At 73.9% G+C, this 54,919-nt stretch carries 57 protein-coding genes and 3 pseudogenes (2 of these 60 cut by a window edge); 27 read left to right on the forward strand and 33 right to left on the reverse strand.

Annotated elements, in window-relative coordinates:
• A protein-coding gene (locus tag BS73_RS27850) for a beta-N-acetylhexosaminidase (RefSeq protein ID WP_051940920.1) crosses the window boundary here: on the forward strand, positions 1–1,573 show its 3' portion. 248 nt of this gene lie to the left of the window's left edge; only the last 1,573 of its 1,821 coding nucleotides appear in the window; its start codon lies beyond the left edge, outside the window; the stop codon is at positions 1,571–1,573.
• Positions 1,574–1,693: 120 nt separating this feature from the next.
• Positions 1,694–2,992, forward strand: a complete 1,299-nt coding sequence (locus tag BS73_RS27855; RefSeq protein WP_051940923.1) for a S53 family peptidase — start codon at positions 1,694–1,696, stop codon at positions 2,990–2,992.
• A 111-nt stretch (positions 2,993–3,103) separates the two neighbouring features.
• Here BS73_RS27855 and BS73_RS27860 read toward each other — a convergent pair whose 3' ends face one another.
• Entirely contained in the window at positions 3,104–5,077 is a 1,974-nt protein-coding gene (locus tag BS73_RS27860) for a beta-galactosidase (RefSeq protein WP_037577082.1), read from the reverse strand.
• A gap of 144 nt (positions 5,078–5,221) precedes the next feature.
• The gene (locus BS73_RS27865; protein WP_037577084.1) at positions 5,222–6,178 is read right to left on the reverse strand and encodes an alpha/beta fold hydrolase; all 957 of its coding nucleotides are present in this window, start codon (positions 6,176–6,178) and stop codon (positions 5,222–5,224) included.
• A 103-nt stretch (positions 6,179–6,281) separates the two neighbouring features.
• On the opposite strand from BS73_RS27865, the gene BS73_RS27870 reads away from it, so the two are divergent.
• Entirely contained in the window at positions 6,282–6,980 is a 699-nt protein-coding gene (locus tag BS73_RS27870; RefSeq protein ID WP_051940926.1) for a TetR/AcrR family transcriptional regulator, read from the forward strand.
• A 607-nt stretch (positions 6,981–7,587) separates the two neighbouring features.
• On the opposite strand, the gene BS73_RS27875 is transcribed toward BS73_RS27870, so the two are convergent.
• On the reverse strand, positions 7,588–8,802 hold the full coding sequence (locus tag BS73_RS27875; protein WP_200886737.1) for a lipase family protein: 1,215 nt from the start codon (positions 8,800–8,802) through the stop codon (positions 7,588–7,590).
• Positions 8,803–9,104: 302 nt separating this feature from the next.
• On the opposite strand from BS73_RS27875, the gene BS73_RS27880 reads away from it, so the two are divergent.
• The 4 genes and pseudogenes from BS73_RS27880 to BS73_RS27895 all read left to right on the forward strand — a co-directional run bounded on the left by BS73_RS27880 (position 9,105) and on the right by BS73_RS27895 (position 11,059).
• Complete coding sequence (locus BS73_RS27880) at positions 9,105–9,524, forward strand: CBS domain-containing protein (RefSeq protein ID WP_037577091.1); 420 nt, start codon at positions 9,105–9,107, stop codon at positions 9,522–9,524.
• A 250-nt stretch (positions 9,525–9,774) separates the two neighbouring features.
• On the forward strand, positions 9,775–10,182 hold the full coding sequence (locus tag BS73_RS27885) for a hypothetical protein (RefSeq protein WP_037577094.1): 408 nt from the start codon (positions 9,775–9,777) through the stop codon (positions 10,180–10,182).
• A 145-nt stretch (positions 10,183–10,327) separates the two neighbouring features.
• A pseudogene (locus tag BS73_RS27890) lies at positions 10,328–10,582 on the forward strand (WhiB family transcriptional regulator); the annotation flags it as partial.
• A gap of 75 nt (positions 10,583–10,657) precedes the next feature.
• Positions 10,658–11,059, forward strand: a complete 402-nt coding sequence (locus tag BS73_RS27895; protein ID WP_037581423.1) for a ChaB family protein — start codon at positions 10,658–10,660, stop codon at positions 11,057–11,059.
• Positions 11,060–11,298: 239 nt separating this feature from the next.
• Here BS73_RS27895 and BS73_RS27900 read toward each other — a convergent pair whose 3' ends face one another.
• Both BS73_RS27900 and BS73_RS27905 read right to left on the reverse strand, forming a co-directional pair.
• Positions 11,299–13,101 carry a thiamine pyrophosphate-requiring protein gene (locus BS73_RS27900; RefSeq protein ID WP_037577100.1) on the reverse strand — a complete coding sequence of 601 codons (1,803 nt, stop codon included), beginning with the start codon at positions 13,099–13,101 and terminating at the stop codon, positions 11,299–11,301.
• Between the two features lie 28 nt (positions 13,102–13,129).
• Positions 13,130–14,098, reverse strand: a complete 969-nt coding sequence (locus BS73_RS27905; protein ID WP_037577103.1) for an LLM class F420-dependent oxidoreductase — start codon at positions 14,096–14,098, stop codon at positions 13,130–13,132.
• 155 nt (positions 14,099–14,253) lie between these two features.
• Here BS73_RS27905 and BS73_RS27910 point away from each other — a divergent pair.
• The 11 genes and pseudogenes from BS73_RS27910 (at position 14,254) to BS73_RS27960 (ending at position 22,875) form a co-directional block, all read left to right on the forward strand.
• A pseudogene (locus BS73_RS27910) lies at positions 14,254–17,471 on the forward strand (FAD-binding and (Fe-S)-binding domain-containing protein).
• Positions 17,472–17,529: 58 nt separating this feature from the next.
• Complete coding sequence (locus tag BS73_RS27915) at positions 17,530–17,835, forward strand: gas vesicle protein GvpO (RefSeq protein WP_037577106.1); 306 nt, start codon at positions 17,530–17,532, stop codon at positions 17,833–17,835.
• Between the two features lie 58 nt (positions 17,836–17,893).
• Positions 17,894–18,379: a gas vesicle protein GvpJ gene (gene gvpJ, locus BS73_RS27920; RefSeq protein ID WP_084704407.1), complete on the forward strand. Its 486-nt coding sequence runs from the start codon at positions 17,894–17,896 to the stop codon at positions 18,377–18,379.
• A 2-nt stretch (positions 18,380–18,381) separates the two neighbouring features.
• Positions 18,382–19,137, forward strand: a complete 756-nt coding sequence (locus BS73_RS27925) for a GvpL/GvpF family gas vesicle protein (RefSeq protein WP_037577109.1) — start codon at positions 18,382–18,384, stop codon at positions 19,135–19,137.
• A 3-nt stretch (positions 19,138–19,140) separates the two neighbouring features.
• Positions 19,141–19,389 (forward strand): gas vesicle protein GvpG, encoded by a 249-nt coding sequence (locus BS73_RS27930; RefSeq protein WP_037577112.1) that lies wholly within the window; start codon positions 19,141–19,143, stop codon positions 19,387–19,389.
• Positions 19,386–19,802 (forward strand): gas vesicle protein, encoded by a 417-nt coding sequence (locus BS73_RS27935; RefSeq protein ID WP_084704408.1) that lies wholly within the window; start codon positions 19,386–19,388, stop codon positions 19,800–19,802. The genes BS73_RS27930 and BS73_RS27935 overlap by 4 nt, the downstream gene beginning before the upstream one ends.
• Positions 19,780–20,676, forward strand: a complete 897-nt coding sequence (locus tag BS73_RS27940) for a GvpL/GvpF family gas vesicle protein (protein WP_051940932.1) — start codon at positions 19,780–19,782, stop codon at positions 20,674–20,676. The genes BS73_RS27935 and BS73_RS27940 overlap by 23 nt, the downstream gene beginning before the upstream one ends.
• Positions 20,673–20,936 (forward strand): gas vesicle protein, encoded by a 264-nt coding sequence (locus BS73_RS27945; protein ID WP_407675068.1) that lies wholly within the window; start codon positions 20,673–20,675, stop codon positions 20,934–20,936. Before BS73_RS27940 ends, BS73_RS27945 begins: the two co-directional genes overlap by 4 nt.
• Before the next feature lies 1 nt (position 20,937).
• Entirely contained in the window at positions 20,938–21,258 is a 321-nt protein-coding gene (locus tag BS73_RS27950; RefSeq protein ID WP_051940934.1) for a gas vesicle protein K, read from the forward strand.
• Positions 21,259–21,360: 102 nt separating this feature from the next.
• Positions 21,361–21,750 (forward strand): phage holin family protein, encoded by a 390-nt coding sequence (locus BS73_RS35175; RefSeq protein ID WP_051940938.1) that lies wholly within the window; start codon positions 21,361–21,363, stop codon positions 21,748–21,750.
• A gap of 69 nt (positions 21,751–21,819) precedes the next feature.
• The gene (locus BS73_RS27960) at positions 21,820–22,875 is read left to right on the forward strand and encodes a glucose 1-dehydrogenase (RefSeq protein ID WP_037577115.1); all 1,056 of its coding nucleotides are present in this window, start codon (positions 21,820–21,822) and stop codon (positions 22,873–22,875) included.
• A gap of 107 nt (positions 22,876–22,982) precedes the next feature.
• Here the strand turns inward: BS73_RS27960 and BS73_RS27965 are convergent, their stop codons facing one another.
• Together BS73_RS27965 and BS73_RS38420 are read right to left on the reverse strand one after the other, a co-directional pair.
• Positions 22,983–23,813, reverse strand: coding sequence for a glycosyltransferase family 4 protein (locus BS73_RS27965; RefSeq protein WP_037577118.1), 831 nt, complete (start codon positions 23,811–23,813; stop codon positions 22,983–22,985).
• The gene (locus BS73_RS38420) at positions 23,810–24,301 is read right to left on the reverse strand and encodes a glycosyltransferase (protein ID WP_037577121.1); all 492 of its coding nucleotides are present in this window, start codon (positions 24,299–24,301) and stop codon (positions 23,810–23,812) included. The genes BS73_RS27965 and BS73_RS38420 overlap by 4 nt, the downstream gene beginning before the upstream one ends.
• Positions 24,302–24,539: 238 nt before the next feature.
• Between BS73_RS38420 and BS73_RS27975 the strand changes: the two genes are divergently transcribed.
• The gene (locus BS73_RS27975; RefSeq protein WP_084704409.1) at positions 24,540–24,860 is read left to right on the forward strand and encodes a WhiB family transcriptional regulator; all 321 of its coding nucleotides are present in this window, start codon (positions 24,540–24,542) and stop codon (positions 24,858–24,860) included.
• Positions 24,861–25,055: 195 nt separating this feature from the next.
• On the opposite strand, the gene BS73_RS27980 is transcribed toward BS73_RS27975, so the two are convergent.
• The 11 genes and pseudogenes from BS73_RS27980 to BS73_RS28030 form a co-directional block, all read right to left on the reverse strand.
• Positions 25,056–25,946 carry a SigB/SigF/SigG family RNA polymerase sigma factor gene (locus BS73_RS27980; RefSeq protein WP_037577124.1) on the reverse strand — a complete coding sequence of 297 codons (891 nt, stop codon included), beginning with the start codon at positions 25,944–25,946 and terminating at the stop codon, positions 25,056–25,058.
• A 105-nt stretch (positions 25,947–26,051) separates the two neighbouring features.
• Entirely contained in the window at positions 26,052–27,176 is a 1,125-nt protein-coding gene (locus tag BS73_RS27985; protein ID WP_407675069.1) for an enolase C-terminal domain-like protein, read from the reverse strand.
• Between the two features lie 155 nt (positions 27,177–27,331).
• On the reverse strand, positions 27,332–29,224 hold the full coding sequence (locus BS73_RS27990) for a complex I subunit 5 family protein (protein WP_037577128.1): 1,893 nt from the start codon (positions 29,222–29,224) through the stop codon (positions 27,332–27,334).
• Between the two features lie 6 nt (positions 29,225–29,230).
• On the reverse strand, positions 29,231–29,590 hold the full coding sequence (locus tag BS73_RS27995; RefSeq protein ID WP_051940941.1) for a sodium:proton antiporter: 360 nt from the start codon (positions 29,588–29,590) through the stop codon (positions 29,231–29,233).
• Positions 29,587–30,342 (reverse strand): MnhB domain-containing protein, encoded by a 756-nt coding sequence (locus tag BS73_RS28000; RefSeq protein WP_084704410.1) that lies wholly within the window; start codon positions 30,340–30,342, stop codon positions 29,587–29,589. Before BS73_RS28000 ends, BS73_RS27995 begins: the two co-directional genes overlap by 4 nt.
• A complete protein-coding gene (locus tag BS73_RS28005) occupies positions 30,339–30,659 on the reverse strand; it encodes a DUF4040 domain-containing protein (RefSeq protein WP_037577131.1) in 321 nt (106 codons plus the stop codon). Before BS73_RS28005 ends, BS73_RS28000 begins: the two co-directional genes overlap by 4 nt.
• A gap of 16 nt (positions 30,660–30,675) precedes the next feature.
• Complete coding sequence (locus BS73_RS28010; protein WP_037577134.1) at positions 30,676–30,984, reverse strand: cation:proton antiporter; 309 nt, start codon at positions 30,982–30,984, stop codon at positions 30,676–30,678.
• The gene (locus tag BS73_RS28015; RefSeq protein WP_051940950.1) at positions 30,981–31,286 is read right to left on the reverse strand and encodes a monovalent cation/H+ antiporter complex subunit F; all 306 of its coding nucleotides are present in this window, start codon (positions 31,284–31,286) and stop codon (positions 30,981–30,983) included. The genes BS73_RS28010 and BS73_RS28015 overlap by 4 nt, the downstream gene beginning before the upstream one ends.
• The gene (locus BS73_RS28020; protein WP_037577137.1) at positions 31,283–31,777 is read right to left on the reverse strand and encodes a Na+/H+ antiporter subunit E; all 495 of its coding nucleotides are present in this window, start codon (positions 31,775–31,777) and stop codon (positions 31,283–31,285) included. The genes BS73_RS28015 and BS73_RS28020 overlap by 4 nt, the downstream gene beginning before the upstream one ends.
• Positions 31,778–32,187: 410 nt before the next feature.
• Positions 32,188–32,844: pseudogene (locus BS73_RS35600) on the reverse strand (D-sedoheptulose-7-phosphate isomerase); the annotation flags it as partial.
• Between the two features lie 120 nt (positions 32,845–32,964).
• Positions 32,965–33,273, reverse strand: coding sequence for a hypothetical protein (locus BS73_RS28030; RefSeq protein WP_037577140.1), 309 nt, complete (start codon positions 33,271–33,273; stop codon positions 32,965–32,967).
• A 181-nt stretch (positions 33,274–33,454) separates the two neighbouring features.
• Here BS73_RS28030 and BS73_RS28035 point away from each other — a divergent pair, with 181 nt between their 5' ends.
• On the forward strand, positions 33,455–34,036 hold the full coding sequence (locus BS73_RS28035) for a hemerythrin domain-containing protein (protein ID WP_051940955.1): 582 nt from the start codon (positions 33,455–33,457) through the stop codon (positions 34,034–34,036).
• 142 nt (positions 34,037–34,178) lie between these two features.
• Here BS73_RS28035 and BS73_RS38930 read toward each other — a convergent pair whose 3' ends face one another.
• Positions 34,179–34,403 carry a hypothetical protein gene (locus BS73_RS38930; protein ID WP_051940959.1) on the reverse strand — a complete coding sequence of 75 codons (225 nt, stop codon included), beginning with the start codon at positions 34,401–34,403 and terminating at the stop codon, positions 34,179–34,181.
• 68 nt (positions 34,404–34,471) lie between these two features.
• Positions 34,472–35,668: a baeRF2 domain-containing protein gene (locus BS73_RS28045; RefSeq protein WP_037577142.1), complete on the reverse strand. Its 1,197-nt coding sequence runs from the start codon at positions 35,666–35,668 to the stop codon at positions 34,472–34,474.
• 186 nt (positions 35,669–35,854) lie between these two features.
• On the opposite strand from BS73_RS28045, the gene BS73_RS28050 reads away from it, so the two are divergent.
• On the forward strand, positions 35,855–37,699 hold the full coding sequence (locus BS73_RS28050) for a glycoside hydrolase family 15 protein (protein WP_235215567.1): 1,845 nt from the start codon (positions 35,855–35,857) through the stop codon (positions 37,697–37,699).
• Between the two features lie 138 nt (positions 37,700–37,837).
• On the opposite strand, the gene BS73_RS28055 is transcribed toward BS73_RS28050, so the two are convergent.
• Both BS73_RS28055 and BS73_RS28060 read right to left on the reverse strand, forming a co-directional pair.
• The gene (locus BS73_RS28055) at positions 37,838–38,164 is read right to left on the reverse strand and encodes a 4a-hydroxytetrahydrobiopterin dehydratase (protein WP_037577149.1); all 327 of its coding nucleotides are present in this window, start codon (positions 38,162–38,164) and stop codon (positions 37,838–37,840) included.
• Positions 38,161–38,706: a DUF5709 domain-containing protein gene (locus tag BS73_RS28060; protein ID WP_037581455.1), complete on the reverse strand. Its 546-nt coding sequence runs from the start codon at positions 38,704–38,706 to the stop codon at positions 38,161–38,163. The genes BS73_RS28055 and BS73_RS28060 overlap by 4 nt, the downstream gene beginning before the upstream one ends.
• 113 nt (positions 38,707–38,819) lie before the next feature.
• Here BS73_RS28060 and BS73_RS28065 point away from each other — a divergent pair, with 113 nt between their 5' ends.
• Positions 38,820–39,449, forward strand: a complete 630-nt coding sequence (locus BS73_RS28065) for a DUF1360 domain-containing protein (protein ID WP_084704411.1) — start codon at positions 38,820–38,822, stop codon at positions 39,447–39,449.
• Positions 39,449–41,113, forward strand: coding sequence for a cytochrome bc1 complex cytochrome b subunit (gene qcrB, locus BS73_RS28070; protein WP_051940961.1), 1,665 nt, complete (start codon positions 39,449–39,451; stop codon positions 41,111–41,113). Before BS73_RS28065 ends, qcrB begins: the two co-directional genes overlap by 1 nt.
• Positions 41,114–41,170: 57 nt before the next feature.
• On the opposite strand, the gene ctaF is transcribed toward qcrB, so the two are convergent.
• From ctaF to BS73_RS28085, 3 genes are all read right to left on the reverse strand, one after another.
• Positions 41,171–41,554, reverse strand: a complete 384-nt coding sequence (gene ctaF, locus BS73_RS28075; protein WP_037577150.1) for an aa3-type cytochrome oxidase subunit IV — start codon at positions 41,552–41,554, stop codon at positions 41,171–41,173.
• Positions 41,551–43,278 carry an aa3-type cytochrome oxidase subunit I gene (gene ctaD / locus BS73_RS28080; RefSeq protein WP_037577152.1) on the reverse strand — a complete coding sequence of 576 codons (1,728 nt, stop codon included), beginning with the start codon at positions 43,276–43,278 and terminating at the stop codon, positions 41,551–41,553. Before ctaD ends, ctaF begins: the two co-directional genes overlap by 4 nt.
• 188 nt (positions 43,279–43,466) lie before the next feature.
• Entirely contained in the window at positions 43,467–44,411 is a 945-nt protein-coding gene (locus BS73_RS28085; protein ID WP_265736878.1) for an SDR family oxidoreductase, read from the reverse strand.
• Between the two features lie 285 nt (positions 44,412–44,696).
• Here BS73_RS28085 and BS73_RS28090 point away from each other — a divergent pair, with 285 nt between their 5' ends.
• The gene (locus BS73_RS28090) at positions 44,697–45,410 is read left to right on the forward strand and encodes a GPR1/FUN34/YaaH family transporter (protein WP_084704413.1); all 714 of its coding nucleotides are present in this window, start codon (positions 44,697–44,699) and stop codon (positions 45,408–45,410) included.
• A 170-nt stretch (positions 45,411–45,580) separates the two neighbouring features.
• A complete protein-coding gene (locus BS73_RS28095) occupies positions 45,581–46,984 on the forward strand; it encodes an APC family permease (protein ID WP_037577154.1) in 1,404 nt (467 codons plus the stop codon).
• Between the two features lie 111 nt (positions 46,985–47,095).
• On the opposite strand, the gene BS73_RS28100 is transcribed toward BS73_RS28095, so the two are convergent.
• Together BS73_RS28100 and BS73_RS28105 are read right to left on the reverse strand one after the other, a co-directional pair.
• Positions 47,096–47,791 (reverse strand): DUF4328 domain-containing protein, encoded by a 696-nt coding sequence (locus BS73_RS28100; protein ID WP_037577156.1) that lies wholly within the window; start codon positions 47,789–47,791, stop codon positions 47,096–47,098.
• A gap of 126 nt (positions 47,792–47,917) precedes the next feature.
• Positions 47,918–48,499 (reverse strand): TetR/AcrR family transcriptional regulator, encoded by a 582-nt coding sequence (locus BS73_RS28105; RefSeq protein ID WP_037577158.1) that lies wholly within the window; start codon positions 48,497–48,499, stop codon positions 47,918–47,920.
• Positions 48,500–48,643: 144 nt separating this feature from the next.
• On the opposite strand from BS73_RS28105, the gene BS73_RS28110 reads away from it, so the two are divergent.
• Positions 48,644–48,994, forward strand: a complete 351-nt coding sequence (locus BS73_RS28110) for an antibiotic biosynthesis monooxygenase family protein (RefSeq protein WP_037577159.1) — start codon at positions 48,644–48,646, stop codon at positions 48,992–48,994.
• Between the two features lie 108 nt (positions 48,995–49,102).
• On the opposite strand, the gene glnA is transcribed toward BS73_RS28110, so the two are convergent.
• Positions 49,103–50,512: a type I glutamate--ammonia ligase gene (gene glnA, locus BS73_RS28115; RefSeq protein WP_037577160.1), complete on the reverse strand. Its 1,410-nt coding sequence runs from the start codon at positions 50,510–50,512 to the stop codon at positions 49,103–49,105.
• Between the two features lie 314 nt (positions 50,513–50,826).
• Between glnA and BS73_RS28120 the strand changes: the two genes are divergently transcribed.
• Positions 50,827–51,300, forward strand: a complete 474-nt coding sequence (locus tag BS73_RS28120) for an RDD family protein (protein WP_037577161.1) — start codon at positions 50,827–50,829, stop codon at positions 51,298–51,300.
• Between the two features lie 263 nt (positions 51,301–51,563).
• On the opposite strand, the gene BS73_RS28125 is transcribed toward BS73_RS28120, so the two are convergent.
• The 5 genes from BS73_RS28125 to BS73_RS28145 form a co-directional block, all read right to left on the reverse strand.
• Positions 51,564–52,259, reverse strand: a complete 696-nt coding sequence (locus BS73_RS28125; RefSeq protein WP_037577162.1) for a DUF4191 domain-containing protein — start codon at positions 52,257–52,259, stop codon at positions 51,564–51,566.
• 48 nt (positions 52,260–52,307) lie between these two features.
• A complete protein-coding gene (locus BS73_RS38935) occupies positions 52,308–52,583 on the reverse strand; it encodes a hypothetical protein (RefSeq protein ID WP_037577164.1) in 276 nt (91 codons plus the stop codon).
• A gap of 174 nt (positions 52,584–52,757) precedes the next feature.
• Positions 52,758–53,711, reverse strand: coding sequence for a lipoyl synthase (lipA, locus tag BS73_RS28135; RefSeq protein ID WP_037577166.1), 954 nt, complete (start codon positions 53,709–53,711; stop codon positions 52,758–52,760).
• Between the two features lie 107 nt (positions 53,712–53,818).
• Positions 53,819–54,649, reverse strand: a complete 831-nt coding sequence (lipB, locus tag BS73_RS28140) for a lipoyl(octanoyl) transferase LipB (RefSeq protein ID WP_037577168.1) — start codon at positions 54,647–54,649, stop codon at positions 53,819–53,821.
• Positions 54,650–54,856: 207 nt separating this feature from the next.
• Positions 54,857–54,919, reverse strand: the end of a protein-coding gene (locus BS73_RS28145; protein ID WP_051941575.1) for a helix-turn-helix domain-containing protein. Its footprint extends 1,872 nt past the window's final position; 63 of the gene's 1,935 nt are visible here — the last part of the coding sequence; the start codon falls outside the window, past its right edge; its stop codon occupies positions 54,857–54,859.

Genomic DNA, 54,919 nt, shown 5'->3' on the forward strand with positions numbered 1-54,919 from the left:
CGGGCCGGCCTTCCGGCTGACCGCCCGCACCGAACTGGTGACCGTCGCCGGCGATCCGCGCACCCGGCAGGTGGCGGACTACCTCGCCGGGCTCCTCGCCCCCGCCACCGGCTTCCACCTGCGCACCGCCGACCGGCCGTCCGCCGCCGCGGCCCCGGCGGACGCCCTGGTCCTGGACCCGCACGGCCCGGCCGCCCTCGGCGCCGAGGGCTACACCCTGAACGCCTCGGCCGGCGCCGTACGGCTCACCGCCCACGGCGCCGAGGGGCTCTTCCGCGGTGTTCAGACCCTGCGCCAACTGCTGCCCGCCGCAGTGGAGTCGGCCACCGTCCAGCCCGGGCCGTGGACCGTACCGGCGGTGCGCATCGCCGACCGGCCCCGGTACGGCTACCGGGGCGCGATGCTGGACGTCGGCCGCCGCTTCTTCCCGGTCAAGGACGTCGAGCGGTACATCGACCAGGCCGCCGCGTACAAGATGAACACCCTCCACCTGCATCTGACCGAGGACCAGGGCTGGCGGATCGCCATCGGCGCCATCCCGAGCCTGACCGCGATCGGCGCCTCCACCCAGTCCGGCTGGACCGGCGGCACCGACTGGTACTACACCGCCGCGCAGTACCGGCAGATCGTGAACTACGCCAGGTCCCGCTTCATGACGGTGATCCCGGAGATCGACGGGCCCGGCCACACCAGCGCCGCCCTCGCCTCCGTGCCGAACCTGAACTGCGACGACCACACGATCGCGCCGTACTCCGGCTTCGGCGGCGCCAACCTGCGCACCTACTGCCTGAGCGACCCGCAGCACATCGCCAACGTCACCGCCTTCCTCACCACGGTGATGAACACGGTGGCCGGAATGACCCCCGGGCCGGTCATCGACGCCGGCGGCGACGAGGCCGCGGAGGCCACCCAGGCCGAGTACTCGGCGTACGTCGGCGCGGTGGCCAAGGCCGTCGGCGACACCGGGAAGCGGCTGATGGGCTGGCACAACCTGGCCGAGGGCCCGATCCCGGCCGGCACCCTGCTGCAGTACTGGGGCGACGACAACGACCGCAAGACGGTCGGCACCGCCAGCCCCTCCCGGGACATCCAGGACGTCCAGCAGGGCGTGGCCAAGGGCGCCGACTACATCGTCTCCCCAGCCGACCGCTCCTACCTGGACATGCAGTACGACACCTCGACCCCCTACGGCCTCCACTGGGAGGGCTACGTCCCGGTGGAGCGCGCCTACGACTGGGACCCGACGACGGCCACCGCCAAGCCGGACGGCACCGGCTCGGTGATCCCCGCCGACCGGATCGAGGGGGTGGAGGCCGCGCTCTGGTCCGACCGCGCGTACTACGGCAGCAACCAACTGCCCACCTCCACCTCGCAGTTCCCGGAGCAGTCGGTGTACGCGGACTTCATGGTCTACCCGCGGCTTCCGGCCGTCGCCGAGATCGGCTGGTCGCCGCTCTCCACCCACGACTGGGACACCTTCAAGCTGCGGCTGGCCGCCCAGGGCCCGCGCTGGAACGCGGCCGGCATCGGCTACTACCGGGCGCCGGGGGTGCCGTGGCCCAGCGGGAGCTGACGGCCCCGCCGAGTGGGCGACCGATGGCCACAGGCCATTGACGTGGTGTTAAGGCGGTCTTAAGCGTCCTCCGGGCAGGCTGGGGCCGCCTTTCCGTGCGACTTCCAGACAGGAGAGCCCATGCCGTCGAGCAAGCCGGAGAGTACGCCGCCGACCTCTTCCGGGGCCCGGCACCGGAACCGTGCCAGGCGGCGGACGGCGCTCGCCGTGGCCACGGCCGGCGCGCTCGCCGTCACCGGCTACGGGGTGCTCGCCCAGGCCGACGCGGCGACCACCACGGCGGCCACCGCCTCCGGCACCGCGGCCACCGCCTCCGGCACCGCGGTCGCCCGGGCCTGCGCGGCCTCCGGCACGCCCGGGGTGATGTCCTGCAACGCCGAGCGGGTCACCAGCGTCCGGGGCCGGAGCACCGCGCTGCGCGGGGTGCAGCGGAGCGCGGCCCCGTCCGGGCTCGCCCCCGCCGACCTGCGCGGCGCCTACAAGCTCCCGGCCGGCGGCGGTGCCGGACAGACCGTCGCCATCGTGGACGCCTACAACGACCCCAAGGCCGAGTCCGACATGGCCACCTACCGCTCCCAGTACGGCCTCGCCGCCTGCAGCAAGGCGAGCGGCTGCTTCAAGCAGGTGAGCCAGACCGGCTCCACCACCGCGCTGCCGAAGAACGACACCGGCTGGGCCGGCGAGATATCCCTCGACCTGGACATGGTCTCGGCGATAGCCCCGAAGGCGCACGTCGTCCTGGTCGAGGCGAAGAGCGCGAACATGTCCGACCTGGGCGCGGCGGTCGACCAGGCGGTCAAGATGGGCGCGAAGTACGTCTCCAACAGCTACGGCGGCGGCGAGTCCTCCTCCGACGCCTCCTACGACAGCGCCTACTTCGACCACCCGGGCGTGGCGATCACCGCCTCGGCCGGCGACTCCGGCTACGGGGCCCAGTACCCGGCCGGCTCGAAGTACGTCACCGCGGTCGGCGGCACCAGCCTCAAGAAGGCCTCCAACGCCCGGGGCTGGACCGAGAGCGCCTGGTCCGGCACGGGCTCCGGCTGCTCGGCCGACGACGCCAAGCCGAGCTGGCAGAAGGACACCGGCTGCGCCAAGCGGAGCATCGCCGACGTCTCGGCGGTCGCCGACCCGGCCACCGGCGTGGCGGTGTACCAGACCTACGGCGCCTCCGGCTGGTCGGTCTACGGCGGGACCTCGGCCTCCTCGCCGATCATCGCCGGCGTCTACGCCCTGGCCGGCTCGCCGGGCAGCGCCGTACCGGCCGCCGACCCGTACGCCCACCCCTCGGCGCTGTTCGACGTGGCCTCGGGTTCCAACGGCTCCTGCTCGACCGCGTACCTCTGCTCGGCGGGTGCCGGGTACGACGGCCCGACGGGGCTGGGGACGCCCGACGGCACGGCGGCGTTCGCGGGCTGAGGCGGGGGCGGTCCGCCGGGCCGCCGGGCCGCCGTTCTGCTCGTCCGCGGCTCTGCCGGCCGGAGGCGCGGCCCCGCCCCGGTGGTTCGGGGCGGGGCCGCGCCCGGCCGGTCAGCCCAGGGTGTCCGCCAGGGTCACCGGCGCGGAGGCGGTGCGGTGGAGGTCCAGCACGAGGATCTCGTTCGCGCCCGGGCGCAGCCACTCCGCCGGGCAGTAGAGGCGGTGCTGCGGCCCGGTCTCCCAGTAGCGGCCCAGGTTGTGGCCGTTCACCCAGACCGCCCCCTTGGCCCAGGCGCTCATGTCCAGGTAGGTGTCCGCGACCTGGCGGGGGCTCAGGGACAGCAGGCCGCGGAAGAACAGTCCGGGCCGGGAGGGGTCGCCGATCACCGGCCTGAGGCCGGCCACCCACTCCTCGTCCATCGGCAGCTGGTACATGGTCCAGCCGCTCAGCGCCGCACCGTCCAGGGCGACCTGCCCGGTGATCCCCTTCCGGTCCACCAGGCCGTGGCCGTAGTTGATGTGGCCCATCCCCTCGACCAGCAGGTCCAGCACCGATCCGGCGCCGACCTGGCCCACCGCCAGCGGTGCGCCGCCGGCCACCAGCCCGCGGGCGGCGGCCACCGCCGCCGGGACCGCCGGGCGGGCCACCCCGCCGGCGTACCGGCCGTCGACGAAGACCGTCGCGTAGTCGTGGACGCCCTGGGCGACCAGGCTGCCGGCGCCGGCGCCGGCGCTCGCGCCTGCCTCCGCCTCCGCCTCCGCGTCCGTGGTGCGGTGCCGGTAGACCGCGAAGCCCTGCACCTGGCCGTGGTACTCGTACGGTTCCGGCCCGCCGGAGAGCCGGGTCACGGCGCTCGCCCGCTCCAGGTTGTCCCAGAGCGAGGCGTACGGCCGCGGTGTGCAGCTCAGCCCGGAGACGGTGGGCACCGGGGCCGGGACCGGCGGCAGCGGCCCCACCCCGGCGTAGCCGCCGATCAGCGCGCGATAGGCGTCGTACCGCGGGCCCTTCCGGCCCTGTTCGGTGATCGGCGCGCAGTAGTCGTAACTGGTGATGTCCGGCTGGTAGTCGGACCCGTCGTTGCTCGCGTTGGCGCCGGCCCACCAGCCGAAGCTGGTGCCGCCGTGCGCCATGTAGAGGTTGAACGAGAGGCCGCCGTCCATCAGCGCCCGCAGGTCCCCGGTGACGTCCGAGTCGGCGCCCTGGAAGCCGTCGTCCCCCCAGTGGGTGAGCCAGCCCGGGTAGAGCTCGCCGGCCATCGCCGGAACGGTCGGGAACGCCTTCCTGGCCTGGGCGATGGAGGCGGCGTCGCCGCCGCTCAGGCCGATGGCGCCGCCCGGGGTCTCGGTGTGGTTGGCCTCCAGCTGGCCGAGGCCGTCCTCGGTGTAGAACGGGCCGGTGATCCCGTTGTCCTCCCAGGCCTGGCGGACCTCGGCGACATAGGCCGCGTCGTTCCCGTAGGAGCCGTACTCGTTCTCGACCTGGAGCATCAGCACCGGGCCGCCGTTCGCCGCGAACAGCGGCCGCACCTCCGCCGCCAGTGCGGCGATGTACCGCCGGGCCGCGGCCATGTAGTGCGGGTCCTGGCCGGAGTCGGTGCGCAGCCGGATGTCCGGGTACCGCAGCAGCCAGGCGGGGATCCCGCCGAGGTCCCACTCGCCGCAGACGTAGGGGCCGGGGCGCAGCAGCACCCACATCCCCTCGGCCTGGCAGAGCCGGATGAACCCGGCGATGTCGCGGTTGCCGGTCCGGAAGTCGAAGTGGCCCTCGCGGTACTCGTGGTAGTTCCACATCACGTACAGCGAGACGGTGTTGAGGCCCATCGCCTTCGCCATCCGGATCCGCTGCCGCCAGTAGGGCACCGGGATGCGGGAGGGGTGGATCTCCCCGCTGCGGATCTGGAAGGGCTTGCCGTCCAGCAGGAAGGCGCTGCCGTCGGGGGCGAAGCCGAAGCTGTGGCCGGAGGCGGACGGGGTCTGGGCGGCGGCCCCCGCGTTCCGGGCCTCCGCGTTCTGCGAGAGCGCCATCGCGGTGAGCGGGGCGATCACGCCGAGCGCACCGATCTGCACGAACCGACGCCGTTCCATCTGAACTCCCTAGGGCCGCAAGGATGGGGCAGCTGTTGCAGGGGGACTCCCCTGCGAAGCTAGCGGGAGCCGGACTGCCTGTCCATGAGCGAAACGGGGTCAGTTCGCGCAACTTCGCGCATCAGTGGGGCGGCTGACCGTCTGTCAGCCGGGGCTGCCCGGGTCCGCCCGGCGCCGCCCGGCCGCCTCCGCGACCTCCGCCACCTCGCGGGCGTACTCCCGGCAGAGCGCGGGCGGGATCGCATGGCCGGCGCCGGGGAACACCCGCAGCCGGGCGTCCGGCGCCGCGGCGGCCGTCGCGCGGGCCGCCGAGACCCGGAGCACCGGGTCCGCCTCCCCGTGGAGCACCAGTGCCGGCATCGCCAGCTCCGCGAGGCGCGGACCCGACCAGGGCGCGCCGATCTGCGGGCCCTGGGCCTCGGACTCGCGGAAGGTCCGGATGCCGTGGGCACGGTCGGCGGCCACGGCGGCCCGCGCCCCCTCCTCGTCGACCGGGTACCCGGGGGTGGCGAGCAGTCGGCTCACCGCCAGGCCGAGGGCCAGGTCGCCGTCCGGCCCCTCGGGGGCGCGCAGCCGCGCCGAGCGCAGGACGAAACCCGGCCGCACATGGCGGAGCTGGGCCAGACCGCGGACGTCGCTCGGCAGGGCGCCGGAGCTGGTGACCGAGATGACCCGCTGCGGGTGGCGGAGGGCGATCCGCTGCGCCAGCAGTCCGCCCATCGAATGGCCGAAGACGTGCGTCCGGCGCCGGCCGAGGGCGTCCAGGACGGCGACGGCGTCGTCCGCCATGTCCTCGGCGGTGTAGGCGGGCCGGCGCTTGCTGAGCAGCCGGCCGATCGGGCCGCGGCCGTCTGTGCCGCGGCCGTCTCTGCCGCGGCCGTCCGGGGCGGCCGGCACCCGGTCGGACTCGCCGGCGTCCCGCTGGTCGTAGGCCACCACGTGGAAGCCGAGGTCGAGCAGTCCCGACACCAGCTCCCGCGGCCACCAGAACCGGGACGCGCCGAGGCCCATCACCAGCAGCAGTGGCTCCCCGCCGGCACCGCCGAGGTCCTGGTAGGCGATCCGGACGCCGCCGTTCTCGGTGAAGCGTGTCTCGGACATGGTCGTCTCCCGTCGGCCCTCAAGCGTTTGCGAACGCTGTACGCGAACCCTATGCGGACGAGTACGCTGTTCGCAAACAACGCGAGAGGAAGCGCCGCGCGCCATGCCCCCTGAGTCCCCCGACTCCTCCCCCTCCTCCCTTTCGGCCGCGCCGCTCCCGATCTGGCTCCGCCCCGAGCGGGCCGCCACCGGCCGCCCGGCGGAGCGCAGCCGCGCCGAGATCACCGCCGCGGCGATCGCCCTCGCCGACGAGGAGGGGCTGGAGGCGGTGACCATGCGCCGGGTCGCCGCCCGGCTGGGCACGGGCGCGGCCTCGCTCTACCGCTACGTCGCCAACCGCGACGATCTCCTCGACCTGATGACGGACGAGGTGGCCGCCGAGTACGACCTGCCGGCCGAGCCGAGCGGGGACCCGGTCGCCGATCTGGTCGGAATCGCGCTCCAGGCAAGGGAACTGATGCTCCGTCACCGCTGGCTGGGACCGCTGGTGGTGGCCCGGCCGGTGCTCGGGCCGAACGCGGCGGCGCTGATGGAACGGGCGCTGGGCTACCTCAGCGGACGGGCGGGCCCGGACGGGGCGAAGCTGGAGGCGTTCGCGCTGGTGCAGGCGAACACCGCGCTGCTGGTCCAGACCGAGCTGGGACTGGCCGGCCGGCTCGACCCCCGCTACCTCGCCACGCTGGCCGCCTCACCGGACCACCCCCACCTGGCCGCGGCGCTGGCGGCCGCCGCCCCACGCCCACCCGCCGACCTCCACTTCCAAACGGTGATGACCCGCCTGATCCGAGGCCTCCTCTCATAGCCGAGCGGCTGCGGCGCCGCAGTCGGCTGCGGAGCTCGGGTTGCAGCGCAGGGTCCGTTGCGGCCTGCGGCGCCGTTCGCGGCGGTGGCTTCTCGCGCCCCTTGAGTCGCTGCGTGTCTCGGCGCCCGGCGGGGTGGTTTCAGGGGCGCGGGGAACTGCGCGGCCGAGCGGCTGCGGCGCCGCGGTCGGCTTCGGAGGCCGGGTTGCAGCCCAGGCGCCGTTGCCGCGTGCGGCGCTGTTGGTGGCGGGCCGCGCAGTTCCTCGCGCCCCTTGGGTCGCTGCGCGTCTTGGCGCCCGGCGGGGTTGTTTTAGGGGCGCGGGGAACTGCGCGGCCGAGCGGCTGCGGCGCCGCGGTCGGCTTCGGGGCTTGGGTTGCAGCTCAGGGGCCGTTGCCGTCTGCGGCGCTGTTGGTGGCGGGCCGCGCAGTTCCCCGCGCCCCTTGAGTCGCTGCGCGCCTCGGCGCCCGCAGGGAGTTGCGCGGCCGAGCGGCTGCGGAGCCGCAGACGGCAGCGGCCCCTGGGTTGCAGCCCGGCTGCCGTTGCCCTCTGTGGCGCCGTTCGCGGCGGGGTTCCTCGCGCCCCTTGAATCGCTGCGCGACTCGGCGCGCTCAGAAGTGGTTGGACAGGAACTGCAGGGCGTCGTTCATGCGGAGGACGGCTTCCTCGGCGTGCTCGCCGACCGGGTCGCGGACCTCGGTCACCTGCGCGCCCTCCGCGCGCCACGCCGCGACCGTCGCGTCGTCCTGGGCGACCGGCACGATCTCGTCGGTGACCGCGTGGTAGTCGTAGACGGGGGTCGCGGGGGCCGCCCCGCCCATCGCATTCTCCTGGAGCACCCGCGCGGTGTTCGGCTGCGAGAGCGGGTCCGCGACGGTGGTGTAGCCGGAGAGCTTCTTGAAGGCGAACTCCGCCAGCAGCGTGCTGGTGCACTGGTTGTCCGCGGCCGCCATCGCCGCCCGCCCGGATGAGTTGAGCATCCGGGCGATCCCGGACTCCGGGTACTCCTTCTGGTAGCTCAGGGCGGCGGCCATCTCGAACCCGGCGAACGGGCCGCCGTCCAGGTAGCGGGCCACGGCGGCCGGCACCGCCGGCATCCCGCCCACGGCGGCCGCCGCCAGCTTCACGTCCGGCGCGTACCGCGGCTGGAGCTGCGCGGCCCAGCCGGTGGCCTCCGCCCCGCCCGAGTAGCCGTTGAGTCCGACCGGGTTGGCCCTGCCGATGCCGTCCCGGTCGAAGTTCCGCACCGCGCGGAGCCCGTCCAGCACCGCGTGCGCGGCCTGGATCCCGGCCATGAAGACGGACTTCGGTCCCTCGAAGTCCGGCATGGCCACCGCCCATCCGCGGGCCAGCGCCGGCGCGACGAAGGCCTCGTACTCCACGGCGCTGGAGCCGCCGGAGGCGACCTGGTACGAGGGCGCGCACTGGGTGCCGGTGGAGTCCTCCGGCTGCTGGACCGAGAGCACCGGACGCGCGCCCGCCCCGCCCCACGCCGCCGCGGGCACGATCAGGGTGGTGACGGCCAGCTCGGGCCGGTTGTGGGAGTCGTTCGTCCGGTACGAGATCTGCCAGGCCTGGATCTGGTCGGCGGCGAGTCCCAGCCCGGCGGGCGCCACCGGCCGGGTAGCGACGATCGCCCCGGAGCGGTAGGAGCCGATGTTCGCCGGGGCCTGGTAGAAGGGGTCCTGGTCCGGCGGGACCGACCCCGCGGCGAGCGTCGAGGTCGAGGAGGCCCCGGCCGCCCCCGCCGCTCCCGCCGGCGCGGCCACCGCCCCCGGCGCCGCCGCCAGCACCATCGCGACGGCGGCCGCGACGGCAGCGGCCACTCCGGCCCCGCCCCGCACCGACGCCAACACCGTCGCCGTCGCCGACGCCCTTCGGCTCCCCGCCGTCCCGCCCCGCAACACGCTGCGCCCCATCGCGCCCTCCCGTTTGTTACTTACCGGAAAGTAGTTGACCGTCCCTCAGAACTCTGCCCCGACCAGGGGCCCCAGGCATACCCCCGTGCAGCACCTTGGTCAGGGAGGCCGGAGATCGGCCGGTAGCGGGGACGGTCGCGTTTTGTCCGGCAGGCGGGTGGAAGGCGCCCGGTACGAACGCATCCGATTCGCCGGAAGAGGTACGGACGATGGCACAGACCGTAGCGGAGGTCATGACGAGGCAGCCGGCCACGGTCGGCAGGGACGACACCGTCGCCAAGGCCGCGCAGCTGATGCGCGAGTACGGGACCGGCGATGTCCTGGTCGTCGATGGCGGGTCGCTGGTCGGCATCGTGACCGACAGGGACATCGTCACCCGGGTGGTGGCGGAGAACGGCGGCTCCAGCGAGCCGGTCAGCAAGGCCTGCAGCAGTGCGGGGATCGCCTCCATCGGCTCCACGGCCGATGTCGAGCAGGCCGTCGCGCTGATGCGGGACAAGGCCGTGCGGCGGCTGCCCGTGGTCGACAACGGCAAGCCGGTCGGCGTGGTGAGCCTCGGCGACCTGGCGATCGAGCGCGATCCGAGGTCCGGCCTGGCCGACATCTCCTCCGCGCCGCCGAACAGCTGAGCCGGCCGAACAGCTGAGCCGGCGGACGGCGGACCGACCGCCGACGCCGCCGTGAGAACCGCGGGCCCGTCCCGGAAGCCGTCGCAGGCCGCCGGGGCGGGCCCGTCCGCAGGTCCGGCCGCCGGGCCGGGCCGGACCGGGCCCGGCGAACGGTACGTGTCGCCGGGCGGACCGCGGGTAACCGCGAGCGTTGACTGCTAGGTAGGGAGACACTGTGGGCACCCCAGGCGAACGACAGAGCAGGGTCGGTGTGCAGCTGAGCGACTGCGCGCCGGACGACGCGGACGTGGTCTTCCGCGTCCTGGAACGGGCCTTCCCGGAGCCGGAGCACGGTCCCGGCGCGGCCGCAGCGGGCGAGGAGGGAGCGAGGAAGCCCTGCGCGGCGGCGAACAACGCGAACGGCGGGGACGCGGGGGAGCGGACCGTGTGGTCCGGCTCCTTCGACGCCTCCCGGCCCCATCCGCCGCTGGAGCGGTCGGGCGACCTGAGCGGCCGGGTGACCGCGGACCTGGTCGGCCCGCCGAACGGGGTCGACGAGCTGCTGTCGGCGCTCAGCAGCGCTTTCCGGATCAACGACATCGGCCGGGCGTCCGGGGACCAGGAGGCCGAGCTCACTCTCGTCCTCTCCGCCTTCCCCCCTGGCGAAAGGGCCGCCTGACGCCACATCAGTTCCACCTTTCGGCGGTGTGCGCGGCGGGGCGAGGGGCAGACGCCGGGATGGAGGCCCTTCGCGCGGCCGCGCGGGGGTCTCCGAGCTCGACACAGCGAGAGCGCAGACGAGTCCCCTGGGAAGGAGAGCCCTGATGACCAGCCACCTGCTGCGGCCGCCCGGCCCGCAGGCCGCCTCCTGGAACTGGCAGCTGCACGCGGCCTGCCGGGGCATGGACGTGAACCTGTTCTTCTCCCCCCTCGGAGAGCGCGGCCATGCGAGAGAACGCCGGGAGCGCGAGGCGCGCCGGATCTGCTCCCGCTGCCCCGTCCGCCGCACCTGCGCGGAGTTCGCGGAGGAGGCGGGCGAGCCCTACGGCGTCTGGGGCGGGCTCTCCGAGACCGAGCGCCGGGCGGCGGCCTGAGCGCGGACGCACGACTGACGGGGACACGGACGCGGCACGGATACACCGGAGGTGAGGATGATGCCGGGACGACAGGAGCTTCCCTCGACGCTGGAACGGTCCTCCAAGGAGGCCCAGCGGACCTGGATCAAGGCCCATGACTCGGCGGTCGAGGAGTACGGCGAGGGCGAGCGGTCGCACCGGGTGGCCTATGGCGCGCTCAAGCACAAGTTCGAGAAGGTCGGCGACCACTGGGAGCGCAAGGAGGGCGGCCGGAAGGCGCCGTCGGACTCGCAGTCGGCGCGCCCGCGAGGCCGTGGCGGCCGCTCCGGCGAGGGCGTCGACGAGCAGGCCAGCAAGGAGCATCTGTACGGGATCGCCAAGCGCCTCGGTGTGGAGGGGCGGTCGCGGATGAACAAGGCGGAGCTGCTGAAGGCCGTGCGGAAGGCCAACCGCAGCAGCACCCGCGAGGCGCGCTCGTAGCGGCCCGTACCGGTCGGCGGGGACGCTAGGGCGTCCCCGCCGACTCTTCTGTGCCCGCGGAGACTCGCGAGGACGCGCCCTCAAGTGCCCACCCGCACGCGCGAGCGCCCCGAGCGCCCCCACGTCCCCGCGCGCGGGCCGCGGCGCAGCGGAAGGCCCCGCGACCTCGACGGGTCGCGGGGCCCTCCGCGCGGTGACGGCCGGTCAGAAGCGTTGGCAGGAGCCGGCGGTGGGGGCCGTCAGGAGTCGTCCTCGCCGCGACGGCCGTGGAGGAAGTCCTGGATCTTGGCCTTGGCGCCCTGCTTGATCACATGCCCCCGGTCCGAGTCCCCGTGCAGCAGCGAGGACGCGGTGGCCTCGATCTGGTCCCAGGTGGCGTGCGGCGGGATCGGCGGCACCGCGGGGTCGGTGAGGACGTCCAGTACGCACGGCCGGTCGGACTCCAGCGCGGCCCGCCAGGCCGGTTCGACCTCCTCCGGCTTCTCCACCCGGATGCCGTGCAGCCCGAGCCCGCGCGCGAAGTCCGCGTACCGCACGTCCGGGAGCTGCTGCGAGGGCAGGAACTGCGGGGAGCCGGACATCGAGCGCATCTCCCAGGTCACCTGGTTGAGGTCCTGGTTGTTGAGGACGCAGACGACCAGCCGCGGGTCCCTCCACTCCTGCCAGTACTTGCCCACGGTGATCAGCTCGGCCAGCCCGTTCATCTGCATGGCCCCGTCTCCCACCAGGGCGATCGCCGGCCGGTCCGGGCAGCTGAACTTGGCGCCGATGGCGTACGGCACGCCCGGGCCCATGGTGGCCAGGGTGCCGGAGAGGGAGCCGTTGATCCCCTCGCGGATCCGCAGGTGGCGGGCGTACCAGTTGGCGGCAGAGCCGGAGTCCGCGGTGATGATCGCCCGGCCGGGCAGCAGCCCGTCCAGGACGTGGACGGCGTACTCCGGGTTGATCGGGTCGGCCTCCACCGAGGCCCGCCGCTTCATCACCTCCCACCAGCGGGAGTTGTTCTGCTCGATCTTCTCCCGCCAGCCCCGGTCCTCCTTGCGGGAGAGCAGCGGCAGCAGCCGGCGGAGGGTCTCCCGGGCGTCGCCGACCAGGTTGACCTCGAAGGGGTAGCGCATCCCGATCCGGCCCGGATCGATGTCGATCTGCACGGCCCTGGCCTGCCCGAATTCCGGCAGGAACTGCGAGTAGGGGAAGGACGAGCCGATCACCAGCAGGGTGTCGCAGTCCTTCATCAGCTCGTAGGTGGGGCGGGTGCCGAGGAGCCCGGAGGCGCCGGTGACGAACGGCAGGTCGTCCGGCAGGACGTCCTTGCCGAGCAGCGCCTTGGCCACGCCGGCGCCCAGCACCTCGGCCGTCTCGATGAGCTCGGCGGAGGCGCCGCGGGCGCCCTGGCCGGCCAGGATGGCCACCTTGGAGCCGGAGTTGAGCACCTCGGCCGCGCGGGCCAGGTCGTCCTCGTGGGGGACGTAGGCGGAGCCGGAGAAGCCCAGGCTGGAGGGGACCATCTTGAACGCGTGGGTGGGCGCCGAGTACTCCAGGTCCTGGACGTCGGCGGGCACGATCACGGCGGTGACGGTCTTGCGGGCCTGGGCGATCCGCATCGCCCGGTCCAGCACGTTGGGCAGCTGCTCAGGGGTGGTCACCAGCTGGCAGTACTCCGAGGCCACGTCCTTGTAGAGGTTGGGCAGGTCGACCTCCTGCTGGTACGAGCCGCCGATCGCGGTCTGGGCGGTCTGCCCGACCAGCGCGACCACCGGGACGTGGTCGAGCTTGGCGTCGTAGAGGCCGTTGAGGAGGTGGATCGCGCCGGGGCCCGAGGTGGCCGCGCAGACGCCCACCCGGCCGGAGAACTTGGCGTAGCCGACCGCTTCGAAGGCGGCCATCTCCTCGTGCCTGGCCTGGATGAAGCGCGGCTGGTCACCTGCCCGCTCCCAGGCGCTGAGCAGGCCGTTGATGCCGTCGCCCGGATAGCCGAAGACGTAGTCGACGTCCCACTCGCGCAGGCGTCGGAGAATGAAGTCGGAGACCTGTTCGGACATCTGACACCTCGTCAGTTCGTGGGACGGTTCAGGCGCCGGCCGGCTCGCGGAGCCGGGGCAGCACCTCGGTGCGGTAGCAGTCGAAGAAGCCCTGCTGGTCGGGGCCGATCTGGCCGACGTAGACCTCGTCGAATCCGGCGTCGGCGTACGCCCGCAGCGCGGCGACGTGGTCCTCGGGATCGGGCCCGCAGACCACCTGCTCGGCCGTCATCTCCTCGGTGACCAGCGTGGCGGCCTGCTCGAAGTGGCGGGGCACCGAGAGCACCTGGTTGAGCTCCCCGGGCAGCTGCTCGGTGGCCCAGCGCTGGTGGGCGGTCCGCAGCGCCTCGCCGCGGTCCCGGCCCCAGCAGACCTTGAGCCCGCCGACCACCGGCCTTCCGGCGCCGCCGGACTTGTGGAAGCGCTCGATCAGCTCGGTGTCCGGGCCCATCGTGACGAAGCCGTCGCCCAGCCGTCCGGCCAGCTCCGCGGCCTGCGGGCCGAAGCCGGAGACCAGGATCGGCGGGGGCTCCTCCGGAACGGTGTAGAGCCTGGCGTTCTCCACGGTGTAGTGCTTGCCGCGGTGGCTGTACTCCTCGCCGGTCCACAGCCGGCGGATGATCTGCAGTGCCTCCTCCAGCATCTCCAGGCGCTCCGGGGCGGTGGGCCAGCGGTCGCCCAGGATGTGCTCGTTCAGGGCCTCGCCGCTGCCCACCCCGAACCGGAACCGCCCCTCGGTCAGCACCGCCGAGGTGGCGGTGGCCTGGGCCAGCACCGCGGGATGGATCCGCACGGTGGGGCAGGTGACGAAGGTGGTCACGGGGAGCGAGGTGGCCTGCGACAGTGCGCCGATCATCGACCAGACGAAGGGGCTGCTGCCCTGTGCTTCGTTCCACGGGTGGTAGTGGTCGGAGATCGCCAGATAGTGGAATCCGGCCTGTTCGGCAAGTCGGGCCTGGGTCAGCAGCTCCTCCGGGGTGAACTCCTCGCAGGAGAGGAAGTACCCGTATCCGGTCATGCGGTCTCTGCCCTCCGGGCGCTCGGGTGGTTCTGGGAGGTTTCCGTCAGTCGGCGTCTGACCGCTCGGTACGGATGGAAACGTGAGTGGGCCCGGGCTCGGCGGGGCATGCGCCCCGGCGCGCGGAGCTGGCGGAGAGACGAAGGGTGACGCTGATGGCGACGACGGAGGATCGGCGGGAGCGGTCGCGGCGGCCGCATCGGCACCGGCGCGGGCGCGGGTACGCCGCGCTGGAGCGGGCCCTGCGGGCACGGGTGGACGGGGAGGTGCGGTTCGACGCGGGCAGCCGGGGCGCCTACGCCACCGACGGCTCCAACTACCGGCAGCCGCCGATCGGCGTCGTCGTCCCGCGCACCGTGGAGGCGGGGGCGGAGGCGGTCGCGGTCTGCGCCGAGTACGACGCCCCGGTGCTCTCCCGCGGCGGCGGCACCAGCCTCGGCGGGCAGTGCACCAACACCGCCGTGGTGATCGACTGGACCAAGTACTGCAACCGGCTGGTCTCGGTGGACGCCGAGCGGCGGCGCTGCGTGGTCGAGCCGGGGCTGGTGCTGGACGAGCTCAACCGGCAGCTCGCCGGGCACGGCCTCAGGTTCGGGCCCAAACCGGCCACCCACAGCCACTGCACGCTGGGCGGGATGATCGGCAACAACTCCTGCGGGGCCTCCGCCCAGGCGTACGGCAAGACCGGGGAGAACGTGCGCCGGCTGGAGGTCCTCACCTACGACGGGCTGCGCACCTGGGTCGGGCCGACCTCCGAGGAGGAGTACCGCCGGATCATCGCCGAGGGGGGCCGCAAGGCCGACCTGTACCGGCGGCTGCACGAGCTGGCCGACCGCTACCTCGCCGACATCCGGCTGGGCTACCCGGACATCCCGCGCCGGGTCTCCGGCTACAACCTGGACGCGCTGCTCCCGGAGAACGGCTTCGACCTGGCCCGCGCCCTGGTCGGCAGTGAGGGGACGCTGGTCACGGTCCTGCGGGCGGAGATCGACCTGGTCCCGGTGCCGGCGGCGGACTGCATGCTGGTGCTCGGCTACCCGGACGTCTACACCGCCGCCGACGACGTGCCGGAGCTGCTCCGGCACAGCGAGCCGGCCCAGCTGGAGGCGCTGGACGACCGGATGACCCAGCTGATGCGCGAGGAGGGCGTCCACCTGGACTCCCTGGACCGGCTGCCGCGCGGCCGAGCCTGGCTGATGCTCCAGTTCACCGGGGACACCGCGGAGGAGGCCGACGGCAAGGCCCGCCGGTTGCTCTCCGCCCTCGGCCGGACCGAGGACGACCCCACCGTCACCTTCTCCGACGACCCGGGCCGCGAGCAGCAGCTGCTCATGGCCCGCGAGGCCGGGCTCGGCGTCACCGCCCGCCCGCCGGACGACCGGGAGACCTGGGAGGGCTGGGAGGACTCCGCCGTACCGCCGGACAAGCTGGGCGGCTACCTCCGCGACCTCCACGCCCTCTTCGACGAGTTCGGCTACGGCCGGTCCGCCCTCTACGGCCACTTCGGGCAGGGCTGCGTCCACACCCGGATCCCGTTCGGGCTGCGGGACGCCGAGGGCGTCGCCCGGTTCCGCCGCTTCCTGGAGCGGGCCGCCGACCTGGTCGCCGGATACGGCGGCTCGCTCTCCGGCGAGCACGGCGACGGCCAGGCCAGGGGAGAGCTGCTGCCCCGCATGTTCGGCCCCGAACTGACCTATGCCTTCGGTGAGTTGAAGGCGGTCTTCGATCCGGGCAACCGGATGAACCCGGGCAAGGTGGCGGCACCGGCCGGGCACGGCTCGTCCGTCCACCGGGTGGACGGCCAGCTGCGGCTGGGCCCCAAGTGGCGGCCCTGGTCCGGGCGGACGTCCTTCGGCTACCCCGAGGACAAGGGCTCCTTCACCCAGGCGGTGCTGCGCTGCGTCGGCATCGGCAACTGCCGCAGCCACCGCGGCGGGGTGATGTGCCCGTCCTACCGGGCGACCGGCGAGGAGGAGCACTCCACCCGCGGCCGGGCCCGGCTGCTCTTCGAGATGCTGGACGGCCCCGGGACGGCCAGGACGGCGGCGCCGCCGAGTCCCCGGTCACCGACGGGTGGCGGTCCACCGAGGTGCGCGACGCCCTCGACCTCTGCCTGGCCTGCAAGGGCTGCAAGTCGGACTGCCCGACCGGGGTCGACATGGCCACCTACAAGGCGGAGTTCCTCTCCCAGCACTACGCCGGGCGGCTGCGGCCGGCCGCGCACTACGCGCTGGGGTGGCTGCCGCTCTGGGCCAGGATGGTCCGGCCGGCCCCGCGGGTCGCCAACGCCCTGCTGCGCGCCCCCGGCCTGGCCCGGATGGGGAAGCTGCTGGCGGGGGTGGACGCCGAGCGCACCGCGCCGCCGTTCCCCGCCGAGTCCTTCCCCGAGTGGTGGGCCCGGCGGCAGCGCTCGGGCGCCCAGCAGCCGCCGCCCCGGCCCGGCGACCCGGACGCGGTGCTGCTGTGGCCGGACACCTTCAGCTCGTACCTCCACCCCGGGGTGGCCCAGGCGGCGGTGCGGGTGCTGGAGGACGCCGGCTACCGGGTGGCCGTACCGGAGGGGCCGGTCTGCTGCGGGCTCACCTGGATCTCCACCGGCCAACTGGATATCGCCAAAAAGGTCCTGACCCACACGCTGGAGCGGCTGCGGCCGTGGATCGAGGCCGGGACGCCGGTGGTCGGGCTGGAGCCGTCCTGCACCGCGGTCTTCCGCTCGGACGCGACCGAGCTGCTGCCGGCCGACCAGGACGCCCACCGGCTGGCCGGCGTCTTCCGCACCTTCGCCGAACTCCTCGACGACCGGGTGCGGGAGGGCGGTTGGCGGCCCCCGCACCTCTCCCGCCCGGCGACCGTGCAGACCCACTGCCACCAGCACGCGGTGCTGGGCTTCGAGGCGGACCGGCGGCTGATGGAGGCCGCCGGGCTCTCCGCCGACGTCCTGGACGAGGGCTGCTGCGGGCTGGCCGGCAACTTCGGCTTCGAACGTGGACACGGCGAACTCTCGTTCCGCATCGGCGAGTTGGGAATGCTGCCGGCGGTCAGGGAGGCCCCGACCGGGGGCCTGGTGCTGGCCGACGGCTTCAGCTGCCGGACCCAGATCGACGAGGCCGGCACCGGCAGGCGGGCCCTCCACCTGGCCGAGGCACTGGATCTCGGGCTGCGTGCGGAAGGACCGCTGCCGGCCCACCGGCCCGAGCGGCTGGCCGACCGGCCGGCCCCGCCCTCCGCCGCCGCCGCGCGCACCGCGACCGCGCTGGCCGCGGCCGCGGGACTGGTGGCGGCGCTGGGTGGCCTGGCCGCGCTCGCGGGCCGCGCCGGGCTGCGACGGAAGGCCCCAACTCCTTTGCGGCACCCGCGTGTGGGCCCGAGGTGACCGGGCAGGCGTACGAGTGAAGTGAACGACCCGTCGAGACAGCGAGGAGACACCGCGCATGGCATCGCGCCCGGCATCGGAATCGGACGACCGAGACCAGCCGCCGCGCATCCAGGCGGCCAAGGCCGTCCGCGCCGCACTCGAGCAGCTCGGCGTCCTGCTGGGACGCGAGCCCGAGGGAGTCTCCGCGCTGGCCCCCCAGGACTCGGGGTGGACCGTCGAGGTGGAGGTCGTGGAGCTGTACCGGGTTCCCGACTCCACCAGTGTGCTGGCCACCTACACCGTCGACCTGGACGGTGACGGGGAGCTCCTGGGGTACCGGCGGGTCCGCCGCTACACCCGCGGACAGGTGAACCGCGACTGAGCGGCGGCACGCACGCGCACATGGCACGACTCGACATGGCATGAGGAGTGGCCAAGGTATGACTCTGACAAGCATGGAGTCCCCCGCCGGCGGCCCGCACCAGAAGACCGACGGCGGACTCTACGACATCCTCGACCTCATCCTGGACCGGGGGCTCGTCATCGACGTCTTCGTCCGGGTGTCGCTGGTCGGCATCGAACTCCTGCGGGTGGACGCCCGCGTGGTGGTCGCCAGCGTCGACACCTACCTCCGCTTCGCCGAGGCCTGCAACCGCCTCGACCTCGAGAACAAGGGCGGCTCCACACTGCCGGAGCTGGTCGGCGAGACCCAGAAGCAGGGCGCCCACGGCAAGACCCAGGGGGCACTGTCCGGAGCGATCGACTCCTTCGCCGAGGCACTCGGCCGGGGCCGGTCGGACGACGACCAGTCCGGCGCGCAGGACTCGGAGCCGGAGCGCGAGCGGGAACGGGAGCCGGTGCAGGCCCGCCGCACCCGCCGCGCGGTCGGCTCCGGGACCTCGTCGAAGGGCAAGGGGGAGAGCTGAGCATGGCCGTGTACGTCTACGCGGTCACCACGGCCGACCACCCCCTCAGGCTGGACGGCCTGCAGGGAGTGGGCGGCCAGGAGGCACCGCCGTTGCGGGCCGTCCGGGGTGCGGAGGCGGCCGCGGTGATCGGGGAGGTCCCCGAGGCACTGCGGGTGAAGCGCCGGCACCTGATGGCCCATCACAAGGTGCTGACCGCACTGACCGAGCAGGGGCCCGTCCTGCCGATGCGCTTCGGCGTGCTGGCCGAGGACGACACGTCCGTCCAGGAGGACCTGGACCGGCGCGGAGAGGCCTACCGGGAGCGGCTCGAGGAGCTGCGCGGCAAGGTCGAGTACCGGGTCCGCGCCGAGCAGTCCGAGGACGACGCCGTGCAGAGCGCCGTCCGCGGCGACGCCGAGGTGCGCCGGCTGGTCGCGGCGGGGGTGGCGGAGGGCCCGATGCAGGGCCGGATCGCCCTCGGCGAGCGGGTGCAGGCGGACGTCGAGGAGGCGCACCGCCGGATGCGCGACCGGATCGCCGGGACCCTCCAGGCGGTGTCCGCGGACAGCACCGCGGGCGGGGCGGGCCTCGCCGCGCCCGGCTCCGCGGCGCAGGTCTTCGCCGATCTGAGCTTCCTGGTCGAGCAGGAGCGCTCGGGGGAGTTCGCGCAGGCGGCCCGCCAGATCGCGGACGCCCTGGCGGCCGAGGGGGTGCGGTTGAACGTCGACGGCCCGCTGCCGCCGTACAGCTTCACCGACCTGGAGGGACGCGGTTAGCCGATGGGACTGCTCACCAGCGTGCTCACACTGCCCGCCGCTCCGGCGCGGTTCGGCCTGTGGGTGATGCAGCAGGTGGTGGACGAGGCCGAGCGGGAGTACCGCGATCCGACCCCGATCCGGCGGCAGCTCGTCGAGCTCGAAGGCGAGTTGGAGCGCGGTGAGATCTCCGAGGAGGAGTTCGACCGGCGCGAGGACGAGCTGCTCGACCGGCTGGACGCGATCAGCGGAAACGGAGGAGCGCTGCGGTGAACCGGCCCGTCGGATATGGGGACTACGGGTCCCGGGACCACGGCTCCCGGGCGCCGGTCGCGGAGAGTGCCAACCTGGCCGACATCCTGGAACGGGTGCTGGACAAGGGCATTGTGATCGCCGGCGACATCCGGATCGATCTGCTCGACATCGAGCTGCTGACGATCCGGCTGCGACTGCTGGTGGCCTCTGTGGACCGGGCTCGGGAGATGGGCATCGACTGGTGGGAGCACGATCCGTCGCTGTCGAGCACGGCGGCCCGCCGGGAGCAGGAGGCCCGGAGGGACCAGGACGCCCGGAGGGAACAGGAGGGCCGCCGGGAGCCGGAGCGACTGGAGGGGGAGCGGCGGCCGGCCCCCGAGATACCCGGAGCCGAGAAGGAGCCCGAGCATGACGATCGACCAGAGCGCTGAGCCGGCGCGGGAGACGGCCTGGGAGCCGGACCCGAAGCCGGCCCGGACCGGCGACGGATCCGAGACGCTGTGGTACGCCTACGGCATCCTCGCGGCGGCCCAGGTGGGGAGCGCCCCGACGCTGCCGGAGGGGGTGGCCGGGGGGACACCGCGGCTGGTCGTCTCCGGCGGCCTGGCCGCCGCGGTCAGCCCCGTGCCCGCACCGGACTTCGAGCGCGAGCGGCTGGAGGAGAACCTGGAGCGGTTCGAGTGGCTGGACCGCACCGCCCGCGCCCACCACGCCGTGGTCGAGGCGCTGCGGGAGCGCGGCACCGTGCTGCCGCTGCGGCTGGTGACGGTGTACCGGAGCGAGGAGCGGGTCCGCGAGGTGCTCGAGGAGTACTCCGCGAGCTTCCAGGACGGACTGGCCCGACTGGTCGGCCACTCCGAGTGGGGTGTGAAGCTCTATCTGCGCCCCGACGGCTCGTCGCCCGCCACCGGGGCGGAGGCCGGCGCTGCCGTCGCGGAAGGCGCGGCGGAGGCCGGCCGGCGCGAGCCCGAACGCCCGCGCTCGGGCCGCGAATACCTGCGCCGGCGCGGCCGGCAGCGGAACGCCGAGGAGGACGCGTGGCGGGCCGCCGCGCGGATCGGCGAGCGGATCGACGGCGCGGTGCGCGACCTGGTCCACGGCGCCCGCCGCTACCCCCCGCAGGACTCCCGGCTCTCCGGTCGCTCCGACCAGAACGTACTGAACGTCGCCTATCTGGTGGCCGACTCCGGAGTGGACGAGTTCCTGGCCGTCGTGCGCGACCTGACGGGCGGTCACCACCGGGTGCACGCCGAGGTGGTGGGCCCCTGGGCGCCGTACTCCTTCGCGACGGAGGCACCGGCGTGAGCGTGGGCGGCGGCCTGCTGTCCGAGGGCGGCTTCCTGGAGGAGGGGGAGGCCCCGCCGGCCGGCCGGCCGATCGCGCTGGTCGACCTGCTGGACCGGCTGCTGGCCGGCGGGGTGGTGCTCGCCGGGGACCTGTCGATCAGCATCGCCGATGTGGAACTGGTCCGGGTCTCCCTGCGGGCCCTGGTGATGTCTGTGGACGAGTCCCTGCCGCCGTGGCGACTGGGCGGGGGAGACGACCGCGGCCGAAGAGGCGACTGAGATGACGGACGACCCCGAGACCGGGGGCCGGCCCGGCCCCGATCGCCCGCGCGGGCGCGACATCCGGCTGGAGGTGGACCGGGAGAACGTCGAACGGGACCTCTTCCGGCTGGTGCTGACCGTGATCGAGTTGCTGCGGCAGCTGATGGAGCGGCAGGCCCTCCGCCGGGTCGAGCAGGGCAACCTCACGGAGGACCAGGAGGAGCGGATCGGCTACACCCTGATGCTCCTCGAGGACCGGATGGCCGAGCTGCGCGAGCGCTACGACCTCCGCCCCGAGGACCTCAACCTGGACCTCGGCCCGCTCGGCCGGCTGCTCTGAGACCTGCCGAGATGGCCCGACACGGGCCGAGATGGCCCGACACGGGCCGAGACGGTCCGAGACGGGCCGACAGGGCCCGAGAGACGAAGCGGGAGAGAAGCGATGCCCCATACCCCAGAACCGACCCCGGGCCCCGAGGTGGCCAACCCGGCCCGGACCAAGGTGGCGGAGGCCGCGCCCACCCTCACCGAGGGCCCGGAGGCCGGCCGCCTGCTGGCCGAGCAGCTCCGCCCGGTGCTCCACGAGGAGGTCGGCGCGGTGGCCGGCGCGATCGGCCGGAACGCCGTGCGCCGCTACCGCGAACAGGCCGGCCTCTATGGCGCGGCGGGCGCGCTGGGGCTGTACGGCGGTGGGGCGCTGGCCGTGGCGATCGGCCTGGCGCTGGCCCTCGCGGTGCCCGGCTGGGCGGCCGCGCTGGTGGTGGCGGTGCTGCTGTTCGCGGCCTCGGCCGGGCTCGCCAGGACCGCCCGCGAGCGACGGAAGTCGCTCTGACGACCGGCGGCCCCGCCGTCGGCGGGCGGTGGAGGTCATGTGGAGTGAGCGGAAGGTAGGTGGACCAAGGTGCGCGCGTTGACCGTCGTCCCGGGGAAGCCCGGCAGCCTCCACTGCGAGGAGCTGCCCGCGCCCGAGACACCGCCCCCAGGCGAACTCCTGGTGCGCGGGCTGGCGCTGGGCGTCTGCGGCACGGACCGGGAGATCGCCGGGGGGGACTACGGCTGGGCCCCCTCCGGCCGGGACCGGCTGGTCATCGGCCACGAGTCGCTGGGCCGGGTGGAGGCCGCCCCGGCGGGCGGCGGATTCAGCCCCGGCGACCTCGTCTGCGGGGTGGTCCGGCGGCCCGATCCGGAGCCCTGCCCGGCCTGCGCCCGCGGCGAGTTCGACATGTGCCGCAACGGCAGGTACAGCGAGCGCGGCATCAAGGAGCTCGACGGCTACGGCAGTTCGTACTGGACGGTGCCGGCCGAGTACGCCGTGCGGCTGCCGGAGGAGCTGGCGGACGGCCTGCTGGGGGTGCTCGCGGAACCGGCCAGCGTGGTGGCCAAGGCCTGGGAGCAGGTGGACCGGATCGGCGCCCGCTCGGTCTTCGAGCCGCGCCGGGCGCTGGTCGTCGGAGCCGGCCCGATCGGCCTGCTGGCCGCACTGCTGGGGGTCCGCCGGGGCCTTGAGGTGCATGTCCTCGACCTCGCGACGGACGGCCCCAAGCCGCGCCTGGTGCGGGAGCTGGGCGCCGTCTACCACACCGGACCGCTGGCCGAGGTGGGCGACCGGCTGCGGCCCGACGTGGTGGTGGAGGCCACCGGCGTCGGGGAGCTGGTCTTCACCGCGATGTCGGTGACGGCCGACTACGGCATCGTCTGCCTGACCGGGGTCTCGCCCTCCGGCCGTCCGCTGCCGCTGGACGCGGGGGGCCTGAACCGGGAGATCGTCCTCGCCAACGACGTGGTGGTGGGCTCGGTCAACGCCAACCAGCGGCACTACGAGGCCGCGGTGGAGGCACTGGCCGAGGCCGACCGGGAGTGGCTGGCCGGGCTGATCACCCGGCGGCTGCCGGCCGAGCGCTGCGCCGAGGCGTTCGCCAAGCGCCCGGACGACATCAAGACGGTGATCGAGCTGTAGCCCGCGGAGGCGGAACGGAACGCGCGAGCAGAAAACGAGCGGAGTACGCGCGGAACGAGCGAGGGGCCCCGGCCGATGCCGGGGCCCCTCGCCGTGCGCCTCCGTCCCTACGCGGCCGCCGCCGCTGTCGCGGCCTCGATCCGCTCCAGATAGAAGCGCTCGGTCTCGGTGGCCACCCGGTCCCAGTCGTGCCGGGCGCAGGCCCGGTCGCGGCCGGCCGTGCCGAGCGCCAGCTGCCAGGAGCTCCGGTGGAGCACCCGGCGGATCGCCCTGGCCACGAGGTCCGGCCGGCGCGGCGGCACCAGCAGCCCGGTGATCTGGTCCAGCACCAGGTCGCTGAGCGCGCCCACATCGGTGGCGACCACCGGCACTCCGCAGGCCATCGCCTCCAGCGCGGCCGAACCGCCGGAGTCCCGGTCGGGGGTGCTGACCAGGACGTCGGCGTCGGCGAGCAGCCGTGGCACGGCCGTGTGGGGTACCGGCCCGAGGAGCTCGACCCGGCCCCGCCGGACGGGCTCGTGGGCCGTGCCGCCGGCCACCGTCAGCCGGGCCTCGGGGATGGCGCGGATCGCGGCGATGGCCGTGGCCCGGGCGGGCCCGCCGCCGTCCAGGCAGAGCACCCGTGGGGAGTCGGAGCCGTCCGGCCGGGTGGCGCCGCCGCTCTTCGCCCCGGCCGTGGCCGCCTTGGCCGCCGCAGCCGCCGTGGCGTCCGATTGCGCGCCCTTCCCCGCGCCGGGCTTCGGCTCGGCCGCCTGCGGGCGCCTGCCGCGCTGCCTGGGCGGCATCGGTACGGCTTCGGGGTGGAACAGCTCGGTGTCCACGCCGGAGGGGATCAGCCGGATGTTCTCGCGCGGGGCGCCGAGCCGCAGCGCCGCCTCCTCCTCCGCCTCGCTGCGGGCCAGCAGCCCCTGGCTGGTACGGGCCAGCAGTGCGTTCAACCGCCGCAGCCGGCCGAGCAGTTCGGGGGTCGCGGGGCCCCGCCGACACCGGTGCCGCCGCCGACCGCGCCGGACTCGGCCCGGCCGGTGGCCAGATCCTCCTGCACCAACGGGAGATGGGGGGCGACCCGGGCCGCGGCCAGGGCCACCAGGCCGCCGGTGCGCCCGCAGGCGTGGACCACGTCCGGGAGGCCCTCCGCACGCCAGATCCGGGTCATCGCCTCGGCCTGGTCCTGGATGTGGTGGAGGGACTCGGCCTCGCTCAGCGGCCGCGGCGGCCCGACCGGAAAGGTGAACACCCTTATCGGGGAACCGCTTTCGGCGGTGGCCGCCTGGCCGGGTGCGCTTCGCCGGGCGTAGATGTCGACCTGGTGGCCGCGGGCCGCGAGAGCGCGGGCATGGGCCGCGATCCGATGGACGCGGCCGCCCGGGATCGGCGGTTCGGTGAGCATGGGGTTCACATCGCCGGTGACGACTGCGATCTTCATCGGACCTCCCTTGGATTGTCTCGACGCCACTTGTGCGCCTAACCGTGCCCGGAAACCCCGAAACCGGTGGGCGCCATGGCGTGTTTCCCTTTCCCGGGGGCGGGGCAGCCGCCCCCCGAAGTCGGTTTGCGACGAATCCGCCGACGAATCCGCAGGGGGCCGTGGTCCGCCCCCGTACGCCCTCACGACGAGGCCCGGCGGGGCCGTGTCCGCCCCGCCGCCAGGGAGGAGAAGGCAGATGTGGAGAAGTGACCCCACCTGCCTCGGCGCCCGCATCACACCCAGGACTCCGGAGTGCCGTGACTGGCGGGACCTGGCGGCCTGTATCGGGCAGGATCCGGAGCTGTTCTTCCCGATCGGCACCCACGGGCTGGACCGCCGGCAGACCGAGGCGGCGAAGGCCGTGTGCGCGCAGTGCCCGGTCAGTTCGGAGTGCCTGGACTGGGCGCTGCGCACCGGCCAGGCGGCCGGCATCTGGGGCGGCGCCACCGAGGACGAGCGCCGGGCGCTGCGCCGCCGGCTGCTGCGCTCGATGCAGCGGCGGCAGCAGCAGCAGTGACGTACCGTCGGCCCGCTGGGGAGCGCGACGCGCTCCCGGCGCCCCCGGTGCCCTCAGCGCTCCCAGCGTCGACAGCGCCGATCGCGCTGAGGCCGAAGGCGCTGGGGGCCGCCGCCGGCTCTGTCGAGCCTGTCGAGCCCTTCGGCGGCGGCCGTCCGTCCGACGAGCCGCCAGGAGCCTGACGGCCTCAGGACCTCAGGAGGCCTGGAGTTCCTTGCGGAGGTCGTCGAGGACGCCCATCAGCAGCCGGGAGACGTGCATCTGGGAGATGCCGATCTGCTCGGCGATCTCCGACTGGGTCAGGTTGCCCCAGAACCGCAGGGCGACTATCCGCTGCTCCCTCGGCGGCAGCCGGTCCAGCAGCGGGGCCACCGACTCCTCGAACTCGACCATGGCGAGCCCGCCGTCGTCGCTGCCCAGCCGGTCCATGATGGGCGAGCCGGGGGAGTCCTCGTCCTCGCCGAGGGCGTCCAGCGAGCGCGCGTGGTACACCCGGGCGGCCTCCTGACCCTCCGTCACCTCCTCGGCGGAGATCCGGAGTTGGCGGCCGACCTCGTCGGGCGTGGGCGGGCGGCCCAGGGTCTGCTCCAGCCGGTCGGAGGTCCGCACCACGGACAGGTAGCGCTCCTGGAGGGCCCGGGTCACCCGGACCGGCCAGGAGGTGTCCCGGAAGAAGCGCTTCATCTCCCCGCTGATGGTCGGCAGGGCGAAGGTGGGGAACTCCACTCCCCGCTCCGGATCGAAGGCGTCCACCGCCTTGATCAGGCCCACCGTTCCGACCTGCACGATGTCCTCATGCGCCTCGGAGCGGTGCCGGTAGCGGGAGGCGGCGAACCGGACCAGCGGCAGATTGATCTCGATGAGGAGGGCGCGGACGTCCTCGTGTTCGGGGCTACCCGGTTCGAGTGCCTTCAGCCGGCCGAAGAGCTGGTCGCTCAGGCGGCGGGCCTCGGTTTTGCCCATCCGGCGCAGGCGCTCCTGGGAGAAGTGCGGTACGCCCGTTCCGGGGAGCACCGTCTCCTCATCGACCCCCCCATCGCCGTCTGTGGCGGGCAGACTCGGGCTGCGCTGCAGGGTGCGGGTCATTCTCGACCTCCTCTGGAGGCTTGGGCAGGGTCTGGGCCTGCCCTTCGCCTTGCCGCCGCGGAGATCGGAAAACCGGTGCGGGGGTGACGATCTGCCGCCGGCCCCCTAGGCGGTGCGGTACTCCTCGGCGGTCTGCGGGCGAAGCCGCAGGCCGAGGCCGGGTGCGCCGTCCGCCCCGGGGCGCAGGACGCCGCCGTCGGGGGAGAGCGCGCCCTCGAAGAGCATCGCCTCGATCCGCGCGTGGTCGTGGAACCACTCCAGATGCCGGAGGTTGGGGACGGCGGCCGCCACGCTCGCGTGGACATGCGGGGCGCCGTGTCCGGAGAGCTCGAGTCCGAGCCCCTCGGCGACCGCCGCCGCGCGCAGCCACACGGTGAGCCCGCCGCAGCGGGTGGCGTCCGCCTGCAGGCAGTCCACCGCGCCGGAGGAGGCCATCCTGGTCAGCCCGGGAAGGTCCCAGCCGTACTCGCCGGCGGCCACGTCCGGCCGGACGAGCTCGCGCACCTCGCGCAGCCCGGCCAGGTCGTCGGAGGAGACCGGTTCCTCGAACCAGGCCACCCGGTAGGGCTCCAGGGCGTGGGAGACCCGGACCGCCTGCTTGCGCGAGTAGCCGCCGTTGGCGTCCACGTAGAGCTCGGTGTCCTCGCCGACCACCTCGCGGGCCAGCCGGGTGCGCTCCAGATCGCGGTCCTCGCGGCCGCCCCAGCCCTCGCCGATCTTGATCTTCACCCGGGGGATCCCCTGCTCCCCGACCCAGCCCTCCAGCTGCCGGGCCAGCCGCTCGTCTCCGTAGCTGGTGAAGCCGCCGCTGCCGTAGACCGGGACGTCTTCGCGGACCCGGCCGAAGAGGCGGGCCAGCGGCACCCCCAGGATCCGCGCCTTCAGGTCCCACAGGGCGATGTCGACGGCGGACACCGCCTCCGCGCCCATCCCCGGGCGCCCGTCGTTGCGCAGGGCGGTCGCCATCGCCGCGTTGGCGCCCGGCACGTCCATCGCGTCCCGGCCGAGCACCGCCTCGGTCAGCCGGCCGGTCACCACCCGGGCCACCGCCGGGGAGCCGTAGGTCCAGCCGATTCCGGAGTGCCCTGCGGCGACCACCTCGACCAGCACCATGGTGGTCACGTCCCAGTCGAGGGTGGCGTCGCTCTCGGGCGCGTCGGTGGGGATGGCGTGAATCGTCGCCCGCAGCGCCTCGACCACCGGTTCGCCGATGAGTTGACGCATCGTCATACCGTGTTCCTCTTCTCCTTACCGTGTCGCAGCTGCCCCGGAGACGGGTGAGGTCGTCCCGGCGTATCACCGTTCAGCGAACGGGGAAACCCTTACCCGTCTGTTACCCCTGGCGGAACACCGCGGTGGGGCCGTCCCAGCCGGGCGGTGCCGCCTCAGCCCAGCAGTACGGTCACGGCGAGCAGCGCAGCCGCGCCGGTCGCCCACCACAGCACGTAGTCGCCGAGGTGCCCGGAGTGCAGCCGGCGCAGCGGGCTGAGCGCCCGAATGCCGGTGAGCAGCACCGCCCGCACCGCGTCGGGACGGCGCAGCACCGCCCCCAGCGCCAGGGCCGCGGCCAGCCCGGCGGAGGCCAGGCCGAGCAGTAGCCCCGGAACGTCCCACGACGAGGGGGGAGGAGTCAAACGCGGTGCCGGCAGCCCGAACACCGAGGCCACCGAGGCCGCCCGGGACACTAGGACGGGACCCCCCGAGGCGACCGCCCGGGCCGCCGCCGGTACCACCCCCAGCACGAGGGCCCCGGCCAGCAGCACCCCGCAGACCGGCACCATGGTGCGCGGGATCCGCCGTCGGGGCTCCTCCGTGACCTCGGGCTCCTCGCCCTCCCCGGTGATCTCCGGGCCCGGCTCGTAGACCGCGCCGATCCGGGTGGTGGACGGGTCCGGTCCGGCGCCGGTGAAGATCCGCAGCCCGGCGCGGAGGATCGCGCCCCCGGTCACCGCCGAGACCACCACGCACAGCGCCGAGACCCCGGCGGCCCAGCCGGCGCCCCACCATCCGGCCGGCCGGGCCGTGCTCGCCGCGCTCTCCAGCAGCGCCTTGCCCAGCGCGCTGCCGAACGGCGGCAGCCCGGCCAGCGCCAGCCCGGCGAGCCCGAAGAGGATGCCCACCCACGGAAGTTCACGGCCCCGGCCGCGCAGCCCCCATTCGTCCACCGAGCCGTGCCGGTCCAGCAGCACCCCGGTCAGCCCGAAGAGGGCGGCCTTGGCGCCGGCGTGCCCGGCCACGTAGACCAGCACCGCGCCGGCCGAGTCCGGGCCGAGCAGCCCGAGGCCGAGGAGGAACAACCCGCTGTGCGCCACGGTGGAGAACGCCAGCAGCCGCTTGAGGTGCCGCTGCGCCCAGCACATCGCCGCGCCCACCAGCGCGGTGAGCGCTCCGGCGACGATCAGCACCGCGCTGAACGCCGCCCTGTCCACCCCGCCCGGTCCGGAGAACACCGTCCAGTAGACCCGGGCGGTGCCGTACGCGCCCAGCTCCACCATCACGCCGGAGAGCAGCATGCAGACCGGTGTCGGGGCCACCGCGTGGGCGTCCGCCAGCCAGAAGTGGAAGGGCGCTATGGCCGCCTTGACCAGGAAGCCGACCGTCACCAGTACGAAGGCGACCAGCACCGGCGCCCGCGAGGTGCCGGCCCCCGGGTGCGCCAGCTGCTCCCCGATCGCCGCCATCCCCAGCTCGCCGGTACGGGCGTAGAGCAGCCCGACGCCGATCAGCGCGCCGTACGCGGCAAGGGAGTTGATCACACCGAAGATCAGCGCGCCCTGCACCGGGCGCGGGTCCTCCACCCGGAAGCCGGTGAGCGCCACCGCCGCCGTCCCCATCAGCTCGAAGAAGACGAAGGCGTCGAAGAGGTCCGCGGTGAGCGCGAACCCGCACATCCCCGCCTCGAAGAGCAGCACCAGCGCCGGGAACGAGCCCCGGTGCTCGCGCGGCGGCTCGTCGAAGTACCGCCAGGAGTAGGCGATCACGGCCAGCACCAGGACGCCCGCCAGCAGGGCGAAGCCGGCCCCGGCCCGGTCCGCGGTCAGCGCGATGCCCACGGACTCGCCGTGCCGCGGCTCCCAGCCGCCGACGAAGACCGAGACCGGCCCCCGGCCGCAGCGCCACCAGAGCACCCCGAGCACCACCGCCTCGGCCAGCGTCCAGGCGCCGGCCGTCACGTCCAGCAGGATCCTGGGCAGCCAGCGGCCGACGGCCGCCAGCAGCGCAGCGCCGAGCAGCGGCAGGGCCACGCCGAGTTGCAGGAGTACCGAGGAGTCCGCCACCCCCGCTCAGCCCCGCAGACCGGTGAGCTCGTCCGGGTCCACCGTGCCGTGGCCCTTGCGGATCTGGATGGCCAGCGCCAGCAGCAGCGCCGTCACGGTCGCGCCGACCACGATGTCGGTCAGCGTCAGCGCCTGCACCACCGGGTCGACCACCGGCCGGCTGCCCGGCGGCATGTCGCCGAAGACCGGGGCGGAGGCGCCGGCCCGGTAGCCGATCCCCAGCAGCAGCACATAGGTCGAGGACTGGGCCACCGCCAGGCAGCCCACCGCCTGCACCAGGTTGCGGCTGACCGTCAGGCCGCGCACCCCGGCCAGGAAGATCCATGCCGCGGCGGCGAACCACAGCAGCGTCAAGGCCCGGCTCATCCCTCGCCCTCCGTCGTCTCTTCCCCGGCGTCGTCCAACTCGACGGCCTGCTCCAGGAATCCGGCCAGCAGCACCACCACGCCCGAGGCCACCGCCACGCCGACCGCCGCGTTCAGCACCCCCACCAGACCGCCGGAGGCCAGCTGCCCGAAGGCGCCCAGCGGCAGCACGTTCTTCAGATACGCGGCGCAGCAGGCGAGTCCGGCCAGGCCGAGCCCGGCGAACGAGCCCGCCGCGACCGCCTCCGCGGACTCCAGCACCACGAGCGGCCGCAGCCGGCGCAGCACCCGGTAGTCGGCCGCGACGTAGGCCACGTGCAGCCCGCTGGCCAGCACCACCCCGCCCTGGAACCCGCCGCCGGGCGTGACCGCCCCGTGCGCCACCACATACACCCCGGTCAGCAGCGCCACCGGGAGCAGCCCGACCCCGAACAACCGGGTGGACGGCAGGACGTAGCCGGCCCGGGGGGTGTGCCGGCGTTCCCCGCGCACCTGGCGGAGCAGCACCACCGCCCCCAGCACGGCGGCGAAGAGGATCGACTCCTCGCCGAGGGTGTCCAGCGCCCGCTGGTCGAAGTTGATCGAGGAGACCGCGTTCGAGGTGTGCTGCCGCAGCGCGGCCGCCACCGAGCGGGCCCCGTACGGATGCCGGTCGGTGCCCAGCACCGGGAGCTCCGCTCCGCACCACACCAGGCCGGCGGCGAGCACCGCGGCCGGAAGCAGCAGCAGGCGGCCCCGCCGGCGGGCGTTCACCGGCGGCCGCCGTTCCGCCCGGAGGCACCGCCGCCGCTGCCGCCGCTGCCGCCGCCGTCGCGGCTGCGCGCCCGGCGGATCTTGCGTACGGTCAGCAGGATCAGCAGCGGGGTCACCACGGTTCCCACGCCCAGCTGGGAGAGCGCCACGTCGGGCGCCTGGACCAGCAGGAAGAGCAGGGACAGCGCGAGCCCGAGCCCGGCGAGCACCACCGCCTGGCGGCTCGGGTCGCGGGTCCGCGCGGCGGCCGTGGCCATGCCGACGACCAGCACCAGTGCCACCATGACCAGCAGATAGCCGAACTGACTCTGCGTCATGTCCGAGATCCCCCGTTCACTCCGGCGAGTCCTCCGTCTCCACCCCGGCCCGCTGAGCCGCCACCCGGGCGATCGCCGAACCGGTCACCGGGCCGCCGGCCGCCAGCAGCACCCCGATCACCACGAGCTTCACCGCGCCGCGGCCCGGTCCGGTGTCGAACGCCGCCGCCAGCGCCACCAGCGGGGCGCCCAGCGACGCGGCCGGGGTCAGTGCGTGGAGGCGGTCGAAGGGCGCGGGCAGCCGCAGCAGCGCGAACGCGGACAGCAGCAGCACCCCGCAGCCGGCCGTCATCAGTACCAGCACGGCGATATGACCGCCCGTCACCCTTCCTCACCCTCCTCGTCGTTCCGCTCCCGCTTCGCTCTGTCGTCGTCCCCGGTGGGCGCCAGCAGCCGGGTGAAGACCAGCGTCCCGGCGGGGGAGAGGACGGCCAGCACCAGCGCGGTGTCCACATACGAGCTGCGGGTGAAGCCCTGGGCGAGGAGCAGCAGGATCACGCTCAGCAGCGTCGAGCCCAGGGTCAGCCCGGCCAGCCGGTCCACCGCGCTGCCCCGGCAGACCGTCGCCAGACAGGGGGCCAGGCCGAAGAGGATCAGCACCAGCGCGGCCAGCGTCCAGGCGTTCACGACCGCTCCCTTGGCCCGGCGCCCGGGTCGGTGGTCAACTCCCGCTCCAGCCGGGACTGTTCACCGTCCTCGTGGGAGAAGAGGGCATGGGCGCGGGCACCGTCCCGCTCGTCCACGGCGACCACCAGGGTGCCGGGGGTGGCGGAGAGCAGCAGTGCCGCCCAGGCCCGCCCCGGCCCGGGCGGAGTGCTCCGGAAACCGGAGCCGCGCCGGCGGCCCGGCCGCAGCACCGCCGCGGCCAGCCGGCCGGTCTCGGCGAGCACCGTGCCCGGCCACACCGCCGCCGCCCGCAGCGCCCCGGCCGGCGCGCCCGCGCGCACCCGGGACGCCCGCACCGCGGCCCGTCCGGCCCACACCGCGAGCGCCGTACCGCCGACCCCGACGGCGGCCTCGAACGGGTCCACCGTGCTGATCAGCACCGCGTACAGGCCCCACAGCGCCAGCGCCCACAGAGCGGTCGGCAGAGACTCGCGGATCGCGTTCCGGCGCATCGTCGGCAGCTCCCTTCCTCCCGTACCACCCTTGGGCTCTCCGGATTCCGGCTACCCGCCGCTCCGGTGCTGACACTCCGTCGGCAATCGGGAGCCTACGGGCAGCCGGCCGCGCCCGGGCGGACCCCGGCGGCGTTTCGCCCCGCTCAGAGCCACTCCCCGGTCCAGCCGCCCGGCCTCCCGACCGGGTGCCCGTTCGTCCCGGCCGGCCCGCCGGGCTCGCCGCCGGGCCGGTCCGCACCCGGCCAGCCCGCCGCGTCCGGCCAGGCCTCCTCCTCCGGCCCCGGGTCGAAGACCGGCCCCCGGCCCGGCTGCCCCGCCTGCCCGGGCAGCGGAGCCGGCCACGGGTCGGCCCGCTCGGCCCGCTCGGTCCGCTCGGCCTGCTCGGCGGAGTCCGCCGGATCGGGCGGCCCGCCGAGGCCCTCCACGGTCCGCTCGTGGCGGGCGGCGATCGCCGTCTCGAACTGCTCGCAGAGGAGGTGGACGGCGAGGAGGTGCACCTCTTGCACCACCCCCGGGTTGTCGGTGGGCACCGCGAACAGCTCGTCCGCGCCGTCGGCCAGCGGATTGGGCGCGGCCCCGGTCAGCGCCCAGACCCGCATCCCGAGGCCGCGGGCCGCCTCGGCGGCGCTGAGGAGGTTCCTGCTCCGCCCGGTGGTGCTCAGTGCCACCAGCACGTCGCCGGGCCTGCCGTGGGCGGCGATCTGGCGGGCGAAGACGTCGCCGTACCCGTAGTCGTCGCCGATCGCGGTCAGACTGGAGGTGTCGGCGTGGAGGGCGATCGCCGAGTACGCCGGACGGTCGTCGGCGTACCGGCTGACCAGCCCGGCGGTCAGCTGCTGGGCCTGGGCCGCGCTGCCCCCGTTGCCGGCGGCGAGCAGCCGCCCGCCGCTGCCGAGCAGCCCGGCCAGGCTGCGGCCCCACTCGATGAGCAGCGGGACCTGCTCCCGGCGCAGCCGCTCGGTCGCCGAGGAGAGCGCGGCGCAGTGCGCCGAGGCCCGCTGCACGTCCTCCTCCCGCCCCGGCCGGTGGGCGTGCCGCCCGTGCTGGATCTGCTGATACCGCATCAGAATGACTCCGGGGTCGGGTGCCTCGCTGTCGGCGCGGCCTTCGTCTACGCGACTTTCCGGCAGCCCCGGAGCACAAACAGCGGTCCCCCGCGGGATACCGCGGGGGACCGGGCCGGCTCATCCCCGGGGTGGGGCCGCGGTCGCGGTGGCGAACCCCGCGGTCGCCAGGATCAGCAGCCCGAAGGCGGCGTACCCCCAGGACGACCGCACCAGCAGCGCCGTCGGCAGCAGCGCGCTGTCCAGCGTGAGCAGGACGACCAGCACGCTCCGTCGCCGCCGGCGCAGGAGCGCGGCCAGCCGCAGCAGCCGGCTGCGCTGGACCCGGTCCCAGCGGCGCTGGAGGGCGTCGTCCCGGTTGAGTTCCCGTTCGATCGACTGGAGGGCCCACTGCTCGCGTACGGTCAGTGAGCTCTTCTCGGACGGCATGTCATCTCACCTCCGGCGGGCGGCTACCCGGGAAGCCACCCGCGGAACGTGACGCCGGCTCGGCCCCGCCCCGCCCGTTTCCGGAGCGTGATTGCGGCCAGACGCAGAGATGGCACCGGTCGGAGCAGCGCACAGCGGGCTCCGCCCGGTCCGCCCCCACCGACTGAGAGAGGACCCGTCGATGAGTGAGAGCAACGCCCTCGGAGTGGATCCGAAGAGCCTGCCGGAACACCACCTGATCCGCGTACTGCTGCTCCAGCACCAGCGGGTGCAGCGGCTGTTGGCGACCGTGCGGGCCGGCGAGCCGGAGGCGAAGCAGGAGTCCTTCGACGCCCTGCGCGAACTGCTCGCCATCCATGAGACCGCGGAGGAGCAGGTGCTCCGGCCGCTCTCGGCGAAGGCCGCCCCGGAGGGCGTCGCCGACCAGCGCAACCAGGAGGAGGACGAAGCCGCCCACGTGCTGGCCGAGTTGGAGAAGCTGGACGTCCACAGCGCAGACTTCGTGCGGAAGTTCGAGAACTTCGAGAAGTCGGTGCTGGCGCACGCCCACGCCGAGGAGCAGAAGGAGTTCCCGGCGGTGCTGGGTGCGGCGGACGCCGACGAGCTGGTCCGGCTCGGCGAGAAGCTCCTTGAGGTCGAGGGGAAGGCGCCCACCCATCCGCACCCCTCCGCGGTCGGCAATCCCACGGCAGTCAAGGTCGCCGGTCCATTCGCCGCCATGCTCGACAAGGCCAGGGACGCCTTCGCCGACCGGGGCCACTGAGGCCGCTGAGGCCACCGACGGCCTGCCGGGCCCGCCCGGCGGCCCGGGTCGCCCGCCCGGCACAGCCGCGCTGTGGGCGGCCCGCCGTCCTTCGTCCGACGGCGGGCCGCCCACAGCGGATGTGGCGGTGGACCGGCCGGGCTCAGCCCGGTCCGGCGCCCTCGTCCTCGTCGGACTCCTCCGACCCCGCGAGCGGTGCGCCCTCCGCGGACTCGGCGTCCTCCTCGTCGTCCGGCGGCTCAGGGTCGTGCCACTCCTCGGCCCGGGTGTGCCGGCCGCTGCGGACCAGGCCCTCGGTCTCCCGGGCCATCTCGTCGTCCAGGGCCGGACCGTGCTTGCTGCTTCCGCGGTCGATCGGCTGGCTCACTGCAACTCACCTCTGTCGGGTAGGGGTTGTGCGGGGTAGGGGTTGTGCGAGGCGGGCCGCCCCGCCGGTCAGGCCGCCCGGCGCAGCAGCGCGCCCACGCCCTCCGCCGGGCGCGGCCCGGGCCGCTCCGCGCCGGTCAGCACCAGGTCGGCCGAGCCCAGCGCCGCCTCCCGGAGCAGCACGTCGGCCGCGCGGTCCCGGAAGACCTCCCCGGAGCGCTCGGCCTCGGTCAACTCCTCGGGGGCGAGCCCGAGTCGGCCCACCTCGGAGGTGCCGTCGGGGGCCGTCCCCCACCACAGCTCGGCCCGCATCGGCTCGGCGTCCGGGTCCGCGTCCAGCAGCAGGGTGTCGACCTGGGCCGAGCGCAGCGCCTCGGCGGTGGCGGCCAGGCCCTCCACGGCCGTGCCCTCCGCCAGGCGCCGGGCGAACCGGTCGGCCAGCCGCGCCCGGGCCTCGTCCCGGGCCTTCTCGGCCACCCCGCGTACCGAGTCCGGAGCGGCGGGCGCGCCCTCCGCGGCCACCTCTGTCTCCTCGGCCGCGGAGCCCGCCGCGGAGCCCGCCGCGGACCCCTCCGGCCGGCCCGGCACCTCCACCGTGCGGTCCCGCCAGCCCCCGCCGACCCGTGCCAGATGGTCGAGGAAGAGCGCCCGGGCACGGACGTCCCCGGCGAGGACGATCAGCTCCGCCCGCTCCCGCTCGGCCAGCCGGGCCGCCTCCTCGGCGACCCCGCGGGCGTTCCGGTCCCAGGTGTTCTCGGCCCGCCGCTGGTGGCGCTTCTGCGACCACCCGCCGGAGTGCGCCTTGTGCAGCGGGTAGGTCTGCCCGCCGGCGCTCTCCGCGGCCTCCCCCTCGCCGGCCCCGCACACCTCCAGTTCGGCGCCGGTGTGGTCGACCCGCACCAGCAGGTGGCGGGGCAGCTCCGAGCGCCTGCTGACCAGCGGCAGCAGCCGCGGCAGCCGGCCGAAGTCGGCGCTGTCCGGATCCGGCGGTACGGGCAGTTCCTCCCCGTAGCGGAGTTCGCCGCCGGAGGCGAAGAGCGCCTGCCCCTGCGGCCCGGCCTCGCCGCGGTCCGCACCGGCGGCCTCGTCCAGCGCGGAGAGGGTCGCCTGGTCCGCGCCGAGCCCTTCGAGCCGTTCGCGCAGTGCCCGCCAGCGCCGCGCCACCGCCTCCTCGGAGGGCGGCTCGGTGCGCGTGGTGGTGAGGTACACGCTGGCGCATCGGCCGGCACCGTCCCGGTAGAGGGGGGCGAAGGGTGCCAGATCCATCGTCAACTCCCGAACTCGCGTGCGTGTCCGGGCGGGCCGCCGTCGGGACCGCCGTTCAGGCCGTCGCCTCAGGCCGTCGCCCGCCCGTCGTGCGCTGCGCCTACCACCCGCGACCCGCGTGAAACGACCGCCCCGCCCGGCCCGCGGTTTCCCCCCGGACGCCGCGGGAAAGCGCAGGCCATGGCCATGTCCACACCCATGCCCTGGCGCTCCGACGGCGCGGCCGCCGCGGGCTCTCCCGGCGCGCTGCGCGACTACGCCCTCATCGCGGACGGCGAGCGCGGAGCACTCCTCGGACCGCACGGGGAGTTCGCCTGGATGTGCGCTCCCCGCTGGGACTCCGACGCGGTCTTCGCCGGCCTCCTCGGCGGACCGGGGGAGTACTCGGTCAGCCCCCTGCAGCGCTGCGTCCCCGGCGGCGCCTACCGGCCGGGCTCGCTGATCTGGACCTCGCAGTGGACGGTCGACGGCGGCACCGTGACCTGTCGGGACGCCCTGGCCCTGCCCTCCGACCCGCACACCGCCGTGGTGCTCCGGCGGGTCGGCGTCCAGGGCCTGGAGGTCCCGGTCCGGGTCCGGCTCGCCCCGGCGGCCGGCTTCGGCGAGTACGGCGCCTCGGAGCTCACCCGGAACGACGGCGGCGCCTGGACCGCCCGGCTCGGCCCGCTGTGGCTGCGCTGGACCGGCGCCGAGGCCGCCCGCCCGGTCTCGCCGGGCCGCGGTCAGCCCGGCCCGGTCCTGGAGCTGACCCTCCACCCCGCCCCCGGCGAGCAGCACGACCTGGTGCTGGAGATCTCGGAACGCCCGTTCACCGGCCCCGCGCCCGACCCCGAACAGGCCTGGAAGGCCACCGAGGACGCCTGGTCCGCCGAGGTCCCGCCGCTGGACGGGGTCCTCGCCCGGCGCGACGCCCGTCAGGCGTACGCCGTCCTCCGCGGACTCACCTCGTCCGCGGGCGGAATGGCCGCCGCGGCCACCACCAGCCTCCCCGAGCAGGTCAGCCCGGACAGCCAGGGCCCGGACGAAGACGCGGACAGCGGCAGCAGCTACGACTACCGCTACGCCTGGATCCGCGACCAGAGCTGGGCCGCCCTGGCCCTCTGCGCCTCCGGCTCCCCCCAGCCGCTGCTCGGTCGGCAGCTCCGCTTCCTGATCGAGCGGGTCCTCCAGGACGGCCCCCGGCTGGCCCCCGCCTACACCGTCTACGGCGGCACGCTGCCCCCGCAGCGCCCGCTCCACCTGCCCGGCTACCCCGGCAGCCATGACGTGCTGGGCAACCGCGCCGGAAGCCAGTTCCAGCTGGACGCCTTCGGCGAGGTGCTGCTGCTCCTCGCCACCGCCGCCCGCCAGGGCCTCCTCGACGACTCGGCCGCCCCGGAGGGTTCCGACGGCTGGGCCGCGGCCCGCACCGCCCTCGACGCCGTCCGTGAGCGCTGGCAGGAGCCGGACAGCGGGGTCTGGGAGCTGGGTCCCCGGATGTGGACGCAGAGCAGGCTGGCCTGCGTCTCCGGGCTGCGCGCGCTGGCCGGCTCGGGCGGGCCCCGCGGCCTGTGCGAGGAGGCCGCCGAGCTGGCCGACCGGCTGCTGGACTGGGCGGGACGCAACGCCGTCCACCCCTCCGGCTGCTGGCAGCGCGCCGTCGACGACCCGCGCACCGACGCCGCCCTGCTGCTGCCCGGCGTGCGCGGCGCCGTCCCGCCGGACGACCCGCGCCAGCAGGCCACGGTACGGGCGGTCGCCCGGGAGCTGACCGACGATCACTTCGCCTACCGCTTCCGGCCGGACGACCGCCCGCTCGGCGAGTCCGAGGGCGCCTTCCTGATGTGCGGGTTCACCATGGCCCTGGCCGAGGCCCAGCAGGGCCGCCAGGTCTCCGCCCACCGCTGGTTCGAGCGCAACCGCGCGGCCTGCGGCCCCTCCGGGCTCTACGCGGAGGAGTACGACGTGGCCCAGCGCCAGCTGCGCGGCAACCTCCCGCAGGCGTTCGTCCACGCGCTGCTGCTGGAGTGCGCGGCGAAGCTGAGCGGCTGACCCCGGCGGCGGTCGGTCCGGCCGGGCGACCGGCGCGGCCGACCCGGGGCGCGCGCCGGGGGCGGGCCCGGCGGCCCGGGCGCGCCCGGCGGTCGGTCGGCCGCGCGGGCGGCGCGGCCACCGCGGCCGCCCGCCGGGCTACTCCACGCCGGTCCTGGTCCCCACCGCGTACTCGATCCGCCGGCAGAGCTCCACGTCCTCCTCGCTGAAGGTGCCGGAGCCACTGCCGCCGGCCGGAGGGGCCACGCTGAAGTCCAGGGTGCGGCCGCTGATCGCGACGTTCGGCGTGCGGTGCAGCCGCGCCGCGTCCTCCACCAGCTGGTCCAGCATCCGCACCGCCGTCGTGAAGTCCGGGGCCAGCACGGTGCGGCGCAGCGCACCGTCCTCATGGCGCCACTCGTGCAGCCGGGGATCGGCCAGCCGTTCCGTCAGCTGCTCCGCACTCAGCGGGTGTTCCTCTGTCATCGCTCCTCCTCATCGTTCTGCGGGGGCAGTTCCCGATCGTCGTCGATGGTGTGGACGGCGGCCTCCTCGGCGGGAGCGACGGCGCTGTCCACGCCGACGTCCTCGGCCGCCACGCCCTCCCCGGACTCCTCGGCGGCGCCCTGCCGGGGTGCCACGAGACGTCCGGTCCGCAGGTCGCCGACCTCGCGCCGCGGCGCGCGTGCGCCAGGTCGGCCGAGGTCCGCGTCGGCCTCGTAGTCGGCGGCGCCGGCGGACCGCTCGGGACCGGTGGGCTCGCCCGGTCCGCCCGCCCCCTCCTCGGGGACCTCCTCGGCCAGCCGCTGGTCCAGCGACTCCCCCTCCCGCTGCTCGGCCGCCGTCACCCCGTGGTGCTCGGCGCCGCGCGGCCGTTCGGGTGGCGAGTAGCCCTCCTCGATGGTCTGCTCGGCGCCGTGGGCGTCCAGGGTGTCCTCCTGGTCGAGCAGACCGGTGTCCTCCCGCTGCTCGGCCTCGCCGGGTTCCGGTTGATAGACCTCGTCGCCGTACGACTCGCCGTCGGTCATCGCGATCACCTCCTCTCCTGCGGCTTCCCGGCCCACGCGTACCGAAGCGATCGTTTCCGTCCGGGCTGCCCGGGTAGCCGCGATCGCGGTATCCCCGACGGAGAAGGTGGCCGATGAACCGTCCGCAACCGCCCCGACCCGGCTCCGGCCCCGACGAGCCGGCATCCCAGTCCGCCGACGAGTCCGCCTCGGCGTCCGCCTCCGAGTCTGCGCCCGGCTCCGGCTCCGGGCGCGCCGGAGGGCTGCGCGAGGCCGTGCGGGAGACCGAGGAGGCCTACGCCGGCGACTCCGACCACCCGGTGACCGCGTACGCCGGGACGATGGGCGTCTACCTGGGGCTGGTCGGCGCCATGGCCGGCGCCGCCCGGCTGACCGGCCGCCGGCTGCCCGACCCGACGCCCTGGGACCTGCTGCTGGTCACCGGCGCCACCCACCGGCTCTCCCGGCTGGTCGCCAAGGACCCGGTGACCAGCCCGCTGCGGGCGCCCTTCACCCGCTTCCGCGGCACCTCGGGCCCGGCCGAGCTCAAGGAGGACGTCCGCGGGCGCGGCGCCCGGAAGGCCGTCGGCGAGCTGCTGAGCTGCCCGTTCTGCACCGGACTCTGGGCCTCCACCGGCTTCGTCGCCGGGCTGGTCTTCGCCCCCCGGGCGACCCGGCTGGCCGCCACCGCGCTCAGCGCGGCCGCCGCCTCCGACCTCCTCCACTTCGGTCGCTCCGGACTCCAGCAGGCGGCGGGGGAGTGATGTCCTGGCTCATCCCGCACCCGCTGGCCGACGCGAAGCGGCGGGCCGCGCGGCGCGCCCGCGGCGGAGCGCTCGCCCTGGACCGCCGGCTGCCGCTGATGGAGCTCGCCAAGGGCGGCCTCCGCAAGATCTTCCCCGACCACTGGTCCTACCTGCTGGGCGAGCTGGCCCTGTACAGCTTCGTGGTGCTGCTGGCCACCGGCGTCTGGCTGACCCTCTTCTTCCACCCCTCGATGAGCGAGACCGTCTACCACGGCAGCTACGCCCCGCTGCGCGGGGTGCGGATGTCCGAGGCCTACGACTCCACCCTCCACATCAGCTTCGACGTGCGCGGCGGGCTGCTGATCCGGCAGATCCACCACTGGGCCGCCGACCTCTTCGTGGCCGCGATCGGCGTCCACATGATGCGGATCTTCCTCACCGGGGCGTTCCGGCGACCGCGCGAGCTCAACTGGATGGTCGGGGTGACCCTCTTCCTCCTCGCGGTGCTGGAGGGGTTCTGCGGCTACTCGCTCCCCGACGACCTCCTCTCCGGCACGGGGCTGCGCACCGCCGAGGGGATCGTCCTCTCCATCCCGCTGGTCGGCACGTACCTGCAGTTCTTCCTCTTCGGCGGGGAGTTCCCCGGGGAGGCGATCGTGCCGCGGCTGTACGCCGCCCACATCCTGCTGCTGCCCGGGCTGCTGCTGGCGCTGGTCGGCGTCCACCTGATGCTGGTGGTGCGCCTCAAGCACACCCACTGGGCGGGACCGGGGCGGACCAACCGGAACGTGGTCGGCATCCCGATGTTCCCGCAGTTCGCGGCCCGCTCGACCGGGCTGGCCGCGATGACCGCCGGGGTGCTGGCGGTGCTCGGCGCGGTGGCCCAGATCAACCCCATCTGGCTGTACGGCCCCTACCGGCCGGACCAGGCCTCCACCGACGCCCAACCCGACTGGTACGTGGGCTTCCTGGAGGGCGCGCTGCGGCTGATGCCGGCGACCGAGACCCGGTTCCTGGGGCACACCGTGGTCTGGGACGTGCTGCTGCCCGCCGTCGTCCTGCCGATGGTCCTCTTCGCCGCGCTGTACGCCTACCCCTTCGTGGAGCGGAGACTGACCGGTGACCTCGCCGAGCACCATCTCAGCGAGCGCCCGCGGGACCGGCCCACCCGCACCGGCCTGGGCGTGGCCGGACTGACCTGGTACGTGGTGCTGCTGCTCGGCGGCGGCCAGGACGTCCTCGCGGACACCCTCCACGTCTCCGTGAACGCCCTCAACTGGACCCTGCGGATCGCCTTCCTGGTCGCCCCGCCTCTCGCCTTCCTCCTCACCAAGCGGGCCTGCCGGGGCCTCCGGGCCTGGGAGGAGGAGCGTCTGACGGAGGGTGAGGAGACCGGCCGGGTACGGCAGAACGCCGCCGGCGGCTACGAGGAGGACCGGGAGCCGCTGCCGGAGGAGACCCGCCGGGTGGTGCTGGCCCGCCGCGCGGCGAGCGCCCTGCCCGCCCCGTCCGGGCCGGACCGGTCGGGGCTGGACCGGTCGGCGCTGGAGAGGGCGGCGCTGGAGAGGGTGCGGGACCCGGAGGACGCGGGCGTCGACCCGGATGCCGAGGGGAGCGCGGTCAGCGAGGCCGGCCGCCGGGCCCGCGCGCGGGCCGCCCTGGGCCGCTGGCTGGTGCGCTGACGGCAGGTCAAAAGGACGCGGGCCGGCCCCCCTGGGCCGGGCCCGCGTCCGGCGGCTTCAGCCGTTGTACTGGAAGACGAACCCCAGCACGCCCGCCACCACCACGCCGAGGCCGATCAGGAAGAGCCACAGCCCCAGGACCACGCCCAGGCAGAGCAGCGCGAACCCGGCCGCGGCCAGCACCGGGTAGACGCTGTGCGGGGGGAAGAACTCCAGGGGCCCGGCCGTCTCGGTGACCTCGGCGTCCGGGCGGTCCTGCGCCCGGCCGCCGCCCAGCCGGCGGTGCTGCATGTAGAAGAAGAAGGAGATCAGCGCGGACATCAGGAAGCACAGCGCCAGCGCGGCCTTTCCGGCCGGCTCCTTGGCGAAGGCGTCGTAGATCCCGCCGGCGACCGCGAAGAAGATCGCCACCACGGCGAAGAGGCGGGCCTCCGTCCTCACCTCCGCTCACCTCCCTCGGGCAGCTCCGCGGGTTCCGGGGACTCCGCGGGCTCCGCGCGCTCCACGGGAAGCTCCTCGGGGAGTTCCTCCGGTGGCCTGCGGCCGCGCTCGTCCCCCTCGCCCTCGGAGACGCCCGGATAGACCCCGGGCGCGCTGATCTCCGGATGGTGGAGGTCGAAGGCCGGCGAGTCGGAGCGGATCCGCGGCAGCGCCTCGAAGTTGTGCCGGGGCGGCGGGCAGGAGGTCGCCCACTCCAGCGAGCGCCCCCATCCCCACGGGTCCGCCTCCTCGACCCGCCGGCCGTAGCGGGAGGTCTTCCAGATGTTGTAGAGGAACGGCAGCGTGGACAGGCCCAGCAGGAACGAGCCGATCGAGGAGACGGTGTTGAGGGTGGTGAACCCGTCCGTCGCCAGATAGTCCGCGTACCGCCGGGGCATCCCCTCGGCGCCCAGCCAGTGCTGCACCAGGAAGGTGGTCTGGAAGCCGACGAAGAGCGTCCAGAAGTGGATCCGGGCGAGCCGTTCGTCCAGCATCCGGCCGGTGAACTTGGGCCACCAGAAGTAGAACCCGGCGAAGGTGGCGAAGGCGACCGTCCCGAAGAGGACGTAGTGGAGGTGGGCCACGACGAAGTAACTGTCCGTCACATGGAAGTCGATCGGCGGCGAGGCGAGGAGCACCCCGCTGAGGCCGCCGAAGAGGAAGGTCACCAGGAAGCCGATGCAGAACAGCATCGGCGACTCGAAGCTCAGCGAGCCCTGCCACATGGTGCCGATCCAGTTGAAGAACTTCACCCCGGTCGGCACCGCGATCAGGAAGGACATCAGCGAGAAGAAGGGCAGCAGCACCGCCCCCGTCGCGAACATGTGGTGCGCCCACACCACCGCCGACAGTCCGGTGATGGCGATGGTCGCGGCCACCAGCCCGGAGTAGCCGAAGATCGGCTTGCGGCTGAACACCGGGATGATCTCCGAGACGATGCCGAAGAACGGCAGCGCCACGATGTAGACCTCTGGATGCCCGAAGAACCAGAAGAGGTGCTGCCAGAGCAGCGCGCCCCCGTTCTGCGCCTCGAACACCATGGCCCCGAACCGCCGGTCGGCCTCCAGCACCAGCAGGGCGGCGGTGAGCACCGGGAAGGCGAAGAGGATCAGGATCGAGGTGAACAGGGTGTTCCAGGTGAAGATCGGCATCCGGAACATGGTCATCCCGGGAGCCCGCAGGCAGGCGATGGTGGTGATGAAGTTGACCGCCCCCAGGATGCTGCTCAGCCCGGCCACCACCAGGCCCATCGCCCAGAGGTCGCCGCCGGTGCCGGGGGAGTGCTCGGCCCCGTTGAGCGGCGCGTACGCGAACCAGCCGAAGCCGGCCGCCCCGCCGCGGGTGAGGAAGCCGCTCAGCACCATCAGCCCGCCGAAGAGGAACACCCAGTAGGTGAAGGCGTTCAGCCGCGGGAAGGCCACGTCGGGGGCGCCGATCTGCAGCGGCATGATCCAGTTGGCGAAACCGGTGAAGGTCGGGGTGGCGAAGAGCAGCAGCATGATCGTGCCGTGCATGGTGAACAGCTGGTTGTACTGCTCGTCGCTGAAGAGCTGGAGGCCCGGCCGGGCCAGCTCGGCGCGCATCAGCAGCGCCAGCACGCCACCGACCAGGAAGAAGCCGAAGGACGTGGTCAGGTACAGACTGCCGATCACCTTGTGGTCGGTGGTGGTCAGCATCCGGATCATTCGTACGCTCAACCCGCGCCTCCAGCAGGACCATTGAGAACACCGGTCACTGGACCGGGGGCGCCCGGCAGCCGGCGCGCCGGGCGGCTACCCGGCCCGGCGGGAATCACACGGTTCACTTTTCCCACGACTCGCTTCTCACGCCCGGCCTCGCCGGCGGCCTGGGCTTCGCCGGCGGCCTGGCCTCGTCAGCGGAACCGCCACAGCCACGGCACCCGCGAGGGCGCGCGCTTGGCCGCCTCGCGGCCGAAGTCCCCGGACGCCTCGGCCAGCCGGGCCGGACCGGGCCGCCACAGGTTCCCGGTCAGCGCGGACGGCGGCACCGCCTCGTCGTCCACCTGCTGCGAGTCGTAGCCGGTGCGCGCCAGATAGCGGTCCAGCAGGCCCGGTGCCACCGCGTTGGCCACCAGGGTCGCCACCGTGCTGGCGCCCACCCAGTACTCCCGCCGTCCCGGGTGGAGGATCGCCGTCTCCACCGCCTTGGCGGCCAGCTCGGGCGGATACACCGGCGGCACCGGCCGCGCCCGGTGCGGCAGCCGGGTGAGCACCCAGCGGAACTGCGGGGTGTCCACGGCGGGCAGCTGCACCATGGTGGTCCGCACCCGCGAGCCGCTGTGCAGCAGCTCGCAGCGCACCGCCTCGTTCCAGCCCTGGATCGCGTGCTTCGCTCCGCTGTAGACGCTCTGCAGGGGGATCCCGCGGTACGCGATCGCCGAGCCGACCTGCACCACCACGCCGCGGTCCCGGGGCACCATCCGCCGCAGCGCGGCCCGGGTGCCGTTGACGTACCCCAGGTACGTCACCTCGGTCACCCGCCGGAACTCGGCCGGGGCGATCTGCTGGAAGGGGGCGAAGACCGTGGCGAAGGCGTCGTTCACCCACACGTCGATCGGGCCCAGCTCGTTCTCGACCCGCTCGGCGACCTTCTCCACCGCGTCCGCGTCGGCGACGTCGGCGGGCAGGGGCAGCGCCTCCGCGGCGCCCAGCGACCGCGCCTCGCGGGCGGCCTCCTCCAGCGCCTCCTCCCCGCGGGCGACCAGCCCCAGCCGCGCCCCGCGCGCCGCCAGCCGCCGCACCACGGCCCGGCCGACTCCCGCACTGGCGCCCGTGACCACCATGGTCGGCTCAGCCACGACCGACACCTCCCAGCGACTCGACAACCACCGACGGGGCGGGCAAGGGCGCCGCCCGCCGCTGGTGCGCCTACCGCGAGAGGCCGCCCCCGAACCCTCCCCTCGCGCATCCGGGTGATTCCAGGACGCCGGTTCGGCGCGGACGGCATGCGGCGCGGGTGATCGGGCAGACGAGCGCAACGGCAGACCCGCCGCCTCTCAGCCCCCGCAGCAGCCGCAGTACCCGCAGCACCCCTCAGCACCCCTCAGCACCCCTCAGCACCCGACGAAAGCCGGACCGCAGTCATGACCCCTGATCAGAACTTCGGCGACGGCGCCCACCGGGCGGACGCGTACTCCCCGGACACCGCCGCCCGCATCATGCTCCGCCCGGTGGCCAGCAGCCTGCCGCTGGGCTTCCTCGCCTTCGGCGTGGCCAGCACCCTCCTCACCTGCCTCCAACTGCACTGGGTGGAGGTCGGCAGCTCCCACCAACTCGCCCTGCTGGCCCTGGTGTTCGCGGTGCCCCTGGAACTGCTCGCCGCCGTCTTCGCGTTCTTGGCCAGGGACGCGGGCGCGGCCTGCGCCCTGAGCGTCTTCGCCGGCGTCTGGGCGGGCACCTCACTGCTGCTGGCCACCGGCACCCCGGGGAAGCCGTCGCCGGTGATGGCGGTCTTCCTGCTGACGATGGTGCCGGTGATGCTGCTGCTCTTCGTCGCCGCCTTGCAGGGCAAGCCGCTCTTCGCCGCGCTGCTGCTGCTCGGCGCCGTCCGCTTCGTCCTCACCGGCGCCTACGAGGCGGGCGCACCGGCCGCCGTGCAGACCGTGGCCGGCTGGTTCGGGGTGGCCCTCGGGGTCTTCGCCCTCTACGGCGGGCTGGCGCTGATCCTGGAGGACGGCGCCTCCCGTACGGTGCTCCCGCTCGGCCGCCGCGGCCACGCCCGCACCTCGCTCCAGGGCCGCCTCAGCGACCAGCTCCGCGACACCGCCCGCGAGGCCGGCGTCCGCCGCCAGCTGTGAACCGGCGCTGACCGCTCACCCACCGCTTCGGGACTGCCCCTGGCCGGGGTGGCCGGGGCGCCCGGGGACCGGCATGAGATCCTCTCCGAGTCGACTTATGGGTTCGTCAACCCCGGCTTATGCCCCGAAGGCGCCGGGTGGGGCGGGCCCGCCGGAATCGGAGCCCTCGCATGCCATCCAATGTGCCGTCCTCGTCCACCGCCGCAGACGCCGGGGCGAGGGCCGAGGCGGCCGGGACGACCCTTGAGCGGAGCCTGTCGCTCCGCGATCTGATCGTCTACGGCCTGCTGTTCATCGGGCCGACCGCGCCGATGGGCGTCTACGGCGTGCTGGACGCCAAGAGCGGCGGGGTAAGCCCGCTGGTCTTCGTCGTCGCGACCGTAGCCATGGGGTTCACTGCCTGGTCCTACGCCCGGATGTCGGCGAGCGTGCCGCGCGCGGGCTCGGTCTTCGCCTACGCGACCGCGGGACTCGGCCGCACCCCCGGCTTCATAGCCGGCTGGATGGTCGGCCTGGACTACCTCTTCATCCCCAGCCTGGCCGCCCTCTTCACCGGGGTGGCCACCCACGCCCTGCTGCCCGGCCTGCCCATGTGGCTGGCGTCCGGCGGCGCGGTCGTCGTCATCACCGTGCTCAATCTGGCCGGGGTGCGGATCGCCGCGCGGGTCGGCATGCTGATGCTCGCCGTGGAGATCGTGATCCTGGCGATGTTCACCGTGGCCGCGATCGTCGTCCTGGTGCACGACGGGCCAGCGCGGCCCTGGCTCTCGCCGTTCACCGGCGTCAACGGCTTCTCCGTGACGGCCGTGGTCGGCGCGGTCTCGGTGGCGGTGCTCTCCTTCCTGGGCTTCGACGCGATCGCCGGCTTCGCCGAGGAGAACACCGGGTCCAGCCGGCAGGTGGGGCGGGCGCTGATCTTCTGCCTGGTGCTGGCCGGCGTGCTGTTCGTGGTGCAGACCTACCTCGGCAGCCTGCTCACCACCGCAACCCCGGCGCAGCTGGCCGCCCACCCGGCGGACCAGGGCTCCGCCTTCTACACCATGCTCCAGCACGCCATCTCCGGCTGGTTCGGCACCACCGTGACCACCGTCCGGGCGATCGGGCCGATCTTCTCCGCGCTGGTGGGGCAGGCCGCGGTGAGCCGGCTGATGCTCGGTATGGCCCGCGACGGCCACCTGCCGCGGGTGCTGGCCACGGTGAACCCGCGTACCCGGACGCCGCTGGCGGCGACGCTGGTCGCGGCGGTCCTCACCGCGATCATCTCGGTCTCCGCCTCCCTCCGCGCGGACGGGCTCGACCTTCTCTCCTCCCTGGTCACCGTGGGCGCGCTGACCGCCTTCGTGTTCCTCCACGCCTCCGTGGTCGGCTACTTCGGGGTGCGCCGGCAGGGCTCGGGGCGCGGGGTGGCGGACTTCGCCGTGCCGGTGGTCGGGGCGGCCATCATCATCGCGGTGCTGGTCGAGGCCAGCCGGCTGGCGCTGGCCGTCGCGGGGGTCTGGCTGGTGATCGGCCTGCTGGTCCACCTGGCAGGCTCGCTCCGCGGCCGCCGCCGCGCGCCGGGATCGGTTGGCTGACCCTGGGGCGGTCGGCAAGTCGTCCGCTCGCGATGATGTCGACCGTTTCGGCCTGCGGTGAGGTGAGCGCGGCATGCGCTCACCTTCGCTGCCTCGGTTGCCTCGGTTGCCTCAGAGCTGGGGCGCCGGAGCCGGCTGGCCCGGCAGTCGGCTGAACAGCTGGGCCGCGCGGGCCTGTTGCAGCGTTCCGAGCCGGTGGACCAGCACCATCGCCAGCACCGCCGCGGCGGCGCGGACGAGATCGCAGCCCGCGAGCACCCCGTCCATCACCTCATGGCCGCCGACCGAGAACTGGGCGGGGATCTCCACCACCAGCCCCCCGCTCAGCCGGGCGACCACGAACAGCAGCCACCAGGTCAGGACGAGAGGCGAGCGGACGGGGCCGGCCGCCGGCTGCTGACCTCTCGGCTCGGAGGCCAGCCAGATCTTCCGCACCACCTGGTAGGGCAGGAAGTAGGTGCCGATCGGAATGACCCAGCAGGCCACGGTCCAGGCGGGGGTGTCCAGGGTGGCGTCCGGGCTGATGAACTCCGCGGCACTGCGCGCCTTGCGCAGCCAGACGATGAACGCGATCCCGGTCAGGGTGTACAGGGTGACCGCCGGCTCGCCCAGCACAAGGTGGAGGTCGTGCAGCACGGAGGCATCCGCGGAGGGGTCGCCGCCGCTCCCCTCCTGCCGCCACGAGTCCAGCCCCACCAGGTAGTAGGCGACGCCGAGCAGGCTGATCAACACCTGACAGCCCAGCAGAGACCGCACCAGGACGCTGATCCAGCGGGGTATCGACCACTCGGTCGGGGTCGGCAGCACGATTCTCCTCGGCTCGGGACGATGACGCCCTGAGATTAAGGGTCGAACAGGAGAATCGAAGCTGGCGTGATCAAAAAGTGACGGTACGCGTTCACCAGGGCAGGAGGGGCGTCCTCGACGCGGGCTTCAGGGCGTGGCCGCGGTGAGGTACCGCTGGATCGTGGGCCCGAGCCAGTCCACGATCTCCTCGCGGTCGAGCGCGACGCTCGCGGGGAACCGCAGCACGTAGCGGGTGAGCGCGAGCCCCAGCACGGTCGAGGCGCACAGCGCCGCCCGCCCCGGCGCCTGCTCCGGGTCGGGGCCCACCCGCCGGGCCAGCGGGATCAACTGATCGCGCAGCACGCTCTGCATGCGGTCGGCGGCGGCCGGGTCGGTGGCGCCGACCCGCATGAGTGCGGTGAGCTCCCCGTTCTCCTCCCACAGGGTGAGGAAGTGGCGCACCAGCGTGCGGCCGAGGTCCTCGCGCGGTTCGACGGGCAGTCCGGGCAGTCCGGGGTCGATCGAGACGGCCGCGGCGAACAGGCCCGCCTTGTTGCCGTAGTAGCGCATCACCATCGACGGGTCGATCTCGGCGTCGCGGGCGATGGCGCGGATGGTCGCCTTCTCGTAGCCGTCCGCGGCGAAGCGCTCGCGGGCCGCCGCGAGGATCGTGGCGCGGGTGGCGTCGGAACGCCGTGTGGCCTGCTCTTTGTCCGTGCTGCCGGTCATGCCGACAAAAATATGCCAACGCGTGTTGACAGTCCAGCCTCGCTTCTCTAGATTTGCCAACACGGGTTGGCCAACGCCTGTTGGCAAGCCCGCGACCGTCGCAGAGGCGGCGGCCGCGTCCGATGGCGAGAGGTGGCACCGAGAATGGCCAAGCTGCAGAGCCTGGACCCGAACACGCCGATGTTCGCGCAGTTCAAGGAGAAGGCCGGGCCCATCGTCCTGGCCAACACCTTCTTCGTCCCGGAGGGGAGGACCGAGGAGTTCATGGCCCTCTTCCGCCGGCAGGCGGCGTTCATGAAGGCGCAGCCGGGGTTCGTCTCCCTGCGGATGCACCAGGGCGTGGGGGACAGCCGGCTGCTGATGAACATCGCGGTCTGGGAGTCGACCGAGGCGCTCGCCACGGCCTTCGCCCGCCCGGAGTTCCAGCGGATGGTGGCCGAGTCCCCCGACGACATCGTGTCCTACCCGCACATCTTCCAGCAGATCGACGCATGACGCGGTCCTGCTCGCCACCTGCGCACCAGTGAGGGGCTGCCCCCCGACTTCCCAGGAGACAGCCCCTCACCACGTTCCCTGGCGCCCGGCCGGGCGCCCTGCGCCTTTTTAGATGTCGAAGTACAGCTCGAACTCGTGCGGGTGGGGGCGCAGGGCGATCGGGGCGATCTCGTTGGTGCGCTTGTAGTCGATCCAGGTCTCGATCAGGTCGGGGGTGAAGACGCCGCCCTGGAGGAGGAACTCGTGGTCGGCCTCGAGGGCCTCCAGGACCGACGGGAGGCTGGTGGGGACCTGGGGCACGTTGGCGTGCTCCTCGGGGGCCAGCTCGTAGAGGTCCTTGTCGACCGGCTCGGCCGGCTCGATCTTGTTCTTGATGCCGTCCAGGCCCGCGAGGAGGAGCGAGGAGAAGGCCAGGTACGGGTTGCCCGAGGAGTCCGGCGCGCGGAACTCGATGCGCTTGGCCTTGGCGTTGGCCCCGGTGATCGGGATGCGGATCGCGGCGGAGCGGTTGCGCTGCGAGTACACCAGGTTGACCGGCGCCTCGAAGCCCGGCACCAGGCGGTGGTACGAGTTCACCGTCGGGTTGGTGAAGGCGAGCAGCGCGGGGGCGTGCTTGAGGATGCCGCCGATGTAGTAGCGGGCGGTGTCCGAGAGGCCGGCGTAGCCCTGCTCGTCGTAGAAGAGCGGGTCGCCGCCCAGCCACAGCGACTGGTGGACGTGCATCCCCGAGCCGTTGTCGCCGAAGATCGGCTTCGGCATGAAGGTCGCGGTCTTGCCGGCCCGCCAGGCGACGTTCTTCACGATGTACTTGAAGAGCATCAGGTCGTCGGCGGCGTGCAGCAGGGTGTTGAACTTGTAGTTGATCTCGGCCTGGCCGGCGGTGCCCACCTCGTGGTGCTGGCGCTCGACGGTGAGGCCGGACTTGATCAGCTCAAGGGTGATCTCGGCGCGCAGGTCGGCGAAGTGGTCGACCGGCGGGACCGGGAAGTAGCCGCCCTTGTAGCGGACCTTGTAGCCGCGGTTGTCCTGCTCGTTGCCGGTGTTCCAGGCGCCGGCCTCGGAGTCGATCTCGTAGAACGACCGGTTGGCGCTGGTCTCGAAGCGCGCCTTGTCGAACACGTAGAACTCGGCCTCGGGGCCGAAGTACGCGGTGTCGGCGATGCCGGAGGAGGCCAGGTAGGCCTCGGCCTTCTTGGCCACGTTCCGCGGGTCGCGGCTGTACTGCTCGCCGGTGATCGGGTCGTGGATGAAGAAGTTGATGTTGAGCGTGGCGTCCGAGCGGAAGGGGTCGAGGCGGGCCGTCGACAGGTCCGGGACCAGGGCCATGTCCGACTCGTGGATCGCCTGGAAGCCGCGGATCGACGAGCCGTCGAACATCAGCGTCTCGGCGGGGTCGAAGGACTCGGCCGGAACCGTGAAGTGCTGCATCACGCCGGGCAGGTCGCAGAACCTGACGTCGACGAACTTCACGTCGTTGTCCGAGATGTACCGCGCCACCTCGTCGGCGTTGTTGAACATCCATCCTCCTCGCCCGGCGATGCGCCAGGGACTGTCGGGTACGGCCGAGCCGGTCCCGTGCGGCCCACCGTTGCGGCACACCATAGGGAGAGGCCGTTTCTCGGTGGTGACCCATATGTTTCACGGATGTTAACCGCCGTCCCGCGGGAGCCTCCGAAAGGGTGGGTCACCAGGGCCGATTCGGTGATCTTCGAGCGCCGGGGAGTGAGCCCCGCCCGGACGCTCCGTGACGGCGCAGGTCACCCGTAAGGGGACGGAACGGGCGCGGGGGAGTCGCCGGTCGGCCGCCTGACGCGGGCGGATACTGTGGGCGGGTGGACGACAGCAGGAAAGCCCTCGGCGGCTGGATCAACGGCCCGGGCTACACCGGGAACGACGCGGCCGACGCCGAGTTCGGATACCGCGGCAAGCGGCTGGGCCTCCCCGAGGAGGGCAGCGGCTCCCTCGCCGGCACCGGCCGGCGGGTGGTCGCGCTGCTCATCGACTGGTGGCTGTGCGCGCTCATCTCCTACGGGCTGGTCGCCCGCGGCGACCTCCAGGTGGCCAACCTCTGGGCGATGCTCATCTTCTTCGTGATGAGCCTGCTGATGCTCGGCACGGTGGGCTGCACGCCGGGGAAGCGGCTGCTGGGGCTGCGGGTCGTGCGCGTCCAGGGGGGCAGGGCGACGCCGGCGCAGGTCGCTCTCCGGACCTTCCTGCTGATGCTGGCCATCCCCGCGCTGGTCTGGGACCGGGACGGGCGGGGCCTCCACGACAAGGCGGTCGGCACGGCCGAGGTCCGCTTCTAGGCCCGTAGGGCCGCCCCGGAGAGCCCGAAGGGCGAATCAAGGGGCGCGGGGAACCGCACGGCCGGCCGACTACGGCTCCGCACTCGGCAACGGCCACCGGGTTGCCACCCGAAGCCCGCTGCCGAGTGCGGCAGTCCGCGGCACGCACCGCGGCGCCGGCCGTGCGGTTCCCCGCGCCCCTTGATTCGCCCTTCGGGCTCTCCGGAGCGGAAAACACGAGGCCCCGGGCGTCGCCCGGGGCCTCGCTGGTGTCGACTCGCGCGTCAGCGCATCTTGCCGCCGCCCTTGGGGAGGCGGGCGCCCTTCGGCAGCGGGCCCTTCGGGATCGGCGCGTTCGAGAGGAGGTCGCCGATCGCCCGCAGGCGGTCGTTGACCACGGTGACCTGGGCCGGGGCGACCGTCCGCGGCAGCTTGGTCATGTGCATCTGCAGCTTCCGCAGCGGGACCTGGCCCTCGCCGTCGCCGACCAGCACCTCGGTGACCGGCACGTCGCCGACCATCCGGTTGATCTTCCGCTTCTCGGAGCTCATCAGCGGCCGCAGCCGGTTGACGTTGCCCTCGCCGACCAGCACCACGCCGGCCCGGCCGACGGCCCGGTGCACCACGTCCTGGTTCCGGGTGGCGGCGACCACCGGGGTCACCGTCCAGCCGCGCTTCAGGTTGTTGAGCACGGCCGCCGCGGCCCCCGGCTGGCCGTCCATCTGGCCGAACGCGGCCTTCTCCGCCCGCCGCCCGAAGACGATCACCGCGGCCAGCAGGCCGAGGATCAGGCCCAGGATCCCGAGGTAGATCGGATGGCCGATGGCGAAGCCGACGGCGAGCAGTACTACGAGAACGCCGATCCAGATCCCGGCCAGAATCAGCCCGATCTTGGGGTCGACCTTCTTGGTCATGGTGTACGCCTGGCGGATCTGCTTAAGCCGCCCGGCGTTCTCGTCTGGGGTGTCCTGCCTCGCCATGACGCTCATCGTACGGGGCCGCGAGGGCCGGGCCCAACCAAGGGTGCGTCAGCGCGTCACCACGAGCCGCGGTGACCGCCGCTCGGGGCCTCGCTCGGCCCACCGCACGGCGGGCTCCTCGAAGCCGGCCCCGGTCTCGGCGTCGGACTCGAAGGGGTCCTGCCGGTCCAGCGCGAGGCGACGGTTCTCGCACACCGCGTCCCAGGCGTTGCGGCGGGCGGTCTGCTGCCCGCCGGCGAGCAGCACCGCCTCGGCCCGGCGCAGCGCGCCGGCCGCGAAGCCGGCGATCCCGGCGGTGTCCCGGAGGTTGCTCAGCACTGGCATGACGGACTCCCCTTCCTCTGCGCGCCTGAACTGTCCCCATCGTCCTCGGACGGTGTTACCCCGCGGTGACCGCTCCGTCAAACTCACATGAAGACAAACCGCCAGGTGGCGGCGGATCTTGACATTCCGTCAGCTCCGCGGCCACCCGCTCGGCGACCCGTCGCGGCCTCCCGCTCAGGCGGCGTTCTCCGCCCGGCGCTCCAGGGCCTGCCGGTACAGCCGGCCGGCCCGGTACGAGGAGCGCACCAGCGGCCCGGACATCACCCCGGCGAAGCCGATCTCCTCGGCCTCCTCCTGGAGCTCCACGAACTCCTGCGGCTTGACCCAGCGCTCCACCGGGTGGTGCCGGACGGACGGCCGCAGGTACTGGGTGATGGTGATCAGCTCGCAGCCGGCCCCGTGGAGGTCCGCCAGGGCCTGGCTGACCTCCTCGCGGGTCTCGCCCATGCCCAGGATCAGGTTGGACTTGGTCACCAGGCCGGCCTCCCGGGCCCTGGTGATGACCTCCAGGGACCGCTCGTAGCGGAAGGCGGGGCGGATCCGCTTGAAGATCCGCGGCACGGTCTCCACGTTGTGCGCCAGCACCTGCGGGCGGGAGGAGAAGACCTCGGCCAGCTGCTCGGGCACCGCGTTGAAGTCGGGGATCAGCAGCTCGACGCCGGTCCGGCCGCCCTGCCGGTCGGCCGTCATGGCGTGGATCCGGCGGACGGTCTCGGCGTACAGCCAGGCGCCGCCGTCCTCCAGGTCGTCGCGGGCGACGCCGGTGATGGTCGCGTAGTTGAGGTCCATGGTCTGCACGGACTCGGCGACCCGGCGCGGCTCGTCCCGGTCGAACTCGGCGGGCTTGCCGGTGTCGATCTGGCAGAAGTCGCAGCGGCGGGTGCACTGGTCACCGCCGATGAGGAAGGTCGCCTCGCGGTCCTCCCAGCATTCGAAGATGTTGGGACAGCCGGCCTCCTGGCAGACCGTGTGCAGGCCCTCGCGCTTCACCAGGGCCTGGAGCCCGGTGTACTCGGGGCCCATCTTCGCCCGGGTCTTGATCCACTCCGGCTTCCGCTCGATCGGGGTCTCGCTGTTGCGGACCTCCAGACGCAGCAGCTTGCGGCCGTCCGGTGCGACAGCGGACACGTGCAGCTCCTTGTGAGAGAGGGTGTGAGAGGGGTCGTCCTGAGTCCTCTCGGCTCTTCCGCCAGGGTACGCGGAGGGGCCGACAGCCCCGGACTCCGTGGGGCGGCCTAGGCGCGGGTGGGCGCGGCCGCGTGGGGGGCCGTCGCGCGGGGGGCCGGCTCCGGCAGCTCGGCGAAGACCTCGGCGAAGTGCCGCTCGACCACCGGCAGCGCCTCGGTCACCGGGACGTCCCGGCCCAGTTCGGTGCTGAGCGAGCCGACGCCGGCGTCCCGGATGCCGCAGGGCACGATCCGGTCGAACCAGGTCATGTCCGGGTCGCAGTTGAGGGCGAAGCCGTGCATGGTCACCCCGCGGGCGACGCGGACGCCGATCGCGGTGATCTTGCGGTCGTCGCCGCGCTGACCGGCGTTGGAGGGGGCGTACTCCGGGCCGGCCAGCCGCGGGTCGATGCCCATCTTGACGCCCATCCGCAGGGTGAGGCCGCCGATGTCGACCTGCTGCGCGGGGTCCGGCTTCGCGCCGGGGATCGCGGCGCCCAGCACCCAGACGCCGGTGCGGCCCTCGATCCGGGTGCTCTCGACGCCGAACTCGGCCAGCGTCCGGATGCTGACCTCCTCGAGGCGGCGGACGTACGCCACCACGTCGACCGGGTCGGGCAGCTTGACGATGGGGTAGCCGACCAGCTGGCCGGGTCCGTGCCAGGTGATCTCGCCGCCGCGGTTGGTCTCCACGACCGGGGTGCCGTCCAGCGGGCGGTCCTCGGGGCGGGTGCGCTTGCCCGCGGTGTAGACGGGGGAGTGCTCCAGCAGCAGCACGGTGTCCGGGATCTCGTCGGCCACCCGCTGGGCGTGCAGCCGCTGCTGCTCGGCGAGGGCCTCCTCGTAGGAGACGGTCCGCTCGCCGATGCCGAGATGCACGAACCGCAACCGACCACTCATCGAAGCCACTCCTCGCGTCCCGCGGATTCTGCTGCGCAGCAGCAACTGTACGGCGGAGCGGCGAGGGCGAGGCCCTTGGGGAGGTGCGTGATCGATCACACGTCGGACGCGGTCGCGACGGCGGCGCCGAAGGGGTGCTTCAGCGGCGCCGGGATCGGCGCGGGGGCAGGTGCGGCCCTGAAGCGGCCCTGACGGCGCCCTGCGGGCTCATCCGGGGGTGTTCGGTGCCAACGCGCGCAGCCGCAGGGCGAGTTGGAGTTCGAGGGCCCT

It is taken from the genome of Phaeacidiphilus oryzae TH49, from assembly GCF_000744815.1.
GTDB lineage: Bacteria > Actinomycetota > Actinomycetes > Streptomycetales > Streptomycetaceae > Phaeacidiphilus > Phaeacidiphilus oryzae.

Coding starts and splice junctions, on each gene's coding strand:
- BS73_RS27855 (WP_051940923.1), top strand. CDS start 1,694: ATGCCGTCGAGCAAGCCGGAGAGTACGCCGCCGACCTCTTCCGGGGCC.
- BS73_RS27860 (WP_037577082.1), bottom strand. CDS start 5,077: ATGGAACGGCGTCGGTTCGTGCAGATCGGTGCGCTCGGCGTGATCGCC.
- BS73_RS27865 (WP_037577084.1), bottom strand. CDS start 6,178: ATGTCCGAGACACGCTTCACCGAGAACGGCGGCGTCCGGATCGCCTAC.
- BS73_RS27870 (WP_051940926.1), top strand. CDS start 6,282: ATGCCCCCTGAGTCCCCCGACTCCTCCCCCTCCTCCCTTTCGGCCGCG.
- BS73_RS27880 (WP_037577091.1), top strand. CDS start 9,105: ATGGCACAGACCGTAGCGGAGGTCATGACGAGGCAGCCGGCCACGGTC.
- BS73_RS27895 (WP_037581423.1), top strand. CDS start 10,658: ATGCCGGGACGACAGGAGCTTCCCTCGACGCTGGAACGGTCCTCCAAG.
- BS73_RS27900 (WP_037577100.1), bottom strand. CDS start 13,101: ATGTCCGAACAGGTCTCCGACTTCATTCTCCGACGCCTGCGCGAGTGG.
- BS73_RS27905 (WP_037577103.1), bottom strand. CDS start 14,098: ATGACCGGATACGGGTACTTCCTCTCCTGCGAGGAGTTCACCCCGGAG.
- BS73_RS27915 (WP_037577106.1), top strand. CDS start 17,530: ATGGCATCGCGCCCGGCATCGGAATCGGACGACCGAGACCAGCCGCCG.
- gvpJ (WP_084704407.1), top strand. CDS start 17,894: ATGACTCTGACAAGCATGGAGTCCCCCGCCGGCGGCCCGCACCAGAAG.
- BS73_RS27925 (WP_037577109.1), top strand. CDS start 18,382: ATGGCCGTGTACGTCTACGCGGTCACCACGGCCGACCACCCCCTCAGG.
- BS73_RS27930 (WP_037577112.1), top strand. CDS start 19,141: ATGGGACTGCTCACCAGCGTGCTCACACTGCCCGCCGCTCCGGCGCGG.
- BS73_RS27940 (WP_051940932.1), top strand. CDS start 19,780: ATGACGATCGACCAGAGCGCTGAGCCGGCGCGGGAGACGGCCTGGGAG.
- BS73_RS27950 (WP_051940934.1), top strand. CDS start 20,938: ATGACGGACGACCCCGAGACCGGGGGCCGGCCCGGCCCCGATCGCCCG.
- BS73_RS35175 (WP_051940938.1), top strand. CDS start 21,361: ATGCCCCATACCCCAGAACCGACCCCGGGCCCCGAGGTGGCCAACCCG.
- BS73_RS38420 (WP_037577121.1), bottom strand. CDS start 24,301: ATGAAGATCGCAGTCGTCACCGGCGATGTGAACCCCATGCTCACCGAA.
- BS73_RS27975 (WP_084704409.1), top strand. CDS start 24,540: ATGTGGAGAAGTGACCCCACCTGCCTCGGCGCCCGCATCACACCCAGG.
- BS73_RS27980 (WP_037577124.1), bottom strand. CDS start 25,946: ATGACCCGCACCCTGCAGCGCAGCCCGAGTCTGCCCGCCACAGACGGC.
- BS73_RS27985 (WP_407675069.1), bottom strand. CDS start 27,176: ATGACGATGCGTCAACTCATCGGCGAACCGGTGGTCGAGGCGCTGCGG.
- BS73_RS27995 (WP_051940941.1), bottom strand. CDS start 29,590: ATGAGCCGGGCCTTGACGCTGCTGTGGTTCGCCGCCGCGGCATGGATC.
- BS73_RS28005 (WP_037577131.1), bottom strand. CDS start 30,659: ATGACGCAGAGTCAGTTCGGCTATCTGCTGGTCATGGTGGCACTGGTG.
- BS73_RS28020 (WP_037577137.1), bottom strand. CDS start 31,777: ATGCGCCGGAACGCGATCCGCGAGTCTCTGCCGACCGCTCTGTGGGCG.
- BS73_RS28030 (WP_037577140.1), bottom strand. CDS start 33,273: ATGCCGTCCGAGAAGAGCTCACTGACCGTACGCGAGCAGTGGGCCCTC.
- BS73_RS28035 (WP_051940955.1), top strand. CDS start 33,455: ATGAGTGAGAGCAACGCCCTCGGAGTGGATCCGAAGAGCCTGCCGGAA.
- BS73_RS28045 (WP_037577142.1), bottom strand. CDS start 35,668: ATGGATCTGGCACCCTTCGCCCCCCTCTACCGGGACGGTGCCGGCCGA.
- BS73_RS28050 (WP_235215567.1), top strand. CDS start 35,855: ATGTCCACACCCATGCCCTGGCGCTCCGACGGCGCGGCCGCCGCGGGC.
- BS73_RS28055 (WP_037577149.1), bottom strand. CDS start 38,164: ATGACAGAGGAACACCCGCTGAGTGCGGAGCAGCTGACGGAACGGCTG.
- BS73_RS28060 (WP_037581455.1), bottom strand. CDS start 38,706: ATGACCGACGGCGAGTCGTACGGCGACGAGGTCTATCAACCGGAACCC.
- BS73_RS28065 (WP_084704411.1), top strand. CDS start 38,820: ATGAACCGTCCGCAACCGCCCCGACCCGGCTCCGGCCCCGACGAGCCG.
- qcrB (WP_051940961.1), top strand. CDS start 39,449: ATGTCCTGGCTCATCCCGCACCCGCTGGCCGACGCGAAGCGGCGGGCC.
- ctaD (WP_037577152.1), bottom strand. CDS start 43,278: ATGATCCGGATGCTGACCACCACCGACCACAAGGTGATCGGCAGTCTG.
- BS73_RS28090 (WP_084704413.1), top strand. CDS start 44,697: ATGACCCCTGATCAGAACTTCGGCGACGGCGCCCACCGGGCGGACGCG.
- BS73_RS28095 (WP_037577154.1), top strand. CDS start 45,581: ATGCCATCCAATGTGCCGTCCTCGTCCACCGCCGCAGACGCCGGGGCG.
- BS73_RS28105 (WP_037577158.1), bottom strand. CDS start 48,499: ATGACCGGCAGCACGGACAAAGAGCAGGCCACACGGCGTTCCGACGCC.
- BS73_RS28110 (WP_037577159.1), top strand. CDS start 48,644: ATGGCCAAGCTGCAGAGCCTGGACCCGAACACGCCGATGTTCGCGCAG.
- glnA (WP_037577160.1), bottom strand. CDS start 50,512: ATGTTCAACAACGCCGACGAGGTGGCGCGGTACATCTCGGACAACGAC.
- BS73_RS28125 (WP_037577162.1), bottom strand. CDS start 52,259: ATGGCGAGGCAGGACACCCCAGACGAGAACGCCGGGCGGCTTAAGCAG.
- BS73_RS38935 (WP_037577164.1), bottom strand. CDS start 52,583: ATGCCAGTGCTGAGCAACCTCCGGGACACCGCCGGGATCGCCGGCTTC.
- lipB (WP_037577168.1), bottom strand. CDS start 54,649: ATGAGTGGTCGGTTGCGGTTCGTGCATCTCGGCATCGGCGAGCGGACC.